43 protein-coding genes, 1 tRNA gene and 4 pseudogenes (1 of these 48 running past the window's edge) are annotated in these 57,671 nt (G+C 68.6%); 23 read left to right on the top strand and 25 right to left on the bottom strand.

Annotation, left to right across the window (positions count from 1 at the left end; genetic code table 11):
* A protein-coding gene (locus tag ABT115_RS20085) for a 5-formyltetrahydrofolate cyclo-ligase (protein WP_351791416.1) crosses the window boundary here: on the top strand, positions 1–214 show its final stretch. It extends 386 nt beyond the left edge of the window; the window shows 214 of its 600 coding nt (coding positions 387–600); its start codon lies beyond the left edge, outside the window; its stop codon occupies positions 212–214.
* Here the strand turns inward: ABT115_RS20085 and ABT115_RS20080 are convergent.
* On the bottom strand, positions 204–2,954 hold the full coding sequence (locus ABT115_RS20080; RefSeq protein WP_351791414.1) for a penicillin acylase family protein: 2,751 nt from the start codon (positions 2,952–2,954) through the stop codon (positions 204–206). The two genes, ABT115_RS20085 and ABT115_RS20080, sit on opposite strands and share 11 nt — an antisense overlap.
* A 292-nt stretch (positions 2,955–3,246) precedes the next feature.
* Here ABT115_RS20080 and ABT115_RS20075 point away from each other — a divergent pair, with 292 nt between their 5' ends.
* The 5 genes from ABT115_RS20075 to ABT115_RS20055 all read left to right on the top strand — a co-directional run bounded on the left by ABT115_RS20075 (position 3,247) and on the right by ABT115_RS20055 (position 8,710).
* Entirely contained in the window at positions 3,247–4,785 is a 1,539-nt protein-coding gene (locus ABT115_RS20075; RefSeq protein WP_351791411.1) for a potassium/proton antiporter, read from the top strand.
* Positions 4,786–5,119: 334 nt separating this feature from the next.
* Positions 5,120–6,412, top strand: coding sequence for an MFS transporter (locus ABT115_RS20070; protein ID WP_351791409.1), 1,293 nt, complete (start codon positions 5,120–5,122; stop codon positions 6,410–6,412).
* Positions 6,413–6,681: 269 nt separating this feature from the next.
* Complete coding sequence (locus ABT115_RS20065) at positions 6,682–7,029, top strand: FmdB family zinc ribbon protein (RefSeq protein ID WP_351791406.1); 348 nt, start codon at positions 6,682–6,684, stop codon at positions 7,027–7,029.
* A gap of 82 nt (positions 7,030–7,111) precedes the next feature.
* The gene (locus ABT115_RS20060) at positions 7,112–7,945 is read left to right on the top strand and encodes an S-methyl-5'-thioadenosine phosphorylase (protein ID WP_351791403.1); all 834 of its coding nucleotides are present in this window, start codon (positions 7,112–7,114) and stop codon (positions 7,943–7,945) included.
* Between the two features lie 165 nt (positions 7,946–8,110).
* A complete protein-coding gene (locus ABT115_RS20055; protein WP_502969129.1) occupies positions 8,111–8,710 on the top strand; it encodes a hypothetical protein in 600 nt (199 codons plus the stop codon).
* Between the two features lie 107 nt (positions 8,711–8,817).
* Here the strand turns inward: ABT115_RS20055 and ABT115_RS20050 are convergent, their stop codons facing one another.
* The 3 genes from ABT115_RS20050 to pflB form a co-directional block, all read right to left on the bottom strand.
* Positions 8,818–9,027: a hypothetical protein gene (locus ABT115_RS20050; protein WP_351791401.1), complete on the bottom strand. Its 210-nt coding sequence runs from the start codon at positions 9,025–9,027 to the stop codon at positions 8,818–8,820.
* A 110-nt stretch (positions 9,028–9,137) separates the two neighbouring features.
* Positions 9,138–9,977: a pyruvate formate-lyase-activating protein gene (gene pflA / locus ABT115_RS20045; RefSeq protein ID WP_351791399.1), complete on the bottom strand. Its 840-nt coding sequence runs from the start codon at positions 9,975–9,977 to the stop codon at positions 9,138–9,140.
* 133 nt (positions 9,978–10,110) lie between these two features.
* Entirely contained in the window at positions 10,111–12,369 is a 2,259-nt protein-coding gene (gene pflB / locus ABT115_RS20040) for a formate C-acetyltransferase (protein ID WP_351791397.1), read from the bottom strand.
* Between the two features lie 341 nt (positions 12,370–12,710).
* On the opposite strand from pflB, the gene ABT115_RS20035 reads away from it, so the two are divergent.
* Positions 12,711–13,841 (top strand): P1 family peptidase, encoded by a 1,131-nt coding sequence (locus ABT115_RS20035; protein ID WP_351791505.1) that lies wholly within the window; start codon positions 12,711–12,713, stop codon positions 13,839–13,841.
* Between the two features lie 134 nt (positions 13,842–13,975).
* Positions 13,976–14,746: a DUF6227 family protein gene (locus ABT115_RS20030; protein ID WP_351791394.1), complete on the top strand. Its 771-nt coding sequence runs from the start codon at positions 13,976–13,978 to the stop codon at positions 14,744–14,746.
* A gap of 220 nt (positions 14,747–14,966) precedes the next feature.
* Here ABT115_RS20030 and ABT115_RS20025 read toward each other — a convergent pair whose 3' ends face one another.
* Positions 14,967–15,965, bottom strand: coding sequence for a sigma-70 family RNA polymerase sigma factor (locus ABT115_RS20025; protein ID WP_351791392.1), 999 nt, complete (start codon positions 15,963–15,965; stop codon positions 14,967–14,969).
* A 148-nt stretch (positions 15,966–16,113) separates the two neighbouring features.
* Between ABT115_RS20025 and ABT115_RS20020 the strand changes: the two are divergent.
* Both ABT115_RS20020 and ABT115_RS20015 read left to right on the top strand, forming a co-directional pair.
* Positions 16,114–16,310 (top strand): annotated as a pseudogene (locus ABT115_RS20020) (GNAT family N-acetyltransferase); the annotation flags it as partial.
* Positions 16,311–16,464: 154 nt separating this feature from the next.
* Complete coding sequence (locus ABT115_RS20015; protein ID WP_351791390.1) at positions 16,465–17,565, top strand: questin oxidase family protein; 1,101 nt, start codon at positions 16,465–16,467, stop codon at positions 17,563–17,565.
* A gap of 58 nt (positions 17,566–17,623) precedes the next feature.
* Here ABT115_RS20015 and ABT115_RS20010 read toward each other — a convergent pair whose 3' ends face one another.
* Entirely contained in the window at positions 17,624–19,150 is a 1,527-nt protein-coding gene (locus ABT115_RS20010) for an MFS transporter (RefSeq protein WP_351791388.1), read from the bottom strand.
* Positions 19,151–19,354: 204 nt separating this feature from the next.
* A complete protein-coding gene (locus ABT115_RS20005; RefSeq protein WP_351791502.1) occupies positions 19,355–20,017 on the bottom strand; it encodes a TetR/AcrR family transcriptional regulator in 663 nt (220 codons plus the stop codon).
* Positions 20,018–20,328: 311 nt separating this feature from the next.
* Between ABT115_RS20005 and ABT115_RS20000 the strand changes: the two genes are divergently transcribed.
* Both ABT115_RS20000 and ABT115_RS19995 read left to right on the top strand, forming a co-directional pair.
* A complete protein-coding gene (locus ABT115_RS20000) occupies positions 20,329–21,606 on the top strand; it encodes a M6 family metalloprotease domain-containing protein (RefSeq protein WP_351791385.1) in 1,278 nt (425 codons plus the stop codon).
* A gap of 161 nt (positions 21,607–21,767) precedes the next feature.
* A pseudogene (locus ABT115_RS19995) lies at positions 21,768–22,226 on the top strand (IS110 family transposase); the annotation flags it as partial.
* Between the two features lie 104 nt (positions 22,227–22,330).
* On the opposite strand, the gene ABT115_RS19990 reads toward ABT115_RS19995, so the two are convergent.
* Positions 22,331–22,666 carry a lysine transporter LysE gene (locus ABT115_RS19990; RefSeq protein ID WP_351791383.1) on the bottom strand — a complete coding sequence of 112 codons (336 nt, stop codon included), beginning with the start codon at positions 22,664–22,666 and terminating at the stop codon, positions 22,331–22,333.
* Positions 22,667–22,996: 330 nt separating this feature from the next.
* Positions 22,997–23,170 carry a hypothetical protein gene (locus ABT115_RS19985; RefSeq protein ID WP_351791381.1) on the bottom strand — a complete coding sequence of 58 codons (174 nt, stop codon included), beginning with the start codon at positions 23,168–23,170 and terminating at the stop codon, positions 22,997–22,999.
* 364 nt (positions 23,171–23,534) lie between these two features.
* On the opposite strand from ABT115_RS19985, the gene ABT115_RS19980 reads away from it, so the two are divergent.
* Positions 23,535–23,607: transfer RNA gene (locus ABT115_RS19980), tRNA-Arg, on the top strand.
* An 81-nt stretch (positions 23,608–23,688) separates the two neighbouring features.
* Here the strand turns inward: ABT115_RS19980 and ABT115_RS19975 are convergent.
* A pseudogene (locus ABT115_RS19975) lies at positions 23,689–24,780 on the bottom strand (tyrosine-type recombinase/integrase); the annotation flags it as partial.
* A pseudogene (locus ABT115_RS19970) lies at positions 24,761–25,258 on the bottom strand (IS3 family transposase); the annotation flags it as partial. The pseudogenes ABT115_RS19975 and ABT115_RS19970, both read right to left, overlap by 20 nt.
* A gap of 278 nt (positions 25,259–25,536) precedes the next feature.
* Between ABT115_RS19970 and ABT115_RS19965 the strand changes: the two are divergent.
* The gene (locus ABT115_RS19965; RefSeq protein ID WP_351791375.1) at positions 25,537–25,968 is read left to right on the top strand and encodes a hypothetical protein; all 432 of its coding nucleotides are present in this window, start codon (positions 25,537–25,539) and stop codon (positions 25,966–25,968) included.
* A gap of 153 nt (positions 25,969–26,121) precedes the next feature.
* Here the strand turns inward: ABT115_RS19965 and ABT115_RS19960 are convergent, their stop codons facing one another.
* The 4 genes from ABT115_RS19960 to ABT115_RS19945 all read right to left on the bottom strand — a co-directional run bounded on the left by ABT115_RS19960 (position 26,122) and on the right by ABT115_RS19945 (position 34,429).
* Positions 26,122–26,766: an SMI1/KNR4 family protein gene (locus ABT115_RS19960; protein ID WP_351791372.1), complete on the bottom strand. Its 645-nt coding sequence runs from the start codon at positions 26,764–26,766 to the stop codon at positions 26,122–26,124.
* A 340-nt stretch (positions 26,767–27,106) separates the two neighbouring features.
* Entirely contained in the window at positions 27,107–28,993 is a 1,887-nt protein-coding gene (locus tag ABT115_RS19955) for a DUF8823 domain-containing protein (RefSeq protein WP_351791369.1), read from the bottom strand.
* A gap of 181 nt (positions 28,994–29,174) precedes the next feature.
* Positions 29,175–31,733 carry a D-alanyl-D-alanine carboxypeptidase gene (locus ABT115_RS19950; protein ID WP_351791367.1) on the bottom strand — a complete coding sequence of 853 codons (2,559 nt, stop codon included), beginning with the start codon at positions 31,731–31,733 and terminating at the stop codon, positions 29,175–29,177.
* 323 nt (positions 31,734–32,056) lie between these two features.
* Positions 32,057–34,429, bottom strand: coding sequence for a D-alanyl-D-alanine carboxypeptidase family protein (locus ABT115_RS19945; RefSeq protein WP_351791364.1), 2,373 nt, complete (start codon positions 34,427–34,429; stop codon positions 32,057–32,059).
* Between the two features lie 144 nt (positions 34,430–34,573).
* On the opposite strand from ABT115_RS19945, the gene ABT115_RS19940 reads away from it, so the two are divergent.
* The 3 genes from ABT115_RS19940 (at position 34,574) to ABT115_RS19930 (ending at position 36,877) form a co-directional block, all read left to right on the top strand.
* A complete protein-coding gene (locus tag ABT115_RS19940) occupies positions 34,574–35,296 on the top strand; it encodes a GOLPH3/VPS74 family protein (protein WP_351791361.1) in 723 nt (240 codons plus the stop codon).
* Positions 35,297–35,578: 282 nt separating this feature from the next.
* Complete coding sequence (locus tag ABT115_RS19935; RefSeq protein ID WP_351791359.1) at positions 35,579–36,448, top strand: helix-turn-helix domain-containing protein; 870 nt, start codon at positions 35,579–35,581, stop codon at positions 36,446–36,448.
* Positions 36,449–36,670: 222 nt separating this feature from the next.
* Entirely contained in the window at positions 36,671–36,877 is a 207-nt protein-coding gene (locus ABT115_RS19930; RefSeq protein ID WP_351252989.1) for a DUF397 domain-containing protein, read from the top strand.
* Positions 36,878–37,056: 179 nt separating this feature from the next.
* Here ABT115_RS19930 and ABT115_RS19925 read toward each other — a convergent pair whose 3' ends face one another.
* On the bottom strand, positions 37,057–37,896 hold the full coding sequence (locus ABT115_RS19925) for a hypothetical protein (RefSeq protein WP_351791357.1): 840 nt from the start codon (positions 37,894–37,896) through the stop codon (positions 37,057–37,059).
* Positions 37,897–37,976: 80 nt separating this feature from the next.
* On the opposite strand from ABT115_RS19925, the gene ABT115_RS19920 reads away from it, so the two are divergent.
* Together ABT115_RS19920 and ABT115_RS19915 are read left to right on the top strand one after the other, a co-directional pair.
* Complete coding sequence (locus tag ABT115_RS19920; protein ID WP_351791354.1) at positions 37,977–38,759, top strand: SDR family oxidoreductase; 783 nt, start codon at positions 37,977–37,979, stop codon at positions 38,757–38,759.
* Positions 38,760–39,239: 480 nt separating this feature from the next.
* Entirely contained in the window at positions 39,240–40,145 is a 906-nt protein-coding gene (locus tag ABT115_RS19915) for an oxidoreductase (protein WP_351791351.1), read from the top strand.
* Here the strand turns inward: ABT115_RS19915 and ABT115_RS19910 are convergent.
* The 4 genes from ABT115_RS19910 to ABT115_RS19890 all read right to left on the bottom strand — a co-directional run bounded on the left by ABT115_RS19910 (position 40,142) and on the right by ABT115_RS19890 (position 45,295).
* Positions 40,142–40,306: a hypothetical protein gene (locus ABT115_RS19910; protein ID WP_351791348.1), complete on the bottom strand. Its 165-nt coding sequence runs from the start codon at positions 40,304–40,306 to the stop codon at positions 40,142–40,144. The two genes, ABT115_RS19915 and ABT115_RS19910, sit on opposite strands and share 4 nt — an antisense overlap.
* Before the next feature lie 145 nt (positions 40,307–40,451).
* Positions 40,452–43,034: a bifunctional FO biosynthesis protein CofGH gene (locus ABT115_RS19905; protein WP_351791345.1), complete on the bottom strand. Its 2,583-nt coding sequence runs from the start codon at positions 43,032–43,034 to the stop codon at positions 40,452–40,454.
* A 247-nt stretch (positions 43,035–43,281) separates the two neighbouring features.
* A complete protein-coding gene (locus ABT115_RS19900; protein ID WP_351791343.1) occupies positions 43,282–43,896 on the bottom strand; it encodes a hypothetical protein in 615 nt (204 codons plus the stop codon).
* A gap of 535 nt (positions 43,897–44,431) precedes the next feature.
* Entirely contained in the window at positions 44,432–45,295 is an 864-nt protein-coding gene (locus tag ABT115_RS19890; RefSeq protein WP_351791340.1) for an NmrA/HSCARG family protein, read from the bottom strand.
* 463 nt (positions 45,296–45,758) lie between these two features.
* Between ABT115_RS19890 and ABT115_RS19885 the strand changes: the two genes are divergently transcribed.
* On the top strand, positions 45,759–46,544 hold the full coding sequence (locus ABT115_RS19885) for a hypothetical protein (protein ID WP_351791337.1): 786 nt from the start codon (positions 45,759–45,761) through the stop codon (positions 46,542–46,544).
* A 144-nt stretch (positions 46,545–46,688) separates the two neighbouring features.
* On the opposite strand, the gene ABT115_RS19880 is transcribed toward ABT115_RS19885, so the two are convergent.
* Positions 46,689–48,173 (bottom strand): peptidoglycan D,D-transpeptidase FtsI family protein, encoded by a 1,485-nt coding sequence (locus ABT115_RS19880; protein ID WP_351791335.1) that lies wholly within the window; start codon positions 48,171–48,173, stop codon positions 46,689–46,691.
* 200 nt (positions 48,174–48,373) lie between these two features.
* A complete protein-coding gene (locus tag ABT115_RS19875) occupies positions 48,374–49,219 on the bottom strand; it encodes an LLM class F420-dependent oxidoreductase (RefSeq protein WP_351791332.1) in 846 nt (281 codons plus the stop codon).
* A 212-nt stretch (positions 49,220–49,431) separates the two neighbouring features.
* Here ABT115_RS19875 and ABT115_RS19870 point away from each other — a divergent pair, with 212 nt between their 5' ends.
* The 3 genes from ABT115_RS19870 (at position 49,432) to ABT115_RS19860 (ending at position 52,359) form a co-directional block, all read left to right on the top strand.
* The gene (locus tag ABT115_RS19870; protein WP_351791499.1) at positions 49,432–50,922 is read left to right on the top strand and encodes a CehA/McbA family metallohydrolase; all 1,491 of its coding nucleotides are present in this window, start codon (positions 49,432–49,434) and stop codon (positions 50,920–50,922) included.
* A gap of 142 nt (positions 50,923–51,064) precedes the next feature.
* On the top strand, positions 51,065–51,712 hold the full coding sequence (locus ABT115_RS19865) for a DNA polymerase ligase N-terminal domain-containing protein (RefSeq protein ID WP_351791329.1): 648 nt from the start codon (positions 51,065–51,067) through the stop codon (positions 51,710–51,712).
* A gap of 14 nt (positions 51,713–51,726) precedes the next feature.
* A complete protein-coding gene (locus tag ABT115_RS19860; RefSeq protein ID WP_351791496.1) occupies positions 51,727–52,359 on the top strand; it encodes an endonuclease in 633 nt (210 codons plus the stop codon).
* A gap of 30 nt (positions 52,360–52,389) precedes the next feature.
* On the opposite strand, the gene ABT115_RS19855 is transcribed toward ABT115_RS19860, so the two are convergent.
* The 3 genes from ABT115_RS19855 to ABT115_RS19845 form a co-directional block, all read right to left on the bottom strand.
* Complete coding sequence (locus tag ABT115_RS19855) at positions 52,390–53,955, bottom strand: APC family permease (RefSeq protein ID WP_351791327.1); 1,566 nt, start codon at positions 53,953–53,955, stop codon at positions 52,390–52,392.
* A 247-nt stretch (positions 53,956–54,202) separates the two neighbouring features.
* On the bottom strand, positions 54,203–55,666 hold the full coding sequence (locus ABT115_RS19850; protein WP_351791324.1) for an aldehyde dehydrogenase family protein: 1,464 nt from the start codon (positions 55,664–55,666) through the stop codon (positions 54,203–54,205).
* On the bottom strand, positions 55,663–57,402 hold the full coding sequence (locus ABT115_RS19845; protein WP_351791321.1) for an N-acyl-D-amino-acid deacylase family protein: 1,740 nt from the start codon (positions 57,400–57,402) through the stop codon (positions 55,663–55,665). Before ABT115_RS19845 ends, ABT115_RS19850 begins: the two co-directional genes overlap by 4 nt.
* Between the last annotated feature and the right edge of the window lie 269 nt (positions 57,403–57,671).

Below are 57,671 nucleotides of genomic sequence, written 5' to 3'. Positions count from 1 at the left end.
CGCGGTGGACGCGCGCGGGATGAGGCTCGGTCGTGGCGGCGGCAGTTACGACCGGGTGCTGGCCCGGCTCGCCGCGGCGGGGGCGCACCCGGCGCTGGTCGTCCTGCTGTACGACAACGAGGTGGTCGCGCAGGTCCCTGAGGAACCGCACGACCACCCCGTGGACGTGGTGGTGACACCGGCTGTGACCCGCCGGATGGGCCCTACGGTTTGAGGGTCAGGGTGTCGGTCGTCGACTTGGTGACGGCGTTCGTCCCGAAGGACCAGTGAAGCAGTTCACCGTTGAGCCACTTGTCGGTCTGATCGGTGTAGTGCGCACTGAACGCGTGCCCGGAGGCGCCGGTGAGGTTGATCCAGCGGGACTTGTCCCAGTCCCCCACGTTGACCACCATCCGCATCGACGGAACCCAGACGACCTCGTAGCCGCCCGCCGCATTCCAGCCGGTGGCGTTCACCGCGGCCTCGCCGCCGCCGAGATTCCACGGGCCTCGGTTGAGGACCCGCTGGAGCGGAACGGGGCCCTCGGTGCCGAGGGTCTGGTTCTTCAGGGTCAGCTGGTGCAGCCGACCCCAACTCCAGGTGCTGATGTCCTTGCCGAGCTCGGCGGTCAGCTCCCAGTGGGCGTCCTCCATGGCGCGGGCGAAGAGCTCGTCGCGGTTATCGATCGCTTCGTCCCGACCGCGCGCCGGCGTCTTCCACCAGTCGCTGTTCGGGTCGTCCATCAGGTTTGCGACCACCTGGTACCAGCGGTCACCGCCGTCCGGCTGCGCCGAGTCCGCGTCACGCTGGCCGCACTCGCGCACCAGCTTGCCCTGCTCGTCGACCGGGCCCGAACTGTCGGCCTGCGGCACGTACAGGCACTCGCCCTCGACTCGCAGCTCCTTGGGCAGCTTGTCACCGAAGGCCAGCTTGAGGATGTTGCGCCAGACCGCGTTGAAGTACGCGGCCGCGGCCGAGTCGGGTTCCTGGGTGTAGTCCCAGCCCTCCAGGAGCTTCTGTGCCTCGCGGACGCTCTTGTCCGAGACATTGATCTTCATCAGCTCGGGCACCAGCAGCGCGGCGATCTCGCTGGTGTTGTCCATCTGCATTTTCTGCATGTCTGCGGTCGAGATCTTCCCGCCGCCCTTGATCTTCGACTGGATGAGGTCTTCGATCCGCTGGCTGCGGGAGCCGTAGCCCCAGTCCTTGGTGAGCAGGTAGGGATACTTCTCCTCGTCGATGACGGCCTGGTTGGCGGTGACGATGTAGCCGCGCTTCGGGTTGTACTCGTACGGCAGCTCGTCGAACGGGATCGGTTCCTTCTTCCAGCCGTACTCCGAGGACCAGCCGGGGCTGGGCATCGTGCCGTCGCCCTGAACGCGGACCGGGATCTTCCCGGGGGCCTGGTAGCCGATGTTGCCCTTGGTGTCGGCGTAGATGAGGTTCTGCGAGGGAACCTCGAAGTGCTCGGCCGCCTTGCGGAAGCTCGTGAAGTCCTTGGCCCGGTTGAGCTCGAAGACCGCGTCCATGGACTGGCCGGGGTCCAGCGCCGTCCACTTCAGGGCGACCGCGTAACCGTCGGCCCGGTCCGGGGCCGAGTTGCCGACGGGAGCCTTCTCGCCGACCTTCTCCAGTTCGCTACTGCGGTCGGAGACCAGCGGACCGTTGTTGGTCTCGCGGACGGTGATGTGCCGGCTCTCGCCGCCCGCGACCTTGATGGTCTCCTCGCGGACGGTGAAGGGCTCGACCTTGCCGTCGTACATGTAGCCGTCGTCGGAGACCTTCTCCAGGAAGAGGTCAGTGACGTCCGCGCCCAGGTTGGTGAAGCCCCAGGCGATGTCCTGGTTGTGGCCGATTATCACGCCGGGCATGCCGGAGAAGGTGTATCCGGCGGTGTCGTACTGGCATGTCGGCGTGATCTCGCGGCAGTGCAGCCCCATCTGGTACCAGAGCGAAGGCAACTGCGGCGCCAGGTGCGGGTCATTGGCGAGCAGCGGCTTGCCGGTCGTCGTGTATTTGCCGGAGACCACCCAGGAGTTGGACCCGATGCCGTTGCCGTTCGGGCCGAGGAGCGACGGGATCTCGTCGAGGGTGTCGGAGAGCGAGGAGAGCTGGGTGTTCAGGCCCTCGGCGGCGCCCGCCGCCGTGCCCGAGCCGGCGCCCGTCGACGGCGTCGCGGCCGGGTCGAACTCTCCGCTGGCCGAGGAGACCGCGCCATCCCGGACGATCGGCTTGTGCTTGTCGTACGGGTAGGCCGGGTACAGGTCCTCGATCTGCTTCGCGTCGAGCCTGCTGGTCATCAGCGAGCGGTCGATCTCGTCCTGCATGTTGCCGCGCAGGTCCCAGGCCATGGCCTTGAGCCAGGCGACCGAGTCGACCGGGGTCCATTCGGCCGGCTTGTAGTCGTTGGTGAAGCCGAGGGCGGCGTACTCGACGGAGATGTCCTTGCCGTCGCGCCCCTCGAGGTAGGCGTTGACGCCGTCCGCGTACGCCTGGAGGTTCTTCTTGGTGTCCGCGGACAGGACCTTGTCGTACTCCTCCTGGGCGACCTCGTGCCAGCCGAGCGTGCGCAGGAAGGCGTCCGTCTCGACCTGTCCTTCACCGAACATCTCGGAGAGCCGACCTGCCGTCATATGACGGCGGACGTCCATTTCCCAGAAGCGGTCCTGTGCGTGCACGAAGCCCTGGGCACGGAAGAGGTCGGCGTCGGAGTCCGCGTACAGCTGCGGGATTCCATAGCTGTCGCGCTTGACGTCGACGTCACCGTCGAGGCCGTCGAGCTTGATGGAACCGGTCGTCTGCGGGTACGAGGCCCGCACGGTCGATACGGACCAGAAAGTGCCGTAACCGATACCCGCGACAAGCGCCAGCACCAGGACGATCACGATCAGGCGGGCACGTCGCCCCTTCTTCCTGCCGGTCTTCCCACCGGTGGAACCGGTGGTGCCGGAAGGGGCGGTTGTGTTGGCGGGCATCGCTGTCCTTCGAGGGGCAGGTGGTCCTGGGAGTGCAGGAGCAACCATAGGCGCAGCGCAAGGGCGGCTCTGACGCGGCATCGGGATGGTTCGAATTGCCCAGCGATCGTACGAATGATCGAGCGCGTCAAGAAAACGTTAAAGATTAGGTAAGGTAACGAAGTATCGGCCGCCAACGGCCGATGCCGAGGGTCGAAAAATTCGGCAGGCGCACGCAGGGAAGGAACGGCCACTGACTGTCCACACGCTCAACGAACTCCTGCTCGTCTGCTCACTTGTCCTGCTCGTCGCCGTGGTGGCGGTGCGCATTTCGTCCCGCAGCGGGCTCCCCAGCCTGCTCCTGTACCTCGGCATCGGGATCGCCATAGGGCAGGACGGCATCTTCCACGTCACGTTCAACAATGCGGAACTGACCCAGGTGATCGGCTATGCCTCACTTGTCGTGATCCTCGCCGAGGGTGGCCTGGGCACGAAGTGGAAGGAGATCAAACCCGCACTGCCGGCTGCCGCGGTGCTCTCGACCGTCGGCGTCGCGGTGAGCGTCGGCGTCACCGCGGCCGGGGCGCACTACCTGGTCGGGCTGGACTGGCAGCAGTCGCTGATCCTCGGCGCGGTCGTCTCGTCGACGGATGCCGCCGCGGTCTTCTCCGTGCTGCGCAAGGTGCCGCTGCCCGCCCGGGTCACCGGAGTCCTGGAGGCCGAATCCGGCTTCAACGACGCGCCCGTCGTGATCCTGGTGGTGGCCTTCTCGACCAAGGGGCCGATGGAGAGCTGGTACGCACTGGTCGGCGAGATAGCCCTGGAGCTCGCGATCGGTGCTGCCGTCGGTCTCGCCGTCGGCTGGCTCGGCGCGTTCGGGCTGCGACATGTGGCACTGCCCGCGTCCGGGCTGTATCCGATCGCCGTGATGGCGATCGCGGTGTCCGCGTACGCGGTCGGTGCCCTGGCCCACGGCAGTGGCTTCCTCGCCGTCTATCTGGCCGCGATGATCCTCGGCAACGCCAAACTGCCGCACTGGCCCGCCACCCGCGGCTTCGCCGACGGACTCGGCTGGCTGGCCCAGATCGGCATGTTCGTGCTGCTCGGGCTCCTGGTCACCCCGCACGATCTGTACGACGACTTCTGGCCCGCGGTCATCGTCGGACTGGTACTGACCGTGGTGGCACGTCCGCTGGAGGTCTTCATCTCGCTGGCGCCGTTCAAGCTGCCCTGGCAGGAGAAGGTGTTCATGTCCTGGGCGGGGCTGCGCGGCGCCGTACCCATCATCCTGGCGACCATTCCGATGGTGTCCGGAATCGAGGGCTCCACCCGGGTCTTCAACATCGTCTTCGTGCTCGTCGTCGTGTACACCCTCATCCAGGGACCGACCTTGCCCTGGATGGCGAAGGCCCTGAAGATCGCCCACGATCCGGCCGAGGCCGCCGACCTGGGCATCGAGTCAGCGCCGCTGGAGCGGCTGCGCGGCCATCTGCTGTCGGTGGCGATCCCTGGGAAGTCGAAGATGCACGGCGTGGAGGTCGGGGAACTGCGGCTGCCCGCCGGGGCCGCGGTCACCCTGGTCGTACGGGACGAGAAGAGCTTCGTACCGGCGCCGTCGACCGCGCTGCGGCGCGGCGACGAACTGCTGGTGGTCACCACCGACCAGGTGCGCGACGCGACGGAGGAGCGGCTGCACGCGGTCGGCGAGGGCGGCAAGCTCGCGGGCTGGCTGGGGACGAGTGGCAGCGGTGGCGAGAGCCTCGCCGGGCCTCATGTGGCACATGAGGTGGCGCACGCGCTGAAGGCCGCGAAGAAGATGGGGAAGGCCGACGGGCGGAAAGGGCGCCGCTGAAGGCTGTCTAAGGGCGGACGCCCTTGCACACAATCAGAGGTGTGCAAGGGCGTCCGCCTGTATCATGCAGGAAACTTGATCGGCGCCTGCAGTGGGGCCGGTCAACCAGATCGACCAACCCGATCGACCAACCTGAACGACCAACTCTGCCTGATGCAGAGCTGGCGCGACCGTATGGCGGTCGTGGCGTCCTCCGCCTCTGCTGAGCGCCCGGCATCTACCGCAGTTCCGCGCGAAGAGGACAGCTCTCGGCAGCACCCGCACGAGCCCGCACCACCTGCGTCGGCCCGGACCTGCGGGAGCTCTGCCACCAGGCGGCAGAAAGGCATGGACCGTGGCGTCCACGGTCTCCGACCGCCCCGGTTACGGGCAGTTGCTGCGCACCCCTGGTGCGTGGACGTTTCTCCTGGCGGGCTTCGCCGCACGGCAGCCCTTCGCGATGCTGACGATCGGCATCGTGCTACTGGTTCAGCACACCACCGGCTCGTACGGCAGCGCAGGCTCCGTCGCCGCCGTGACCGGTGTCTCCATGGCGCTGTTCGCACCACAGACCGGCAAACTCGCCGACCGTTTCGGCCAGCGCGCCGTGCTGCTGCCCGGTGTCCTGGTGCACGCGGCATCCGTATCTGTGCTGACGGCGCTGGCGCTGGCGGACGCGCCCCTGTGGGCCCTGTTCGCGGCGGCCGTGCCGACCGGTGCGTCCGTTCCGCAGATCGGGCCGATGGTACGGGCCCGCTGGGCAGCCGTACTGGGCGCTGCACCGGGCCGCAATGCCTCGCCGCTGATGTCCACCGCGGCGGCCTTCGAATCGGTGACGGACGAGTTCACCTTCGTCATAGGCCCGGTGCTCGCCACCGCACTGTGCACGGGAGTGCACCCGGCGGCCGGTCTGATCACGGAGGCTGGGCTGACCCTGGTCGGCGGACTGCTCTTCGCCGCTCAGCGCCGCACCCAGCCCGCGGTGCGCAGCACCGCGTCCGGCACCTCCCAGCGGCATGCGTCCGCCCTGTCCGTACCGGGTGTACGGGTGCTCGCGGTGGCCTTCCTGGGAATAGGCGCGGTCTTCGGCGGCATGCAGGTCTCACTGACCGCCTTCACCGAGGAGATCGGCCGGCCCGGGGCAAACGGTCTGCTGTACGGGGTCTTCGCAGCCGGCAACATGCTGGCCGGGATCGCCTGCGGCGCCATCGCCTGGAAGAGCGGCCCCCGGCGGCGTCTGATCGTCGGGTACGCGGCGCTGACCCTGACCGCGTCCGGGCTGTGGGCAGTGCACTCCGTGCCCCTGCTGGCCGGCCTCGGACTGCTGGTCGGGCTCTCCATCGCCCCGGCCCTGATCAGCGGCTACACACTGGTCGAGGCGCTGGTGCCGGGGTCTGCCCGGACCGAGGCGTTCACCTGGCTGACCGGCTCGGTCGCCCTCGGCCAGGCAGCCGCGGTGACGGTCGCCGGGCGGCTCGCCGACGCCCACGGCGCGAGCACCGGTTTCGTGGTACCGCTGGTGGGGACCGCGCTGGCGCTGGTCACCCTGGTGGCACTGCGTTCGAGACTGACACCGGCCCGCGCGACCATCACGGCCGCACGCGGCGCGGTCCACCGCGACCTCGATCCTGTCGCGGCCACAGAGTGATGATTCATACGCTCGCATCAGTCAGCGTCGAAGCGTCGAAGCGTCAGCGGAATACGTCAGTGTGACTTCTCCGCCACATGATGTGGCAGCTTTTCGCCTCGGAGGCCACCCGACAGCCTCTCAGGCCAGCGGCCCCCAATGATGACGGCCAAGCCCTGACCGCTGCCCTCTCTGGGCAGGTGACAGACATAACTGCAAACAGCGGCCCGCAGCAGCTACCATGGACGACTGTTAGCACTCATCGAGTGAGAGTGCCAGGAGGAAGACAAGTGCCGACCTATCAGTACCAGTGCACCGAATGTGGCGAGGGCCTTGAGGCGGTGCAGAAGTTCACCGATGACGCCCTGACCGTGTGCCCGAGCTGCGAAGGACGCCTGAAGAAGGTGTTCTCGGCGGTCGGCATTGTCTTCAAGGGCTCCGGTTTCTACCGGAACGACAGCCGTGGCTCCTCGTCGAGCAGCACGCCGGCGTCGTCCTCGGCGAAGGCGTCCGGTTCCGCTTCGTCCGATTCGTCGTCGTCGGCGGGGTCGGACACGAAGTCGTCCGCCGCCTCCTCGTCCGCCGCGTCTTCTTCGTCGACCTCGTCGACCTCGGCGAGTGGTACGTCGGCTGCCTGAGCCGAAACCGCACTTCCCCGAGGACCCCGCCGATCCGTTCGTCGGGGTCCTCGGCGTTTTCCCACGCCGTTAGTGTGATCGCATGGCAAACGCAGAGATCGGTGTCATCGGCGGCTCGGGCTTGTACTCCTTCCTGGAGGACGTCACGGAGGTGCGTGTGGACACCCCGTACGGACGGCCGAGCGACTCCCTGTTCCTCGGCGAAGTCGGCGGTCGCCGAGTCGCCTTCCTGCCCCGCCACGGACGCGGCCACCATCTGCCGCCGCACCGCATCAACTACCGGGCCAACCTGTGGGCGCTGCGCTCCGTCGGCGTACGTCAGGTGCTCGGCCCGTGCGCGGTGGGCGGCCTGCGTCCGGAGTACGGGCCGGGCACCCTGCTCGTGCCCGACCAACTGGTGGACCGCACCAAGGCCCGGCCACAGACGTACTACGACGGGGAGACCCGGGCCGATGGCGCGGAGCCGAACGTCCTGCATCTGGGCTTCGCCGATCCGTACTGCCCCGATGGGCGCAGGGCCGCGCTGGCGGCGGCTCGCGCGAAGAACTGGGAGCCGGTGGACGGCGGGACGCTGGTGGTCGTCGAGGGGCCGCGCTTCTCGACCCGGGCGGAATCGCGCTGGCATGCGGCGATGGGCTGGTCGGTGGTCGGGATGACCGGGCACCCGGAGGCGGTCCTCGCCCGTGAGCTGGGCCTCTGCTACACGACGATGACGCTGGTGACAGACCTCGACGCGGGCGCGGAGGCCGGGGAGGGGGTCTCGCACGGGGAGGTGCTGAAGGTGTTCGCGGCCAATGTGGACCGGCTGCGTGCGGTGCTCTTCGACGTGGTGGCCTCGCTGCCTGCGGAGGCGGACCGCGACTGCACCTGCTCGCATGCGCTGGACGGGCTCGAGACGGGGATCGAGCTTCCTTAGCGCCGTGGGTGGCGGTTGCGGCGTGGTGCGTGACGGTTGCGGCGTAGATGGGTGACGGGGTTATCCACAACACTGGGGCCGTCCACAGGCTTCGGCAGGAAACTCATGGACGGTGGATCGTGAGGGGTGTTCGTCCGAAACTCCTCACGGCAGGTGGTGTTGGCCATGTTCCCGTCGCTCCCGTCTGTGTCCTCTGAACGTTTCACTCCGGTTGCCGGGGAGGTATGTCCGACGGCTCCGGGGCCTCCGGCGCCGGCTCCCCCGCCCAGTGGTGTGCCCACGTTCGAGCCGTTGCGGGTGCGCGGAGGCAGTGGGCACCGGCTGCGCCGGGCTTTGTGGCGGCAGCGCCGCGCTCTGGCCGCCGGGCTTGCCCTGACGGCTGCCGTGCTGGCCACGACGGGGCTGGGTGGGGGCGGTGCGGGCGGCGATACGGCGCACGCGTCAGGGGCAGGGAGCACGGCCGGGGCAGCGCCGGAGCGGGCGCGGCGGCCAGTTCCGTTGGTGTCCGCGCCGGTCCGGATCGCGGATGCGGGGACGGTGCGGCTGTTACGGCCGGGGGACCGCGTCGATGTGATCGCCGCGGAGGGGACCGGATCCGATGCCCGTGTGCTGGCGAAGGGCGCACGGGTGGCAGATGTACCGGAGGCCACGGCCGAAGGGCTCACGGAGAACGGTGCGCTGATCGTGCTGGCCGTCCCCCGGGGCACGGCCGCCTCGCTGGCCGGTGCGGGTATCTCGGCCAGGCTGGCGGTGACCCTGTGCTGATTCGCACTGATGAGCTGTCACGTCTCCCGACCAACGCCGCGAATTGGGTGCGGGACGTACGGCAGAAGGACCGGCAGCAGCGTCGTCGGACCACCACGGAGCGGGGCTCAGATGTGGTGGGGCGGCTTCTCGTCGAGGAAGCGCGCCAGATCGGCGGCGCTCCCACCGGCCGGGGCCCGCTCACCCCACCCTTGGTCCGTATCGTCCGCGGACTGCTGGTCCAGCGGATCGTCGAAGACCAGAGCCGGCTCGGGTTTCGTCTGTTCCGGCTGGGTCGGCTTCGAATCGCGCGGGCTGGGGGCAGGGGCGGTGCTCATATCTCAAGGGTACGGCCCTGGTCAGCGATCCTCGGCAGGGTGAATCCGTTCGCCCGTCCGGCTCGAAGCCCGCAGGACGGCTCGAAGCCCACCGGAGGGCTCGCAGTGCGTCAGACGGCTCGCAGTCCGTGGGACGCGAAGATCTCGCGGGCCGAGGCGGCCTGCTCGGGGGTGGGTGACGGGGTGTCGTGCAGGGTGAAGGGCCTGCCCAGCGCCTGCCACTTCGCCTCGCCGAGCTTGTGGAAGGGGAGGACATCGACACGGGAGACATTGCCGAGGGAGGCGGCGAAGGAGGCGACACCGTCGACGTTGGCCGGGTCGTCGGTCAGTCCCGGCAGGAGTACGAAGCGGACGTGCACCTCTTTTCCGAGGCCGGCGAGGCGGCGGGCGAAGTCCAGGGTCGGCTCCAGCGGGCGACCGGTGACCTTGCGGTACGTGGCTCGGTCCCAGGACTTGATGTCGAGCAGGACCAGATCGACGTCGCGCAGTAGGGCGTCGGTGGCTCGGGCGCCCAGGAAGCCGGAGGTGTCCAGGGCGGTATGCAGCCCCAGCCCGTGCTTGAAGCGGTGGAAGAGCTCACCGGCGAAGACCGGCTGCAGCAGTGGTTCGCCGCCGCTGATGGTGGCGCCGCCGCCCGCGGCCCGTATGAACGTCGTGTACTTGCCCGCTTCGGCAAGGAGGTCGTCCGCGGACATCCGGGTGCCGCTGCGCATCCGCAGGGTGTCGGGGTTGTGGCAGTACAGGCAGGCCAGTGGACAGCCGGCCAGGAAGGTGACGAAGCGGGTGCCGGGGCCGTCGACGCCCGTCGACAGATCCCAGGAATGGACCGATCCGGAAATCGGCCGACGGGTGGCCGCACCCGCCGGAGTGACGGAGGCGCTGATGTTGTCGATGTCGCCGACGTTGTCAACACTGCCGACGTTGTCGACGTTGTCGAGGAGTGCGGCCATGGCAGGGCCTCCTGTGCGGGCGGGGCGTTCGGTGGTCTGGCGCTGTGGGTGCGGAGCGCGCGACGCCGGGGCCCCACGGGGGATGGGCTCCCGACGCCGCGCGGTTCAGGGGGATCGGAACGATCAGGGAGGGTCAGAGCAAGCCGTGGAAGGTGCGGTTGATGACATCGAGCTGCTGCTCGCGGGTCAGTCGCACGAAGTTGACCGCGTACCCGGAGACCCGGATGGTCAGCTGCGGATAGTTCGCCGGGTGCTCCATGGCGTCTTCCAGAGTCGCTTTGTCGAGCACGTTGACATTCATGTGGAAGCCGTCGCTCGCCATGAATCCGTCCAGCACGCCGACGAGGTTCTGGACACGCTCCTCGGGGGTGCGGCCGAGTGCGTCCGGCGTGATGGTGTTGGTCAGCGAGATGCCGTCCTCCGCATCGTCGTACGGCAGCTTGGCGACCGACAGGGCGGAGGCGATGTAGCCGTGCTCGTCGCGCCCGTTCATCGGGTTGGCGCCCGGAGCGAACGGGGCGCCCGAGCGGCGGCCGTCCGGGGTGTTGCCGGTCTTCTTGCCGTAGACGACGTTGGAGGTGATGGTCAGCACCGACTGGGTGTGCACCGCGTCCCGGTACGTCGGGTGCTTGCGGACCTTCTCCATGAAGTCGTGGACGATGGAGCGGGCGATGGCGTCGGCACGGTCGTCGTTGTTGCCGTACGCCGGGTAGTCGCCCTCGATTTCGTAGTCCGTCGCGAGACCTGTCTCGTCCCGGATCACCTTGACCCGGGCGTGCTTGATGGCGGAGAGCGAGTCGGCGGCAACCGACAGACCTGCGATGCCGCAGGCCATGGTGCGCAGGATCTCCTGGTCGTGGAGCGCCATCTCCAGGCGCTCGTATGCGTACTTGTCATGCATGTAGTGGATGACATTGAGTGCGTGCACATACGTCCTGGCCAGCCAGTCGAGCATCGCGTCGTACCGCTCGGCGACGGTTGCGTGATCGAGGTACTCGTCGGTGACCGGCTCGAAGCCGCTCACCACGAGCTTGCCCGTCTTCTCGTCACGGCCGCCGTTGATCGCGTAAAGCAGCGCCTTGGCAACGTTCACACGGGCGCCGAAGAACTGCATCTGCTTGCCCATAGCCATCGCGGAGACGCAGCAGGCGATCGCCGTGTCGTCGCCGTACTTCGGGCGCATCAGCTCGTCCGACTCGAACTGGAGAGCCGAGGTGTCGATGGCGGCCTTCGAGACGAACTCCTTGAATCCGGCGGGGAGTCGCCGCGACCAGAAGACCGTGAGGTTCGGCTCGGGGGCCGGGCCCAGGTTGTAAAGGGTCTGCAGGGCCCGGAAGGTCGTACGGGAGACGAGCGGGCGGCCGTCCTCACCGATGCCGGCCATCGACCAGGTGACCCAGGTCGGGTCGCCGGAGTACAGGTCGTTGTACTCCGGAGTACGCAGGAAGCGGACGATACGGAGCTTGATGACGAAGTCGTCGATGAACTCCTGCGCCCGCTCCTCGGTGATGAGTCCGCGCTCGATGTCGCGCTGGAGGTAGACGTCGAGGAAGTTGTCGATGCGGCCGATCGACATGGCCGCGCCGTTCTGCTCCTTCACGGCGCCGAGGTAGCCGAAGTACAGCCACTGCACGGCCTCACGACCGGTGCGGGCGGGCTTGGAGATGTCGTGGCCATAGGACATCGCCATCGCCTTGAGCTCGTTCAGGGCCTTGATCTGCTCGGCGATCTCCTCGCGGTCCCTGATGACGTGCTCGGTCGGCCACTGCTCGCGGAGGGCGGCCCTGTCGGCCTCCTTGGCTGCGATCAGCCGGTCGACGCCGTAGAGGGCGACGCGGCGGTAGTCGCCGATGATGCGGCCGCGACCGTAGGCGTCCGGCAGTCCGGTGATGATGCCGGAGGAGCGGCAGGCCCGGATCTCGGGGGTGTACGCGTCGAAGACGCCCTCGTTGTGAGTCTTGCGGAGACGGGTGTAGATCTCCCTGACATCGGGGTCGGCCTCGTAGCCGTACGCGTTCAGAGCACCCTCGACCATCCGCCAGCCGCCGTTGGGCATGATGGCGCGCTTGAGCGGGGCGTCGGTCTGGAGCCCGACGATCAGATCGCGGTCGGCATCGATGTAACCCGGCCCGAAGGCATCGATCCGGGACGGGGTCTTCACGTCCACGTCGTGAATACCGCGGGCGTTCTCGTCCGGGAACATCGAAAGGAGCTTCTCCCAGACCGCGGTGGTCCGGGCGGTGGGGCCGGTGAGGAAGGAACTGTCGCCCTCGTACGGGGTGTAGTTCCGCTGGACGAAGTCGCGGACGTCGATCGCGTCGCGCCACAGTCCGCCCTCGAAGCCGTCCCAGGCCCCGCTGCCCGTCGTCGTCTCTGCCGCAGTCGCCGTCATGGCCCGCACCTTCCGAGATCGTCCGTGCGCCTCATTACCGCTGCGTCCATTGCACTCCCGATTTCCGCAGTCGCGGGCCCGCAATGGTCCCTGCCGAAGGGTCCAAGGTCCCGTCAGATATCGGACCCGGTCCGACATAGTCGCGCTGACCTGCGGCTTCTCTAGGGACTTTGGGCCCTCGTTCGCTTGTGAATGTGTTCACAAGAATTTCCCGACCCGAGCCCGCCTGGGCGCCGCCGACCGCGTCTGATGTGCTGGTCCGGGAGTCCAGTGAGGAGCACGCAATGACGGAACAACGGCAGAAGCCGACAGATCTCTCCATCGCGCAGCACACATCGACCATGTCGTCCGGGTCGTTCGACACGCCGGCCGATGCCACCGGGCCGCTCGATGCGCTGACCGATGTTGCCGGGCTGCGCGTCGGCCATGCGCAGGTGGCGGACACGGGTGCACTGAGCGGCACCACCGTGGTCCTCGCCCCCGAAGGCGGTGCGATCGCGGCCGTCGACGTACGCGGCGGCGGCCCCGGCACCCGGGAGACGGACGCGCTCGATCCGCGCAATCTGGTGCAGCGCGTCGATGCCGTCGTCCTGACAGGCGGCAGCGCGTACGGCCTGGACGCGGCGTCCGGCGTAATGGCCTGGCTGGAGGAACAGGGGCGCGGGGTGCGGGTCGGCCCCGATCCGGCGCACGTGGTGCCGGTGGTCCCCGCTGCGTGCATCTTCGACCTGGGGCGGGGCGGTGACTGGCGGGCCCGCCCGGACGCCTCGACCGGCCGCGCGGCGGTGGAGGACGCGGCGGGTACTGAGCCTGGGGCGCCGGTCGCCGAGGGGGGCGTCGGCGCCGGTACGGGCGCGGTCGCCGGGCAGCTCAAGGGCGGGGTGGGCACGGCGAGCACGCGGCTGGCGTCCGGGATCACGGTGGGCGTGCTCGTCGTGGTGAACGCGGCAGGTTCGGTCGTCGATCCGCGTACCGGAGTGCTGTACGGGGAGTACGGCGCCGCCGAACCGCCGGTGTACCCCGCGCCCGAGGTCCACCGGGCGGCGCAGCAGCGCCTGGCCGAGGCAAGGGAGGCGAACGCACGGCCGCCGCTCAACACCACGCTCGCCGTCGTCGCCACGGATGCCGATCTCACCCGGGCCCAGGCGCAGAAGCTCGCGGGTACGGCGCACGACGGACTGGCGCGCGCCGTCCGCCCCGTACATCTGCTGACCGACGGGGACACCGTTTTCGCGCTGGCCACCGGCGCCCGGTCACTGGATCCGCAGAACCCGATCGCACTCAACGACCTGCTGGCGGCCGGAGCGGACACCCTGACCCGTGCCATCGTGAAGGCCGTCCGGGCAGCTCAGAGCATCGACGGCCGCCCCGGCGGCAGCTACCCCGCGTACAGCGACCTCTACGACGCACACGGTCACCGCTCACGGCCGTCGCCGCACAGCCACCCGGAGCCCGACTCGCCTCCCGGGTAAGGAAGTTCGGGCGATGCGCCAGGAACCATCTGCGTGTGTCATACGTTTTCCTGAACCCCGGTCACGAAGTCGGACCCAGGGACTACGTTAAGCACGCACCAAGTAACACGCGGCGACGGCCTGGAGACACCACCTTGAGCGATCCGTACGAGACAACCGAGCAGCACCTCGAGCGACTCCTGCGACGGGCACTCAACTCTTTCGACCTGCCCGACAGTACGGTCGAGAGACTCGGTACCGCACTCGCCCACAGCAGTTCCCTGCACTCCTCACACCACAGTCCCGTACTCCACCGCGAGACCTACCGGCATACGTATCTGCTGTCCGACGGCACCCCCTTCACCCTGTGGGAGCTGGTGCACGGCGGTCCGCGGAGCGCAAGCGACCCGCGGCCACGGACGGAGCCCGACCTCCGGCACCACGAGCTGTACGACGAAGAGGCCGATGTACATATCGCCGCCGCCCGGCTGACCGGCGGCTTCGGCGAGGTCCCGGCGTTCGGGGACGACGGGCCGCAGGGCGACCTGGAGATACTCACAGTCCTGATGGCGGCTCCCCCTGGCCCGCTGCCCCGGATGTACGCCCCGGACAATTCCGCCGACCACGCCCGCCGCGTCCTGCGCCGCGCGGAGAACAGCGACGGCCCCGGCGAGGAGACCGCCCGGCTGCTGCGCACCGCCTTCGCCCACCACATCACCCAGGTCTTCGGCCGGCAGTGCCAGGTGAACGGGCGGGACGCCGGATTCACGCTCTACGAGCACGCCTTCCTGCTCCTCGACGGCAGCGAGACGAGCCTGTGGGAGGTCGAGCACACGGCCACGCCGGACGGCCGCCACATGTGCGAGGTGTACGGCGACGAGGACGCCGCGCGCGTAGCCATGGAGAGCCGTACACGCATCTGCTGACCCGAGGGCCAAAGCCCCCGCTCGCGCCCACACGCCGGTGCCGCGCCCCGCCGGGGTGCGGCACCGGTCGCGCTTCAGGACATCAGGGCGTCAGCGCGGCGCGGGCACCTGCCGAGTGCGCACAAATGAATGAGCCCCGGCGCCAGGGGGGGGTGGGCGCCGGGACTCAGTTCAGGGGGTCACACGAAGCGACCTGTTTCGGAGGTTACTGGACAAAGACTCACGCCGCAGCGTCAAAACCCGTGTCGTGGGCCATTCGCTTCAGTTCGAGCAGCGCGTGCTTCTCGATCTGGCGGATCCGCTCACGGGTCAGCCCGTGCTGCTTGCCCACCTCGGTGAGGGTCCGCTCACGGCCGTCCTCGATGCCGTACCGCATGCGGATGATCGATGCGGTGCGGTTGTCGAGCTTGCCGATCAGGTCCTCCAGCTCCTCGCTGCGCAGCAGCGTCATCACCGACTGCTCCGGCGACACCGCGGAGGTGTCCTCCAGCAGGTCACCGAACTGCGTCTCGCCCTCGTCGTCCACGGACATGTTGAGGCTGACCGGGTCACGGGCCCAGTCCAGGACGTCGCCCACGCGCTCCGGCGTGGTGTCCAGCTCGGCGGCTATCTCCATGTGCTCCGGCTCGCGCCCGTGCTCGCGGTTGAACTCGCGCTGCACCCGTCGGATCCGGCCGAGCTCCTCCACCAGGTGGACGGGGAGCCGGATCGTACGGGACTGGTCGGCTATGGAACGGGTGATGGCCTGACGGATCCACCACGTCGCATACGTGGAGAACTTGAAGCCCTTGGCGTAATCGAACTTCTCGACCGCGCGCACCAGGCCCGCGTTGCCCTCCTGGATCAGGTCGAGCAGAGGCAGCCCGGCCCGCGGATAGCGGCGCGCGACAGCAACGACGAGCCGAAGGTTGGAACGGATGAATATGTCCTTGGCGCGCTCGCCCTCGGCGACCAGCGCCTCCAGCTCCTCGCGCGTGGCTCCGCCTGCATCGCTCTCCACCGCAGCGTCGAGAATCTGCCGTGCGTAAACACCCGCCTCGACGGTTTGCGACAGCTCGACCTCCTTTGCGGCATCGAGCAGCGGCGTACGCGCGATCTCGTCCAGGTACATGCCGACCAGGTCGCGATCGGCGATCTCTCCGCCCGCGGCGCGAACACTGCTTGCCCGGCTGGTCCCGCCGGCGGCGGACGAACGACGGGCGACGGCACGTGTTGCCATGCGTGCTCCCTTGCTCAGTAGGTCGCGACACCCTTCCGGGTGCCCTGCATCCGATGGAAACAACGACTGGAATCCGGACAGAATTCCCATGCCTGGCATTCATTTTCGCGATCATGCAGTACCCTGTCCCGCCGCGAAGGGAATGCGCATGCCGAGCATCCAGACAGAAGTGCAGGTCAGACCGGGCGTCGAAGGCGATTTGGTGACGCTCACGGACATCTGCAACCAATACGTACGTGAGACCGCGCTCACATTCGATACGGCCCCTTTTCACCCGAACGGCGGCTGCCGCGGTTTCGTTCCCGCTGCAAAGACGGCCCGCACCGTCTTCTGGTTGCTCAGGATGTCCGCTCCGAGGTGGGCCGGAAGTTCGGGCACGTACTGGGACGTGGCCCGGTACGAGAAGCGGCTGGGGCCGGAGTCCTAGGGCCCGGCCCGGTCGCGGTCTAGGTCCACGGCCCGTTACACCCCGCGGGTGCCGCGCCTAGCGTGCTGCCGTATGAGCGACACAACAAGCACGGGCGGCACAACCAGCAGCGGCGGCGCAACAAGCAGGGACGACATACCTGGCACGACCACCAAGGCCACCGGTGATGCCACGGGCACGCTCGACGAGGCGCTGGAACGCCTCCACACCGCAGGCCCCGAGCGGAACGGCTGGCTGAGCAATCACGGCCCGATGGCCGTCGAGGCGCTGGTCCGGCACGGTCAGGCACCGGCCGTCCACCGGTGGCTCGACCACTACAGCCACAAGCTGGAGGACATGCCGGACACCATGTCCCGGGTGACCGCGGAGAACTGGCGCGAAGCCCTCGGTGACCCGCGCCGGATCGCGGACTGGACGGCGCACTTCGAGCGGGAGACGGCCGAGCGCCCCTGGCGGGACGTCCTGACCGAGTGGTGGCCGCGACTACTGCCCGGCATCGCGGGCGGCGCCACCCACCCCGTGATCCGGGTCGGCCACTGCGTACGCACTCTGCTCGCAGGCGAGGCGAGCCCGCCCCGGATCACCGAGCTCGCCCACGGCCTCGGCTACTGGGCCGCCCGCCACCAGCCGCTTCCCCCAGTGACACCGCTGGCGCCCGCACCGAGCGCCGCGGCCGCGCTTGACGCCGTACCGCCGGTGCCCGGGCAGAGCGGCGGCATCCGGGACCGGCTGGCGCAGCTCACTGCGTTTCCGGTGTGGCCGCAGCGGTTCACCGACGACCCGGACGAGGCGCGGGCCCGGCTGGAGGAGCTGGTGCGGGCCGCAACCCACCGCTATGCCACGCACGGGCACGGCGAACCAATCATGCTGGTGCATGCCGCGACCGCGCCCAATGCCGTGCTGCGCACGCTGCCCGCGCTCCCCCGCGCGCTGTGGGTGCCGAGCCTGAAGGCCGCCTGGGCGGCGAGCGCCGCCGTCACCGCTGCGTACAGCCCGGCCGAGCCGGCCCCGTACACGCCGACGACAGCGTCCGCCGAGGAGCTCTTCGCACGGGCGGCGGCGCACGGCGACGATCACACGATCAAGTTCACGGACACCGCACTGGACGTCGGCGATGCGACGGCCCTCGCCGCCGCACTCCGCTCGATCGAGTTGAACCCACCGGCCCTGTGACAGGACCTGTGACAACTTCACGTCACGCGTTACGCGCCCCAGGCCGGTGTTTCATTCCTCAGTGGGCGACGACCGGGACCTTGAACTCGTCCTCGACAGCGTCGGTGTCACCCGAACCGGAGGCGCCGGTCGCCGAGGGTCGCCCGGCGTTGACGAAGGTCAGCGCGATCGCGGCGGCCAGCACCAGGATGCCGACGGCCCACCAGATGGCACCGGTGAAGCCGTGCACCATCGACTCGAGCTTCAACAGCTCCGGGTCGGTGGCGCCGAGTGCGGCGTGCGAGGTGGCGTACGCCGTCGTGGCCGACGCGGCAATCGTGTTCAGCAGCGCCGTACCGATCGCTCCGCCCACCTGCTGCGAGGTGTTGACCATCGCAGAGGCGACACCCGCGTCCCTCGGCTCGACACCGTGCGTAGCCAGCGACATGGCCGGCATGAACGCCGTACCCATACCCAGCCCCAGCAGGAGCTGTGCGGGCAGGATGAGCGTGGTGTACGAGGAGCCTATCTCCAGCTGCGTCAGCAACAGCATGCCGACGGCAGCGACCAGGAAGCCGGGGCCCATGAGCTTGCGCGCCGGAACCCGGGTCATCAGCCGGGCACCGATCTGCGTCGAGCCGGTGATCATGCCCGCGGTCATCGGGAGGAAGGCGAAGCCCGTCTTGATCGGCGAGTAGCCCTCCACGACCTGCAGGTAGTACGTCAGGAAGAGGAACAGCCCGAACATCGCGATGACGGCCAGACCCAGCGAGAGGTATATGCCACCGCGGTTGCGGTCCAGCACAACGCGCAGCGGCAGCAGCGGCGACTTGGTCCGGGCCTCGGTCAGGACGAACGCCAGGAGCAGCACACCGGACGCGACGAACATGCCGATGGTCAGCGCGTCCGACCAGCCGGCGGACTCGGCGCGGGTGAATCCGTACACCAGCGAGATCAGGCCGAGCGCGGACAGGACGACGCCCGGGATGTCGAGCGACGAGCGGTTACGGCTGCCGGCCGGCTCACGGATCACGAAGTACGCGCCCGCGGCCGCGACGACCGCGAACGGGATGTTGACGAAGAACGTCCAGCGCCAGTTCAGCACCTGGGTGAGGAAGCCGCCGAGGAGCAGGCCGACGGCGCCACCGCCACCGGCGATCGCACCATAGATGCCGAACGCCTTGGCCCGCTCCTTGCCATCGGTGAACGTCACGGCGAGCAGCGACAGGGCAGCAGGGGCGAGCAGCGCGCCGAAGGCGCCCTGGAGCGCACGCGAACCGAAGAGCATGCCCTGGTTCTGCGCCGCGCCACCGAGTGCGGAGGCCAGCGCGAAGCCGATCAGGCCGACGACGAAGGTCCGCTTACGGCCCCAGAGGTCGGCGATCCGGCCCCCGAAGAGCAGCAGTCCGCCGAAGGCGAGGGCATAGGCCGTGATGACCCACTGCTTGTCGGCATCGGAAATGCCCAGGGCGGCCTGGGCATGCGGCAGCGCGATGTTCACGATCGTGGCATCGAGCACGACCATCAGTTGCGCAAGGGCGATGAACGCCAGTGCTTTCCAGCGGCTGGGGTCCGGGAGTGGGACATCAGGTGCTGTTTTTGACATGGAGGTATCCGCCTAAGGACGCGCATGGGCGCGCGAGGTCGTGAACTGAAAGGTCGGTGAACGGGCAGTCGGTCGAGGACGGTCGGCGAGTCGACCGTCGGTGAAAGGGAACGCGGGGAAAGGGAACGCGGGGAAAAGGGAAGGGATGGTCAAGGTAAACCGGGCACACCGCCGGGCACCTGGTTCAGGAGCCCGGTGCGGTTGTCATGGCCGGCGCCGCAGATCCTCCGAGGTCGCAGCCGTTCCGGGCAATTGGGACCGGGCCGGAGCCTCCAGTCCGTCCAAGAACAGCTGTAGATGGCGGTGGGTGAACCGGTCGATGTCCGGGCGGCAGGTGCCGGGCAGTGGCCGGGTGAGCTGGGAAAGGGCGACCAGTACGTCACCGACGCCGATGTCGGTACGCAGGCGCCCCGCGGACATGGCGCGCGCCAAGAGCCCTTCGACGGCCTCTTCGAGGCGTCGACGCTCAGCGCGCAATTCAGGATGGCCCTTGTCGAAGCGGCCGGACAGCATCGGACACAGCGCCCCGATCCGTTCGTCGGCCGCCGCGTGCACGAAGCGGCCGAGCGCGGCGAAGGGATCGGCCTCTTCGGCCGTCGCCTCCTCCGCACAGTCGGTGATGCGTGAGGTGACCGCGAGCACGACCTCGTGCGTCAACGCGGCCCGGTCGGGGAAGTGCCGGTAGAGCGTGGCGTTGCCGACGCCGGCGCGGCGGGCGATCTCGTCGAGCGGTACATCCGGCCCGAACTCGACGAACATTTCGCGCGCGGCCGTCACGATCCGCTCCCGGTTGCGCAGCGCGTCGGCCCGCGGACGGGTCGTCCGGGGCTGCGCCGCGCCCGTGGCGCTGCGGGTGACGGTATCCACGACGGCTGCCCCTGCCTTCCGGCTCTTCCGGTTCTCGTTACGACGCTCTTGGTCAGTGCGGCGCTCTTCGTGCTTCACGGCGCCCCCTTCACGTAACCGGGGACTGCCTCCCCGGTTACGCGGGGACACAGGTTCAAACGGGGAAAGGATCCCCGGATATTTCCCATCACAATATGACCTGGGGCACACCTCGAAAGCAGGAAAACCAACCGATCGGCGCACCCAACGAGCGGTCCCGCACCACCCGTCACAGGCTGAACCACAGAGAGCAGTCCGGGCCGGCCGACTGCCGCGGACCCCGAGGCGCCTCTATGGAGAAACCCCGCCACCGGATACGCAGACGCCGCCACCCGCTCGCGCTCGGCTCGGCAACAGCCCTGGTGATTGCCGCAACAGCCACGGCCAGCAGCAATCTCCCGATACCCAGCCGGGGCCCGGCCGACCCGGCGGTCCAGGCCCCCTCGACGGGGATCGCCCCGTGCCGGATACCTGCGACCCTGGGCGTGCAGATGTCGGAAGGCATACCGACACCGGCGAACTACGCCCGGTCCACGGGCAGGATTCACGCCCTCAACCTGATGATCGACTTCCCGGACGCACCGGGCCCCGAGCCGGCAATGGACCGGTACGCCGAATTCTTCCCGCAGACCACCAACTGGTTCCGGACCGGTTCGTACGGGCGACTCGTCTACATCCCCGACGCTCCCGTGAAGTCCTGGCTGCGGATGCCACTGCCGTTCTCGGAGTACGGGATAGACCGCGGATCACCGTACGAGCCGGGCTACCACCGCCTCGTCCAGGACATAGTCGCCGCAGCCGACCCGAAGGTCGACTTCGATGCGTACGACCTGGTCAACATCCTGGTCACACCGAACGCCGGGCCCTCCGCCCTGGACACCGTCCTGTCCGTGACGTTCTCCGGCAATGACGACGCCCCGCACGCGGACGGCGTCCCGCTCGGCAACACGTCCTTCATCTACAGCCGCCAGGACGACGGCTCCGGATCGTTCACACAGACCGGCTACCGCGTCCTGCCGCACGAGAACGGCCATATCTTCGGCCTCCCCGACCTCTACACCCTGGAGGGCGGCGGCTCGGTGGGGCACTGGGACATCATGTCCGAGGACTGGGGGGTCAACAACGATCTGCTGGGCTGGCACAAGTGGAAGCTCGGCTGGCTGGACGACAAGCAGATCAGCTGCGCCGCCAAGTCCGGCACCAGCGACCACGTCCTGGAACCGCTGGCCACCCGAGGCGGCACGAAGCTGGCGCTCATACCGCTGAGCGCTGAATCCGGTTACGCGGTGGAGGTACGGACCCGGGCGGGCAACGACCAGGCGGTCTGCCGGCCCGGCGTGCTGATCTACAAGGTGAGCTCGGACGTCGACACCGGTCAGGGCCCGGTGTCCGTGGTGGACAGCACCGGGGACAGCAGCGGCTGCACCCGCCTGCCCAATGTGCACGCCGGGCTCTCCGACGCCACCTACCAGCCCGGTGGGACCTTCACCGACCGGGCCCATGGGATACGCATATCCGTGGTCGACAAGGACGACAAGGGGAACTACCGAGTCCGGATCACTCGCCCCTGACCACCCGCGATCACTCGCCCCGGAATCCACCCGCGATCTGGAGCGCGGTCGTTACACATCGCGACAACGGCCCGGTCACCCCCCGTTCTCTTTTTTTCGCGGTCCTGCAAGAGGGCCGCTGGCCTCCGGGCCCGGCATGACTGTGTCCCCCTGTCGAACGGATGGCCTGGGGGGTGGTGTCACCGGGCCCGAGGGGTGCCGTCGTGGTCGGCAAAAGGGTCTTCGACAAGCCCCTGCCCAACAGCGAGCCGAAACTGCGGGCCGTCTTCGACAAGCTGTCCGCCAAGTTCGGCACCGTCCTGGTGGTCGTGGACCAGCCCGCCTCCATCGGCGCCCTGCCGCTGACCGTGGCCCGGGACGCCGGCTGCAAGGTCGCCTACCTGCCGGGCCTGGCGATGCGCCGGATCGCGGATCTCTACCCCGGCGAGGCGAAGACCGACGCCAAGGACGCGGCCGTGATCGCGGGCGCCGCCCGCACCATGCCGCACACCCTGCGCTCGCTGGAGCTCACGGACGAGATCACCGCCGAACTTACCGTGCTGGTGCGCTTCGACCAGGACCTCGCCGCCGATCCTGTTCGCCATGCTCCGAGACGGCACCTTCTACGAACCCCGCACCCCCAAAACAGCCACCGTATGACCGACCCCGGTCTTGCGTGACCGCGCGTCCTAATTTGGTCGCTGAGCGTTGCACCGGTCGGCTGAGCGCATCGAGTCAAACGGCCTCACAGGCAGTCGCAGCCTGTGGCGTAGAGCAGCAGGAAGAGGGCCGTCATAGCGGTCACAGTGAAGCCGACAGCGGTCAGGGCGGCGAGGCCCCGACGGCGCCCCTTCGTGGGAGTGCGGAAGGTCTGCCAGGCGCCGTGGGCGAGGAAGAGGCTGAGCAGCCCGGCCCCCGCGATGGTGAAGCGTGGGCTGAAGGACCAGCTCAGGTAGGCGATCAGAGCCAGGCCGCCGAACAGGGCGCAGGCGAGCAGGCTGAGGATCACCTCGGCGACGGCTTCTCCCACCGTCTCGATCAGGAAGTCACCGACGCCGTTCGCTGTCCTGCGGACCCCCACGGCGCTCCTCCATCCTCGCTTCGACGGCCCGAGCGGAGCCTGATATGGAGGACCCCAACCAAGCCGGAATGGTTGCCGAGGTGCTCCGGAGCCGCCAACTACGGCGCACAGTCACACCTTGACGAAGGACATAGAGGCACCCCCGGCGGAGCCCGTACACCCCGGTCATCCGGCACGCCAGCGCGGACGCGGCGGCGAAGAACTCGGCGTACGAGTAACTGCGCTCCCCCGCAATCAGGAACGGCCGGCCCCCGAAGGGGACCAGGTGCAAGGGTCATCATTGAGCGCCATCCAGCGGCCGGTCACAGGCACCTGGACCGACACCGGAACCTACCCCCGGGGCGGACGCTGGCTGCGCGCCAGGGTCCAGCGCATGAGCCCACCGACGGCGAGCAGCGCGACGCCTGTGTACCAGAGCGGGCCCAGTCCCTGTTTGTTCACCAGGATGCACAGCACCCCGGCACCGAAGATCAGGCCGTGACGCTTCCACAGCCCTATCAGCAACGCGCACCCTGCTCATAAGCCGCTTGCGTCACCTCAGTTGACGACGCGTCCGGCTGCACAGGTGCGCTCTGGGCTCACGGCGATTCCACTGAGAGTGTCGCCCCCACCAGCTGACACACCCGCACCCACTTTACCTTCCATTGACTATTTCTTTACAGTCACCGGACCTTCCTTCGTGAGAGGAAGAGGCCCCCAAGAGGCCTGGAGCCGAATCCCCACCCCCCGGTACGAGCTGCACCCACCCGCTACACTGTTCGCGGCGGCCCGGCCTCACCGGCTGGACCACCGCAACCCTGTCGGCAGCCCATCTGAAGTCCGTCGCCCACCCGGGCCGGGTTCCAGACACACTTTCCGACAGATCCCTGCCTTCGTAGCTCAGGGGATAGAGCACCGCTCTCCTAAAGCGGGTGTCGCAGGTTCGAATCCTGCCGGGGGCACAGAAGAAAGGGCCAGCTCAGGAGAGATTTCCTCCCAGGCTGGCCCTTCGCCGTTTCAGGCGCCGTGCCACACGCGTGCCACTACAGGCCCGCAGGGTCCTTCCCGGAGGAGCCAGAAGCCGCTCCCCCACCACCTCGGATCATGGCACCAAGCCGGTCGGCGATGGCCCGGTCACGATCGCTGGTCATGTGCTGATAGATCAACGCGGCTCGTGAGCTGCTGTGGCCCATCCGCGTCATCAACTCCCGCGTGCTGGCCCCGGCAGTCGAAGCCAGTGTGTTGCCCGTGTGCCGAAGATCGTGGAAGTGCAGCTCGGCCGTGACGCCCGCAGCCTTCCGGGCCTTGACCCAGTCGTCCCGGAAGTTACTCCGCCGCAACTGCCCGCCCTGAGGCCCGACGAAGACATGACCATCACGGCCGGAAGCGGCGAACTGCTCCAGGTGGCGCGTCACCTCGTCGAGCAGCTCGGCCGGGAAGGAGACGGCCCGTACCCCGGCCGCTGACTTCGGCGCCTTGTCGAAGAGCCGGCCGGTCTGCATTTCCGCCTGCGCGCGGCGGACCGTGACAGTGAGCGCCTCCAGGTCGATGTCCCTGCGTCGGAGGGCCGCCAGCTCACCGAAGCGCAGGGTGGTGAAGGCCGCCAGGAGCACGAGCAGCCGGAAGCGCGGCCCGATCGCGTCGGCGATGGCGAAGACCTCAGGCACCGTGAGAACCGGCCGCTCAGGCGCGTCGTAGCGGTCTGCACCCTTGATCCGGCAGGGGTTGCGCCGGATCAGCTCGTCGTCCACGGCGGTGTTCATCAGAGCCCGCAAGAGTTGGTACGCCTTGCCCACCGTCGGATCGCCGATGCCTGCCGCCAGGAGCTTCCCGCGCCAGCCGCGAACCCGTGCCGTCGTGACGTCAGCCACGCTCCCGGCTCCGAAGGTGGGCAGGATGTGCAGCCGGATCACCGACTCGTTGCGCTCGCGCGTGCGATCGGCCAGCTTCCGGTCCCGCAGCCAAGCAGTGGCGTACTCCTCGAAGTTCACTGCACCGGCGTCCGGATCCGACCAGTGTCCACGCGTGATGTCGGACTCGATGTGAGTGAGGGCCGCTTGGGCGTCGCTCTTGGTCGGGTAGGTCTTCTCGGCCGGGCGCAGTTGGCCCGTTTCCGCTGGTGTATTGGGATCCCTTGTCGCTGTGGTGCACGAGGCCGGGACGCGGTCTGCGGGCCGTGACCGCCATGACGAGGGCATCGGTGACCAGCTCGGTTCTCATGTGGTCGGCCATCGCCCAGCCGACGATGCGGCGGGAGAACAGGTCCAGGACGACGGCGAGGTAGAGCCAGCCCTCGTTGGTGGGGACGTAGGTGATGTCCGCGGTCCAGCGCAGGTTCGGCGCGCCCGCGGTGAAGTTGCGGCCGATCAGGTCGGGGGCGGCCGTGGCCTGCCGGTCCTGGCGGGTGAGCGAGGCCCGGCCGGTGCGTCGGTGTACACCGGTCAGCCCGGCCGCGCGCATCAGGCGGGCGACGCGCTTGCGCCCGACGGAAAGGCCGTCGATCTCGCGCAGGTCCGCGTGGATGCGTGGGGCTAGGTCCCGCGGGACCGCTCGTGGTGCCCGCGGATCTTCTCCGTGAGCTCGGCGTCCTGTGTGTCCATCAAACCGGGGCAACTTCAGTCATGGCGATGCCGGTGGTGAGCGCCGATTTCGTCGGGCACGGGGCTCTCGCCCTGACTGCCTGCGGCCGCGAACACGGCCACTCACCCGGGCTCTGCGGCCCCGGCGCCGCTCCGTGTTTCCCTGCCTCCACGGACCGCATCACCCCATCCTGGGCTGCCCTGAGCGAAACAGAGACGCTGAAGTACGATTCCCGTTCGATTAATCGTACGGCTCTGGAAGGACGGCCCTTGAGCGCCCAACTAAGAGAAACCGCAGCGCAGTTAGCAGACATGCTCTGGCGTCAGCACACCGTGTACCGGGACCGGGCCGGGGGTGTGGTCATCCAGGGAGAGCATGTGCAGCGCTGGATCAGTCTCGCCCCCTCGGGTCGCAAGGACGAAATTTTGCTCCGTGCGGGTCGTATCCTCGACGGCGGCACCACCGCTCCGGCGCGTTCGGAGACTGTCGTGCCGCTCTGTGCCGGAACGGGCGAGCTCGCCACGGCCTGCCGCCGCCTGCTCGCCGAGACCGCCGCCGACGCCGCACCGCCCGCCGCACCGCCCGCCGCGGCGACTCCCGGCCGAACCAAGCAGTCCGAGAAGCCGAAACGGCCCGGGCGGAAAGGGAAACGGATGAGCCTTGCCTCCTGGATGATCCTCGCCTGTGTGGTCGGCGTTGTCGCCTTGTACGCCTACAGCACTGCGACGGCAGGCACACGCTGATCCTGAGGCCCCGTGGCGGCCGAAACGATGCTCGCTGACCGATGTCCACGGATCAGGAGGCTTCTGACATCCACGGCTGACGTCAACGACGCCGAACGGGGGCGTACATCACTGCTCATTGAGACTCCACCGACCTCACTATCCGCTGCTGCGTCATGACCGATGCAAGGTCCGGTCACTGCGCAGCGGTACGCAGTCCCAGTACAGCCTCTGCTCCTCATCCACCACGGGCGTGTAGCCGTTGAGGGGCTGGTCGGTCTCGAGAGACGTGGCGATCGCCTCCATGAGCACCGGCAGTGACGTCCACATCTCGTGTGATCCGCGCATAAGGCCTTCCACGACCTCGGCTTCGTGGACGCGCCCCCGGTCAATCTCGCAACGGTGGTCCAGCACGAGGCAACCCCCTCCGACATCCCGCGCAATGGGGATCAACTGCGGATGCCCGTACAGGACGCTGCTGACCCCAAGCTTCATGAAGTCGTAGTCCGCCTCCTCTCCTTCCTCATCCGCCGTGCGCTTGTCGTAGAAGCCGGTGAAAAGTTGCCACGCAGCCGCTATCTCGCGTGCACTCATCGGTCTGTAGAACCCTGGCAGCAGCGAGCCCCGCTGATCGAGGAGACCGTCGTGCCGCAGCAGCGACATCACCAAGGGCTTCAGCAGTGGCCGGCCGATGACGCGTTCGGCTGCGGCGATGTCCGCCGGAACCGCGGGCGGCGCCAGCGCAGCGTAGGTCGCCGGGGCGTGCTCGGCCAGCCAGTTCTCGATTCGCTCCCACGACTCAATGATCAGTGCGGTCATGGCACGGCATCCTGCCACCTGGTGCTGACAACCTCCTGGGAACAGCCAGACGGTGGCCGTGCCCCCGATACATCCGACTGGAGCCGTCCCTGGGCCGTGCGAGGGGACTCGACGATGACAGGCGACAACAGCCGCCGACCGCTAACCCGCAGGCCAGAAGGGCGGCGGCTGGAGTGCGTGCAGGTCAGGAAGGTGCCGCGTCACTTCTTCGGCTTCTGGCGTGAACTTTGGTCCTCATAGCTTTCCCAGCCGCGCACTACTCGGTGTCCGTCGAGCCCTTGGGCGAAGTCAGCCAGAAACTGAGGTGCGTCGCGCTGTTGCCCTGCGACGGCGGCCTGGTTCAGCGCAGCTCCTCCGGGCACGGCGTGCCGGGTGACAGCTGGTAGGGCGCGCCCAGCCGGTACACGCCCGGCCGCGGCGCGAGCAGTTCCGTCCACTCGTCGCCGTCCTTGTCCTGCTCGGCCTGGATCAGACAGCCGTTGGTGTTGGCGAAGGTTCGCGGGCTGCCTTCGCCCTCGCGCTGTTTGGACTCCTCGGTCTCCTGCGGCCGCTCCACGCTCTTGCCCTCGTCATCGACCAGGGCGAGCCAGGGCGAGTACGGGATACGGATCAGGATCCGGCCGGCCGTCTTCACATGGATGGTCAGCTCACCCGCACCGGCCCGGTCCACCGTGGCCGGCGGATCGGCCAGCGGCACCGGGCTGTCGACCTCGAAGAGCCGCCAGTTGGCGTCCGCCCAGACCGGCTTCAGATACGGCAGCCCCTCGTCGACCAGCTCCGCCTCCTGCACCGCGCCATTGGAATCCGGTTTCCCCTCGGGCAGCACCACGTAGCGCACCGCCCAGCGGTCGAGCCACTCGCGGTAGCTCGCGCTGTCCAGGGTGCCGTCGTAGAAGAGCGGATTGCGCTCCATGTCCGCCTGCCGGTTCCAGCCACGGGCCAGATTGACGTACGGCGCAAGCGCGGACGCCTCCCGGTGGCTACTCGCGGGCACGACCTCGACCCTGCCGCGCTCCGCGCCGACCTCCTGCAGCTCATTGACCAGCGGCGCCAGCTCACGCGCCCAGGAGGCGGTCGGGGCGGTCCGGACGATGTCGTGGACGGTCTTGAAGCCGATCCAGATGTTCATCGCGACGAACGCGAGAACCAGCGCGTACCAGCGCCGGGAGCGCGGCGCCGTGTACGGCAGCGCGGCGAGCAGCACCACACCGGCGAACAGCATCGCCATCCGGGTGACGTTCGAGCCGATCTGTGAGTCGACCACATAGGTCAGCAGCGTCCCGATGCCGTACACGGCGGCTGTGGTACGGACCGTCTTCCAGTCGCGCGGTACGAGAACGAAGACGAGGACCGCGAAGAGGAACGGCAGCGACAGGGTCGCGATCGACATCGGCTGCGTACCGGAGAACGGAAACAGCCACGCGGACAGCGCCACGACCGCGACCGGGGCCAGGCCCAGCGCGTACGCCCCGGGGCGCCGCTTGTTCAGGAAGAGCGCGGCGGCGACCACACCCAGGAACAGTCCGGCCACGGGGCTGCTCGCCGTTGCGAGCCCGGCGAGCGGGGCGGCGACGGCCGCCTTCGCCCACCTCCTGCGAGACGCGCAGCGACAGTTGCTCTCGTGGAGCCGGTGCTCGCACCGGAGGTTCGGCCAGCAGAACACCGCGGCCACCGCACCCACCGCGAACATCATGCCGAGCCCGAACGTCACCCGCCCGGACAGCGCGTTGCACAGATACGCGAACACCCCGGCGAGCGAGCAGGCGAGCGGATTACGGACGGCCCGGACCCGGACCAGGATCAACGCGGTCAGCGCAGCCGACACGGTCCCGGCGACCATCATCGTCGTACGCACGCCGAGCACCGACATCACATACGGCGACACGACGCTGTACGAGACGGGGTGCATGCCCCCGTACCAGGCAAGGTTGTACGCCGTGCCGGGGTGCCGGCCGGCGAACTCGGCCCAGGCATCCTGGGCCGCGAGGTCGCCGCCGCTGTTCGCGAAGAAGAAGAACCAGAGCACGTGGGTGACTGCGGCGACTGCGGTCGCGATCGTCACCGGGTGCCGGAGCAGCCGCTCGGCGCGGGTCCGCCGGGATGGGGCGATGCGTGGCTCGGGGGCGTCCGGGGTGGCGGGCGCGACTGTCCGCGCGCTGCCGCTGCTGCCCTTCATGCCTGTGCTGTCGGCCGCCTCATGGCCGAGCTTCGGCTCTGCGGTGGCCACTACGGCTCTCCCCGTCTCCCCATGTCCGCCGGCCCGTGGTATCCCGTATCCCCTATATCTGTGAGGACGCCTTTCGAGCATCCTCGAGTTGCTCCGGGACGCTAGCACGTACACAAGCAGGAAGAGGGTGCCGGGACCGGCACCCTCTTCCTGCTACTGGGCCGTTTCGGCCATCGGCCGGTCAGCCGAGCCGGGTCAGCTTTTTCTGGAACGTCGGCTCCACCAGATCGTTCTGCAGCGCGACGGGCACCTTCACCTGACTGGTGCCCTCACCCACGGTGAGCGTGCCGACGTGGGTGCCTGCTGCCGCCGAATGCGGGATCGTCTTGCCGTCATCGGTCAGTTCGAGCTTGACCGTGAGGCCGGGCCAGCCGACCGCCGTCACGTCCTTGGTCGCGACCACCGGGGTGCTGCCGCCCAGTCCGTCGGAGACGGTACCGACGACGTCGCCCTTCTTCACGACCTTGGCGTTCTCCAGCAGATCCTGGGTGGCCACCATGACTTCCTTACTGGCCGCGTTGACCGTGTCGATGATCGGGGACTTGTGCTGGCCCAGCACGGCGCCGACGATCAGCTGGTCGGTGTCGCCAACCATCTTGTGGGCTGCGAAGAGCAGGTTGCCACCGGCCTTGGTGGTGGAGCCGGTCTTGATACCGAGCGCGCCGTCGTACGGAACGAGGGTGTTGTAGTTCCGATGGGTCTTGCCCGACGGGTCGGTCCACGACGGCTGCTTGGTGATGTCCATCAGCGCCGGGATCTCCACCAGCTTCTGGCCGAGCTTCACCTGGTCCTCGGCCGAGCTGACGGTGGTCTCTTGAAGACCGGACGGGTCGGTGTACGTGGTGTTCTTCATGCCGAGCGACTTGGCGGTGTCGTTCATCTTCTTGACGAACGCCTCTTCGGAACCCGCGTCCCAGCGCGCCAGCAACCGCGCTATGTTGTTGGCCGACGGGATCATGATGGCCGAGAGCGCCTGCTTCTCGGTGAGCTTGTCGCCCTCCTTGACGGTGTTGAGCGTCGACTCGCCCTCCGAGTCCAGCTTCCCCTCCGACTCCGCCTTGGCGTCGACCGTAATGGACGGACCCTCCTCGCCCCTCTTCAGCGGGTGGTCCTTGAGCACGATGTACGCGGTCATCGCCTTGGCCACACTGCCGATCGGCACAGGCTTCTGCTCGCCGAACGAGTCCACGGTGCCGAGACCGGTCGCCACCATGTAGCCCTGGCCCTCGTCGGGCCACGGCAGCGACGGCTGGCTGCCCTTGAAGGTGTACGTGGGCTTCGCCGACATCTGGAGCTCGGGGTCCGGAAGCGGGCGCACTATCTGCACGGCCGCAAAGACGATCAGCAGCAGCATGACCAGCGGGGTCCAGATCTTGACCCGGCGGACAGCGGTGCGGACCGGCGTCTCCGGCGGCGGAGGCGTGTTCGTCAGCTCGGCCAGCAAATCGAGCGGCGGCTTGGGCGGCGTCGGCTGCTGCGTGGTCCGCTCAGCGGTGGTGAGCGAGGGGGCGGGGGCCGACGTGCCGGGTGTGCCGGGTGTGCCGGGTGTGCTGGGTGTGCTGGGCGTCGCGGCGAAGGGTGCGGCCGGCGGCTCGGGCTTGCGGGGTGCGGGCGCCGGCGGCCGTATTTCGTCACCGCGCAGGGGTACGAACTTGCTGGTCCGCTCGGCGGCGGACTCGGGCTTCGACTCGGGAGGCGGGGTGATCTTCAGCGCAGTCGTCGGCTGGTCGACCTTGGCCGCGGCAGGCGTCCTGAAGACAGCGGTCGACTGATCGACTCCGCGCTCGTCCTCGGCGGTGTCGGCCTTGTCCGCATCAGCGCTGTCCTTGGCGTCGGCTTCTGAAGCCTCAGCGTCCTGCGCGTCGTCCGCGTCTCTCGCGTCCGCGTCTCTCGCGTCCTCGGTGGCAGCGGTCTCGTCGCGTCTCCCCGGAACCCGGGCCTTGTCGGACGGCGCGTCCGCGGCGACGGCGTCGGCGTCGGCGTCACCCGACACGGTCGCCTTGTCCGAGGCGCCGTCAGCCGGAGTAACCGGCTCAGGCGCGTCGCCCTCCGCCGCGATGCCTGTGCCGGCGTCAGGTACAGCCTCGTCCTCGGACTTGACGTCCTTCGCGTCGCCCTTCGGGCCCTCGTCGCTCTCGCCGTCGCCCTTCGCCGCCCAAGCGGCAACCGCGACACGCAACCGCTCATCCCCCTCCTCGGGCGCCGTGGCATCGACGGGCCCGCCCCCCGCGGCGTCTGCGGGCTCGGCGACGTCCACGCTCTCCGCGTCCTCCGCGACGTCCACGCTCTCCGCGTCCTTCGAGGGCTCGGCGGCCTCAAAGGACCCATCGGAGGACTCAGAGGCCCCCTCCGGGCCCTCAGCGGCCCCTCCCGCCCCCTCGGCGCCCGAGGAGCCCTCCTGGGTCCCGGAGAGCTCCGGCTGCTCCGAGCCCTGGCTGTCCTCGCTGTCGTCGGACAGCCGCGCCCTGAAGACGGCCGTCGCCGTATCCGCCTTGCCGCCCTCGCTGCCCTCGCCGCCGCCTGACAACCCCGGCCCCGTGCGGAAAACAGCCGTCGCCTTGTCCGTCGTGCCGCCGACCTCGCCCTCGGCGGACGGTTCGCGGCGGACGGCAAGCCTCGGATCACTCTCGCTCCGAGCCGTCCCCGACGACTTCTGCTGCTTCGACTTGTCGGGGGACTCGCCCGCCACCAATTCCTCCTCCATGCGGCGCGGGGACATCCCCGCGCTGTCCGAAACCATCTACCAGTGTCCCGTGTAAACCACCGGCCCGGCTGCTAGACGAGAACGGCATACCCACTGGTTCCCTTACAAAGCACCCAGGCACCCTCAACAGACCAATGTGAGAGGGGTCACCCTGTCATGCATCCACGCGGGAAGGCATGGATGGGCAGGAGCCCGCTCGGCCTCGGCCTCGGCCTCGCCGGAGCCCAGCCAGCGGCGGCACCACCGAAGCCTCGTACACCAACAACTGGGAACAATGCGGCTGAGTTCGCAGCCGGGAGACGGTGGCTCCAGGGAATTGTCTCCTGGAGCCACCGTCCAGCCGTGGTGAATTCGACAGGTCACGAGATCCGGGTCAGCTTCGGCCCGAAACCTGGCTCGGACAGGTCCTTCTGGAGCGCAATCGGCGCTGAGACCTCGCCAGTACCAGTGCCGACTGTCACCTCGCCGACCACCGTGCCGGAAGCCGCTGAGTGCGGGACTTGCTCGTCGCCCTCGTCGATGTTGAGCTTCACCTGAAGGCCACTCCAGCCGATCGCCTTGAGGTCCTTGGTGGAAACCACGGGGGTCCTGCCGCCGAGGCCGTCGTCCACGTAACCGACGACATCGCCCTTCTTCACGACAGTGGTGGAGCCGACGCCCTTTTGTGCGGCCTGGATCAACTTGAGGCTGTTCTGGATCGCGCGCTGCAGTTTTGCGTCCAGAGTGCCGTCCACGTCAGCGCCCATCACCACTCCGATGATCCGGCGGCTCTTGCCGTCGATAATGGTGTCGGCGGCCCAGAGCAGGTTGCCACCAGCAGGCGTCGACGAGCCGGTCTTGATCCCGCTCACACCGGGCTCCAGCAGGATCACGTTGTTGTTGTAGATCGTCTTCCCCACGCCCGGGATATCGGCCTGGGGCATGTTCACGATCTCGCGGAAGACATCGTTCTGCATGACTGCCTCGGCCAGCTTGAGCTGGTCGGTGGGAGTGGACACGGTGGACGACTCGAGACCGCTTGGGTCCGTGTACGTCGTGTTCGTCATGCCGAGATCCTTGGCCGCGGCATTCATCTTCTCGACGAAGGCCTCCTCGGTCGTCGCGTCCCAGCGGGCGAGCAGGCGCGCCGCGTTGTTGCCGGACGGGATCATCAGCAACTGGAGCATCTGCTTCTGTGTGAACTTCTGCCCCTCCTTGATGGGGGCGGTCGACTCGTCGGGGCGGTTGGCCTCTTCGCCCGCCTTCTTATCGACCTCGATCTTCTCTCCCACCTGGTTACCGGTGATCGGGTGTTCCTCGAGGATCACGTACGCCGTCATCACCTTCGCGACGCTGGCGATCGGCGCGGGCTTCTGTGCGCCATAGGTGCCGATGGTGCCGACACCCTCGACCTCGACAGCGCCCTGCCCCTCGGCGGGCCACGGCATGTCGATCTTCCCGCCGTCGAAGGTGTACGTGGGGTCTGCGGACAGCATCAGTGTGGGCTCCGGAAGCGGGCGCACTATCTGCACAGTCGCAAAGACGATCAGCAGCAGCATGACCAGCGGGGTCCAGATCTTGACCCGGCGGACAGCGGTGCGGACCGGCGTCTCCGGCGGCGGGGGCGTGTTCGTCAGCTCGGCCAGCAGGTCGAGCGGCGGCTTGGGCGGCGTCGGCTGCTGCGTGGTCCGCTCAGCGGTGGACTCGGGCTTCGACTCGGGAGGCGGGGTGATCTTCAGCGCGGTCGTCGGCTGGTCGGCCTTGGCCGCGGCGGGCGTCCTGAAGACAGCGGTCGACTGATCAATTCCGCGCTTGTCCTCGGCGGTGTCGGCCTTGTCCGCGTCAGCGCTGTCCTTGGCGTCGGCTTCTGAAGCCTCAGCGTCCTGCGCGTCGTCCGCGTCTCTCGCGTCCTCGGTGGCAGCGGTCTCGTCGCGTCTCCCCGGAACCCGGGCCTTGTCGGACGGCGCGTCCGCAGCGTCGGCATCGGCGTCGGCGTCGGCGTCACCCGACACGGTCGCCTTGTCCGAGGCGCCGTCAGCCGGAGTAACCGGCTCAGGCGCGTCGCCCTCCGCCGCGGTGCCTGTGCCGGCGTCAGGTACAGCCTCGTCCTCGGACTTGACGTCCTTCGCGTCGCCCTTCGGGCCCTCGTCGCTCTCGCCGTCGCCCTTCGCCGCCCAAGCGGCAACCGCAACACGCAACCGCTCACCCCCCTCCTCGGCAACGTCCACGCTCTCCGCGTCGTCCGCGTCCTTCGCGTCCTTCGAGGGCTCGGCGGCCTCAAAGGACCCATCGGAGGACTCAGAGGCCCCCTCCGGGCCCTCAGCGGCCCCTCCCGCCCCCTCGGCGCCCGAGGAGCCCTCCTGGGTCCCGGAGTGCTCCGGCTGCTCCGAGCCCTGGCTGTCCCGGTCGCCCTGGCTGTCCCGGTCGCCCTGGCTGTCCCGGTCGCCCTCGCTGTCCCGGTCGCCCTCGCTGTCCCGGGACGGCCTCACGCCGAAGACGGCCGTCGCCGTATCCGCCTTGCCGTCGCCGCCGCCTGACAACCCCGGCCCCGTGCGGAAAACAGCCGTCGCCTTGTCCGTCGTGCCGCCGACCTCGCCCTCGGCGGACGGTTCGCGGCGGACGGCAAGCCTCGGATCGCTCTCGCTCCGAGCCGTCCCCGACGACTTCTGCTGCTTCGGCTTGTCGGGGGACTCGCCCGCCACCAATTCCTCCTCCATGCGGCGCGGGGACATCCCCGTGCTGTCCGAAACCATCTATCAGTGTCCCGTGTGAACCACCGGCCCGGCTGCTAGACGAGAACGACATATTCACTGGTTCCCTTACAAAGCACCCAGGCACCCTCGACAGACCAATGTGAGAGGGGTCACCCTGTCATGCATCCACGCGGGGAGGCATGGATGGGCAGGAGCCGAAGAACAATTCCGGAGGAGCTTCTGCTGCTCGCTCTGGACCCGGCCACGGGTACCACAGCGCAGCCGCAGTCGCTCGACCTCGGCCTCGCCGGAGCTCAGCTAGTGGAGCTGGCTCTGGCAGGACGGATAGCCCCTGACGGGGATCGTATCGCCGTGGTGATGCCACGGCCGACAGGAGATCCGACTCTGGACTCCGCACTGGAACTGCTGCGCCGACGCGGCAGCCCGGTTCGGGCAGTCCACTGGATTGGCGGACCCCGGCTGGGGCTGCGCCAGATCTACCTCGCTCATCTGGAGCGATGCGGCATGGTGCATGCCGTGGCGGGCCAGATGTGCGGAGTACTGCCGACAACTCGCTACCAGGCGACCGACACGGCGATCAGCCGGGACATCAGAGCCAGGCTGGACAGTGCGATCCGCACCGGCGTACCGCCAGACCCGCGGACCGCGGCGCTCGCCGCGCTGGCCCACGCGGTCGGACTCGGCAAGCACCTGTATCCCGGGAACGAGGGGCGTTCATCGCGCTCCCGGCTCCGGGACCTGATCAGACACGACCCGATGGGCGGACTCGTGGCGCATGCCGTGATGGACGTCCAGAACGGGGCGGCCGCGCAGCCGCGCCGCAACCAGGCGGCCGGAGCATCGTTGCAACCGCAAGTGCAGTCGCAGTCACGCCGCGGCAGCATGGCGCACACCGCGGCCCGCTAGGGCGAAACACACACTAGGACGCACCCGTCGTCACACGCACCACAGCACCGAGCACCGCAGCACCGCAGCACCGCAGCACCGCAGCACCGCAGCACCAACCGAATACCGCCGCACCGTCGTCCCCAAAGACCCGGTTCGGGAGTCGCACCAAGCGCGGGGCAGCCGGAATCATGGCTGCCCCGCGCGCTTGCGTGTGACCATTTCCCAGCGCGGCCGGGGGCAGGGGTGGCAATCTGCTCAGAAGTAGATACGCACAGCTACACAGCCGGAGGTGCCGTTTCCGTGCCGTCCAACGTCAATCCCACCGTCAGACGACGCCGGTTGGGCCAGGAATTGCGCCGACTGCGCGAGCTCAAGGGCATGACGGCCGAAGAGGTTGCGGAGCGGCTGCTTGTCTCGCAGTCGAAGATCAGCCGCCTGGAAAACGGCCGCCGCTCTATCAGCCAGCGCGATGTGCGCGATCTGTGCGGGGTGTACGAGGTCGAGGATCAACGGATCGTCGACTCGCTCATGCAGATGGCCAAGGATTCGCGCCAGCAGGGCTGGTGGCATGCCTTCGGCGACATCCCGTACAGCGTCTATATCGGTCTGGAGACCGATGCCGAATCACTGCGGGTGTACGAACCCCAGGTGGTCCCGGGCCTGTTGCAGACCCGGAGTTACGCCGAGGCGCTGATCCAGGGCGCGTTGCCGGAGGCCCCGCCGACCGACATCGACAAGCGTGTCAGCGTCCGGGCCCGCCGCCAGGACCGGATCACCTCCCCGGAGCATCCGCTGCGGCTGTGGGCGGTGATCGACGAGTCCGCGCTGCGCAGGATGGTCGGCGGCACGCAGGTGATGATCGAGCAGTTGGAGCAGCTGGTCGAGCTGTCGCACCTGCCGCATGTGACCGTGCAGGTGCTGCCGTTCGAGATGGGTGCGCACCCCGGTATCAACGGGCAGTACGCCGTTCTGGAATTCCCGGACGTCGCGGACTCCAGTGTCGTCTATATCGAGGGGGTCACCAGCGACCTCTATCTGGAGAAAGCCAACGATGTGCAGCGGTACAGCGTCATGTACGAGCACCTGCGGGCACAAGCACTGAATGTGGAGCAGACCCGGCACTTCATCAGCGCCATCGCGAAGGAGTACGCCGGGCGCTCGGGCGCGTAAAACCGGACAGCCCACAAGGTCCGGTATGCGAAAATTGGAGCGATGTTACGGGCGGGCGGCGGCAAGGTACACCGCCGCCCGCCCACGGTGGAAGCCGTAGTGGTTCATACCATCCGGTCGAGTGAACAGCCCCTTCGCTCAACGGACTTGGCGAGTAGCGTCGATCACGCCAACCGGAACGCTGTTGGCGTCTTTCACACGACTCTCTGAACCGGAGTGAACATGGCCATTCGTCAGGGTGCTACGGACAAGTGGACGAAGTCCTCGTATTCCGGGGGCAACGGCGCCTGCGTCGAAGTCAAGTCCCCTCTCGCGCGGGCTATTGCCGTACGCGACTCGAAGGCCCCCGAGGGCCCTTCGATCACGTTCGTCCCCGCCGCATGGAACGCCTTCGTACGTGACGTCGGCAAGGGTGCCGTCGACGCCTGACCAATGCTTCCCACCGTTCGCATCGCAGCATCGATTCCGGTGTTGCCGGCAGCCCTCTCGACCGGTCCGCCGTCCTGGCCGAGGGGGCTCGATGCTTGCCCCGGAAAATACTTGCCCCGCAGAACGCGCGAACGGGAAATGCCCGACCGGAGAATTCCTGCCCCGGAGATCCGGGGCCCTCAGCGCAGCTGGTCGACGTGGAGATCGGTGCCGGGCACGGTCGGGATGAACGGCGCCACCAGCTCCACCTGCCCCAGGCCGGATTCCGCGACCATCGCGTCGAGACCGGTGAAATGCCCGTCCCAGCAGTCCCGCGGGTCCTCCTGGAGGAACCACAGCAGGGTCAACCGGGTGTCGACACCCTCGACCTGCTTCACATAGGTCATACGGTCGCCCGGCAGCGGCGTGGGACGGAAGACGGTCACCATCGCAGCCGGGGAGCCGCCCAGCCGCATCGGCAGATGCCGCGAGCGCAGCCATTCCAGCAACTCGGCCCGCTGCTCGCCCCGTTCGGCGTCGATCACCTGAAGGACCAGCCCGCGGTAGGGGTGGTCGAGTGCGTGGAAGTCCCGGGGCCCCGCAGCTCCGTCCCGGTAGACCGTCGCCTCGTGATCCTGGAACGAGGTGAACACATGGGTGCGGTCTTGGTAGACCCGGCCGTCCCGGTTCAGTCGCTTGTTGATCCCGACGGTCCACTTCATGTGGTCGTCGTAGCGCCCGTCCGTCACCCAGTACGTCGACAGATAGCAACCGGCGCCGACCGGCCGGGCGACCGCGGACTTCTCCGGGTAACGCAGTTCCCGGAGTTCCCTGGTGGCGACCCAGCGGCGCCCAGCGAACATCCAGGGCATCGCCATCGCCCCCGCGTAGTAGTGGTCGTCCTCGTACCAGCGGTTGTACGCGTACTCATGGCCCGGATGCGGTTCGACCATGGTGATCAGCGCGTGGCCAGGATGGACTCCGTACGGTCCCAGCGCGGCCAGTTCGGCGTAGGTGTCGCTCCGCGTCTCGTCGCTCATGCCGTTCCCCTTCCGTACTCCGCAGCGGCGTCCTACTCTGACGCGCCGTCAGACGAACTGCCAGAGCCGGGAGGCCACCGATGTTGCTCGCGGGGAAGACCGTCATCGTGTCCGGGGTGGGCGCCGGGCTAGGGCACCAGGTCGCGGCGACGGTCGTACGGGACGGCGGCAGGGCGGTGCTCGGGGCGCGCACCGCCGCGAATCTCGCCAAGTCGGCCACGGAGATCGACCCGGAAGGCCGACACACCGCCCATCTGGCCACCGACATCACGGACGAGGCACAGTGCGAGGCGCTCGCCGCGCTGGCGCTGGAGCGGTTCGGGCGGATCGACGCGGTGGTCCATGTCGCCGCCTGGGACAGCTACTTCGGCGGCATCGAAGGTGCCGACTTCGCCACCTGGCAGTCGGTCATCGACGTCAATCTGCTCGGCACGCTACGGATGACCCGCGCCTGCCTGCCCGGGCTCAAGGAGCGGGGCGGCTCGGTGATCATCATCGGCACGCAGTCCTCAGTGGCCGCACCGTCCCAGGTGCAGCAGGCGGCGTACGCGGCCTCGAAGGGGGCGCTCACCTCGGCGATGTACTCCATGGCGCGGGAATTCGGCCCGCACCGGATCCGGGTGAACACGGTGCTGCCCGGCTGGATGTGGGGTCCGCCGGTGCAGGCGTACGTACGGTTCACGGCGCACACCGAAGGTGTACCCGAGGCCGAGGTGCTGGGCAGGCTCACCGAGCGCATGGCGCTTTCGGAACTTGCCACGGACGGCGATGTGGCCGACGCCGCCGCGTTCCTGGCCTCGGACCGGGCGCGGGCGATCACCGGGCAGTCCCTGCTGGTCAATGCCGGCGAGCTGATGCGGTAGAGCCGAGTCCGAAAGGGCAGTTCTCCTCCGTGGGGAATCGCCCGACTCGATCGACGTCTCACTCATCAGACGTTTCTCGTTGAGGAGTAGATCCGCCGTTGACCAGACGCTTCCTTCCCTGGCATAATGCCGGTCGTCGCTTGTGCCTCTTCGGTGCGGATTCGGATCCGCCCGGGAGGCTTTTTTCATGCCCGGGGCCGTCTTGCCCCTGTTCGGGGTGGACCCGCTGCAGAGATGCTGGTCCTGCCCGGTGACCTGGACAGGACCAGCGCCCATCATCCGTTCCTTCACGCAAAGGAGATTCATGCCAGAGGTATGTGTGCGCCTCGCGACGATCGACGATCACCCCGTTGCGGAGCGTCTTCGGTCGATGTTCCGCCACGGCACGTTTGAGGAGCGCCGGCCCGTACCGGGTCGGTCGGAACTGCCGCCCGGCATCCGGACCCCGTTCGTCGCTCCCGTGAGGGTGTGTGGCTGACCATGACCTCACAGACGAACACCGCAGCGGTCGCGGGTACCTGGAAGCTCGGTGACTTGACCGTCAACCGCGTCGGGTTCGGCGCGATGCGCCTGACGGGCAGCGCCCCCTTCGACCTCGGGATGCCGAGTGACCGCGAGCGGTCGATCAGCGTGCTCCGGCGCGCGGTCGAGCTCGGTGTGAACCACATCGACACTGCCGCGTTCTACTTCTCGTCGAAGCGCTCCGCCAACGAGCTGATCAACCGGGCGCTCGCGCCGTACCCGGATGATCTGGTCATCGCGACCAAGGTCTGGCCCGGCCGGGACCCCTCGGGTGCGTGGTGGTGGGCCAGGCCGGAGCAGTTGCGCGGCCAGGTCGAGGAGAACCTCCGCCAACTCGGCCGTGATCACCTGGACATTGTGAATCTGCGCTTACCGCCGAGCCGCAGAAGCAGCTCGATTGCCGAGCACTTCGCCGCGTTGGCCGAGCTGCGCGATGCCGGGCTCATACGCCATCTCGGCATATCCAATGCCACTCCCGAGCACCTGGCCGAGGCCCGAGCCATCGCACCGGTCGTCTGCGTACAGAACTCCTACAGTGTCGGTGCGCCGAGCGATGAGCAGGAATTCCTGCAGGCCTGTGGTGAGCTCGGTATCGCCTTCGTACCGTTCTTCGCGATCGCCGGCAGCGGACGCGAGGCAGGCGCGAGCGCCGCCGACAGCGAAGCGGTGCTCTCCGTCGCCCGCGCGCACGGTGTGTCGGCCGCGCAGGTTCGGCTGGCATGGACTCTGCGACAAGGACCGCACGTGCTGGTCATCCCGGGTACCGGCGATCCGGACCATCTCGTCGAGAACGTGGCTGCCGGCGCGGTGCGGCTCTCGGACGACGAAATGGCACGCCTCCAGTCCCTGCAACACAACCCTTAGGAGAAGACGAAGACGAGAATGATCAGCGCGGCGAGGATGGCGAAAGTCTCCCACCGGGCAGCGCGCAACAAGGTGCTCAATGACAGGGATCCCCTGGACCCTCGGGATCCGGAGCCGCTGGAGGCCGAATTGTCGTCGGACGCGCCGTCACCATCGCTCATCCGCCCCATGTTACGACCTCCCCCACGATAGGGAGCGGGCTCCTTTCCTTGGGGAAGGTCGTTAGGGCCTGTCCGGGGTTGTGATCTGGGCCGGTCCGGTCGACCACGCTTCGAGCGGCGTCGCTGCCGGGCTGGGGCATACGCCTCAGTCCGGCAGCACGGGAAGCAGCTCCGGAAGGTGTCCGTCGGATGCGGTGGCCGCCGTCACCCGTTCCTGCGGCACCTCTCCGTAGAGCGTCGTACGCGGCTTCGCCGGGCGGCCCGCGAGTTCCGCGATCGCGACGAGGTCCTGAATGGACCGGTACGAGCCGTAACTGGAGCCTGCCATACGGGAGATGGTCTCCTCCATCAGCGTGCCGCCCAGGTCGTTGGCGCCCGAGCGCAGCATCTCCGCCGCGCCCTGCGTACCGAGCTTCACCCAGCTGGTCTGGATGTTGGTGATGTGCGGGTGGAGCAGCAGCCGGGCCATGGCGGTGACGGCCCTGTTGTCACGGTCGGTGGGGCCGGGGCGGGCGATGCCCGCCAGGTAGACCGGGGCGTTGGTGTGGATGAACGGGAGAGTAACGAACTCCGTGAAGCCGCCGGTCTCCTGCTGGAGGTTCGCCAGCGTCCGCAGGTGGCCGAGCCAGTGGCGGGGCTGGTCGACATGGCCGTACATCATCGTGGATGAGGTGCGCAGGCCCTCCTCATGGGCGGTCCTGATGACCTCCAGCCAGGTAGCCGTGGGCAGCTTGCCCTTGGTGAGGACCCAGCGGACCTCGTCGTCCAGGATCTCGGCCGCCGTGCCGGGGATCGAGCCGAGCCCGGCATCCTTCGCGGCGATCAGCCAGTCGCGGATCGACATGCCGGTACGGGTGGCGCCGTTGACGACCTCCATGGGCGAGAAGGCGTGTACGTGCATGCCGGGGACGCGTTCCTTCACCGCCCGCGCGATGTCGAAGTACGCGGTGCCGGGCAGGTCGGGATGGATGCCGCCCTGCATGCAGACCTCGACCGCGCCGACGTCCCACGCCTGCGCGGCCCGGTCGGCGACCTGGTCCAGGGAGAGGGTGTACGCGTCGGCGTCGGTGCGCCGCTGGGCGAAGGCGCAGAAACGGCAGCCGGTGTAGCAGACATTGGTGAAGTTGATGTTCCTGGTGACGATGTATGTGACGTCGTCACCGACCACGTCACGGCGCAAGGTGTCCGCGATCCGGCACAGTTCGTCGAGCGCCGGGCCGTCCGCGTGGAGCAGGGCGAGGGACTGGTCGTCGGTGAGCTTCGTCGGGTCGTCGGCGGCCTGGCTCAGCGCCTGGCGCACGTCGGCGTCGATGCGGGACGGGACCATGCCGGGGGCGGCGGCTTCGCGCAGTGCCTCCCAGTCCCCGTACACCTCGTCGAAGTCCGCACGGCGGTCGCCGGTGCGGCCCTGGGTGTCGATGGTGCGGTGCAGGTCGGTGCGGCCGGTGGCGCCGAACTCCTCGTCGGGTTCCTGCCAGGGCAGGCCGGAGGGAATCGCTCCTTCGCGGGCCAGCCCCGTCTCCGGGTCGGCCAGGGCGCGGACGTGCGGGAGGAGGCGAGGGTCGAGCCAGGGCTCGCCGCGCTGGATGAACTCCGGGTAGATGGTGAGGCGTTCGCGGAGCGTGAAGCCCGACTCGGCGGTCCTGGCTGCCAGTTCGTCGATGTGGGGCCAGGGGCGTTCGGGGTTCACATGGTCGGGCGTGAGCGGGGAGATGCCGCCCCAATCGTCGATGCCCGCGCCGATGAGCAGCGCGTACTCGGCGTCGACGAGGTTCGGCGGGGCCTGGATGCGGGCGGACGGGCCGAGGATGTGCCGGGCTACGGCAATGGCCGCGGCCAGTTCCTCCAGCTCGGCGTCCGGCATGCCGCGCATCGCCGTGTCCGGCTTGGCGCGGAAGTTCTGGACGATGACTTCCTGGATGCCGTGGTAGGCGCGGGCGGTCTTGCGGAGCTCGAAGAGGGAGTCGGCGCGCTCCTCGTACGACTCGCCGATCCCGATCAGGATCCCGGTGGTGAACGGGACGTTGGAGCGGCCCGCGTCTTCAAGGACGCGCAGGCGTACGGCCGGTTCCTTGTCCGGGGAGCCGTGGTGCGGGCCGCCCGGCTCGGACCACAGCCGGGTGGCCGTCGTCTCCAGCATCATGCCCATGGAGGGGGCGACGGGCTTGAGCCGCTGAAGGTCCGTCCAGGTCAGCACGCCCGGGTTGAGGTGCGGGAGGAGGCCGGTCTCCTCCAGGACCCGGATCGCCATGGCGCGTACGTACGCGAGGGTGTCGTCGTACCCCTCGGTCTCCAGCCACTCCCGCGCCTCGGGCCAGCGGTCCTCGGGCCGGTCGCCGAGCGTGAACAGCGCTTCCTTGCAGCCCATGGCCGCACCCTTACGGGCGATGTCCAGCACCTCGTCGGGCGACAGGAACATCCCGTGGCCCTCGCGCCGGAGCTTGCCGGGGACGGTGACAAAGGTGCAGTAGTGGCACTTGTCGCGGCAGAGCCGGGTCAGCGGGATGAAGACCTTACGGGAGTACGTGATGACACCCGGACGGCCGGCGGCTTCGAGGCCGGCGTCGCGCACCCGGGCGGCCGAGGCGGCCAGATCCGTCAGATCGTCACCTCGCGCCTGGAGCAGAACGGCGGCCTCGGTCACATCGAGTGCGACACCGTCGCGGGCCCGCTTGAGGGCGCGCCGCATGGCGTTGGTGGTCGGGCGTCCGTGCTGAGGATCGGTCATGAAACGAGCATACGAGCGGGGCCCGCGCCCCGGACCGGAGCATCTGCACGCGGAGCCCGGACAGCTCCGTCCGCCCGAGCCGTCCTCGCTCCCATCGCAGACATGCTCGGCTCCGGGCCACGGCGGCGCGACCGGCCGCAGCGAAGCCCGAGAGATTCCGGCCACCCTGAAATTCACGAGGCGGGACCCGGTCGGCCGGGTCCCGCCTCGCGATACTTTCGAAAACCTCTACTCAAGGGTGAGCTGGCTACTCCACGAAACGCCAGGTGATGTCGATCGAACCCTGTTCGAGGGAGGCGAGCGCCTTGTATGCGCCGAGCGTCAGATCGAGGCCATACCTGCTCATACCCGGGCTCCGGTCAATGACCGTCGCGGTTATGGACTTTCCGTTGTGCGTGATTTCGACCTTCCTCCCGCAGGAGGGAGACGGGTATCCGGATTCGAACATGCTGGTGTCGAGCGCAACAGCGAAATCACTGTCCGTGGTCACTATGCCGCACGCCACCAGCCCGGGCTGGTAGTACGTCGCGATTCCCTGGTAGCCGTTCGACGGCGGCTCTGCGGGTGGCCCCGACGTCCGGCCCGACGCTGGGGGTGTCGCCTTGGCCTGCTCCGGGGGCGGCGTCGTTGTCTGGCCCGGCTCCGGGGGCGGCGTTGTGGTGCTGCCCGGCTCCGGGGGCGTCGTTGTCCCACTTGGTTCCGGGGCGAGAGTGGAACGGGGCGACTCGGTCAGGGTGGAGCCAGGTTCCGGTTGCCCTGAAGCGCTCGATGCCGGGATGGGGGTGTCGGCGTCCTCCGAGGCGGAGGCGGTGGCGACGATCCCGGCAGCGGAGCCGACGGCCAGCAGTGTGGCCGCCGCCATTTTGGCGATCTTTGCTCTCAACGTTCCCTCTCTGAATGTCTTATTCCGGACGGCGCGCATGCGAAGCATTCGTGGCGGGGGGTGCCATGAAGTTTCCTCGCGACCACGCCGCTGCGATCGTCGGCCCACGGGGGCAGACGATCGCAGCGGCCTCATGATGACCAGTCCCGCTGATGCTCCGCTGATGCCCCGCTGATGCCCCGCTGACGTTCGGCAACAAGCCGCGAACGCCGGGCACCCGTACGCGCGAGGGTCGAGCAGCAGGTTAAAAAAAACAAGCTGAGGATCGGTCATGAAGCGGGCACACGAACGAAGCGCACGCCCCGGACCAGGGTCGGACGGGGGCGAAGGCTCGGCCCTGGCGCCGGGGCCGCTGGGAGGTGTCGGGGGCTACCCCGGAGCGCACCCTGTACGTGGGCGACTGCCCGGCCGACGACCTGTTCCCGGCCAAATCCTTCGGCCTGCGCCGCGGCGGACATGGGCGTGACCGGATACCCGTGACGCGGCCACCGGCCAACATCCACAGGCCCATGTGTCATGTTTCCCTGACGCGGGGCGTCGGCCATTTCTGTGCATCCACCCATGCGGCATACGGGGTCCAGGGGACGGTGGGGAACTGCGTACGCAGCGCCTCCAGGTCCACCTGGTATCCGGTGTCCGTCAGGAATCCGTACATGGCGAACATGTCGGGGTTGGCGGTACGCAGGTCCTCCAGCGGCGTCCGACGGAACGCGACCGTGCCGCCCGCGGCCCGTCCGATCTCCGCGGCCATCCGGACCGGCGTGGGATCGTCGCCCGCCACCTCGATCCGCTGGCCGATCCAGCGGTCCGGATCGGCCACGACCGCGGCCACGACCCGGCCCAGGTCCTGCCGTGCCACCTGCTGGAGGGGCGTGTCACCGGGAAGCGGCATGGTCAGGACACCAGCGGCGACCTCGTCCAGAGCACCCAGCGCGTTGTCGTAGAAGTAGGTCGGTGCCACGACCGTCGCGGGAAGTCCGGATTCGGCAAGCAATTCCTCGGTCCTGGCCTTCGTCTCGAAGTGCGGGACGCCGGTGCCGCGATTCGCGCTGGCGACGGAGGCCAGCACCAGATGCGGCAGTGCGGCGTCCGCGGCGGCCCGTACGATCGCCGCGCCCTGGGCCACCTCCGCGTCCAGACCGTCCTGGAAGGGTGTGGTGACGGCGAATGCGGCTGCCATGCCCCGAAACGCGTCGGCGAGGGAGGCCGCGTCGAAGAGATCCCCGGCAACGACGTCCGCCCCGGCCGACGCCAGCGCCCTGGCCCGCCCGCTGCGGGGATCGCGCACCACGGCGCGCACAGCACGCCCCGCCTCCAGCAGAGCGGCGACCACGGCGCCGCCCTGGCCGCCGGTCGCGCCGAGTACCGCGATGGGCATGGGACCTCCGTGATCAAGGGACATGTGTCCATGCTGAACAGCGGAGGCCAAACCTGCCACCGGGAGGACACCGGGCGGTGAACGCCGCCCCACCCAGCCTTGATCCCGGGTTCTTCGCAAGATCCGCTTGCACGCTCAGTCACGGGGCTTCGGACAGACGCTGGACCGTCCGCCAGCGTTGGGCCTCGTCATCTGGGGCGTCCGGGGAAGGAAAGTGGAACGGCACTCCGAGGTAGTGAGCCAAGGCCCGCCCCGCACCCGCCCCCGCACCGTCACCCACCACGCCCACGCCCACGCTCTACCCGCCGCCCCGCGCGACGGCTCAGGCTCCTCCAGGTAACTGTCGACACTCTTGATAGCGATCTGACTCCCCCTCAACTTTGCTTCCTCGCCCGTAAAGAACGTCAGGTAATCGCTACTCTGTTCTCCCCCTGCCATGAGGTGGGGAGAACAGGGGTGGGACATGCGCAGAAGAATCGCTGTGGCCTCCGTGGTGGCGGCAGTGGCCACCGGGATCGCGGTGGCGCCGGCAGCTCATGCGGAGGGGCGAGGTGACATACGGGTCACCAAGACCGTCGTGAACGGTGGCAGCAGTGTGATCGTCGGGGTCAAGAACGTCAAGCAATTCCCGATCACCATGACGATCAAGGACAACTCGGGGGTGAAGGGGGTCTCCGATGTGTCCGCGTACAACACGACCAATGGTCATGGACCGGTGGACCACCTCGGCACGACGTGCAAAAAGGTCAGCACGACGACGTCCGTGTGCACGGCGACGATGGAGATCGATCCGACGTGGATCGACTCGTACGGAAGCGGCAACGCGGGCTGGGATGCCAACGCGGTCGCGGGGAACTGGCAGGTCAACGCCACGGTCCAGGCGAATGACCGCGACTACTGGATCTCCGACCGCATCGCCTTGTTCAAGGTGAAGCGCGCCGCGACCCTGACCACGGACGCCACGCCCGAGCCGGTCAGGAAGGGGGGCACGCTAACCGTCACCGGAAAGTTGTCGCGAGCCAACTGGACGGACCTCAAGTACCACGCGTTCACCAAGCAGGTGGTGAAGCTGCAGTACAAGAAGCCCGGCGGCACGTACAACACCGTGAAGACGGCGACCACGGACAGCAAGGGCCACCTCCGCGCGACAGTGAAGGCCACTGCTTCGGGCAGCTGGCGCTGGGCGTTCCTCGGTACGACCACGACCATGAAAGTCGTCTCCACCGGCGACGCCGTCACGGTGAATTGACATCCTCCCCTCCCCCAGGGAGGGGAGGGGATTCCTGGCTCAGGCTGCCTCCGGGAGCAGCGCCGGAGGTCTTACGCCCTCAGCACCAGCCGAGTTGAGACCAGCCCGTGCGACGGTTCTGGGCTGCGCCCGGTGAAGGCGGAGCTACTCCCCCAGCACCGCACGCATCACGCTCTTCGCGATCGGTGCACCCAGCCGGCCGCCCGAGATGTCCGCGCGGGAAATGTCCATGGCCGTCGGGTCGATGAACACCGCGACCGCCACCGACTGCCCGTCGGACTTCTTTCCGTACGAGACGAACCAGCCGTACGGCACCTCGTCCCTCACGTTCACGCCGCGCTGCGCCGTGCCCGTCTTGCCACCGACCGTGACACCGTCGATCAGGGCCCGTTGGGCGCTGCCCTCCTTGGCGGTGAACTCCATCATCTCCTGGACCTTCTTCGCCGTTTCCTCCGACACGGCCTGGCTCTTGAGCTTCGGCTCGTTCTTCTCCAGGACCGAGAGATCCGGGCCACGGAGCTCGTCCACGATGTACGGCTGCATCAGCTTGCCGTCGTTGGCGAGGGCGGCCGTCACCATGGCCATCTGCATCGGTGTGCTGGTGAGGCTGCCCTGGCCCATGCCCGTCAAAGCGGTTCCAGGCTTGTCCAGTTCCTCCGGGTATAGGCTCTTGGTGGCGAGCATGTCGCCGAACTCCTCCGAGTAGACGTCGGAGTTGAAGCCGAATTTCTCCGCCGTCTCGCGCATCTTGTCGGCGCCGACCTTGGACGCCGCGTCGAGGAAGACGTTGTTGCAGGAGTACTGCATCGCGGTCTTCATGGACGCCTTGTTGCACACCGCGTCGCCCGCCTCGCTGCCGATCTTGTTCGTGGACAGTGGCAGGGGGTACGGGGAGACGGCGTCGGTTGCCGCGTCGACATCGGTGACCACGCCGTTCTCCAGGGCCGCGGCCGCCGTGAGGATCTTGAACGTCGAGCCGGGCGGGTAGGTCTCGCGCAGCGGACGGTTGGCCAGCGGCTTGCTCTTGTCGTCGACGAGCGCCTGGAATTTATCCCCCTCCTTGAACGAGTTCCCGGCGAAGACGGACGGGTCGTACGAGGGCGTGGAGACAAGGGCCAGGACCTTTCCCGTAGGCGGGTCCAGAGCGACGACCGCGCCCCGCGCGCCGAGATCGGTGAGCCCCTTGTAGCCTGCCTTCTGCGCCTTCGGGTCGATCGTGGTGATCACATCGCCGCCGCGCCGCTGCTCACCGGTGAGGATGTCCTTGGCATGCCCGAACGCGAACCGGTCGTCCTGGCCGCTGAGGACGCTGTCATACGTCTTCTCCAGCAGGGACATGCCCTGCGCCTGCGAGGCGTAGCCGGTGACCGGGGCGTACATCGCGCCCTGCTTGAAGGTCCGCTGGTACTTGAAGTCTGTGCCGTCGACCGCCTTGGAGCCGGTGATCGCCCGGCTGCCGACGACGATGTCGCCGCGCGGGGTGGCGAACTGTTCGATCTTCACCCGGCGATTGTGTTCATCGGTGGCCAGCGACTCGCTCTGGAAGTACTGGAGCCAGTTGGCCCGCAGCAGCAGCGCCATCACCAACAGCCCGCAGAAGATGGCTATGTGCCGCAACGGCCTGTTCATCGTGGATCCACTCCCGTGCTCACAAAACTATTCGGTTCTTGGACCGACCGGTCCATAGGTGGGCGACGTGGCGGGGCTGGGCACGCATCTGCCGCCCCTCATTCGCCGGACAGTATTAAATATTGAAGATGCTTCGCTCCGGGCAGGTGGTTGCATCCGGGAGCAACCTGCGGAGCGGGCTCGTGGCCGGGCGCGAGCCCTTACAGGTACTCCGCGTACGCGTCCAGCGCCCGCAGCACCTCCGCCTCCCCCGCCGGAGGCAGCTGGAGGACGACCTCCTCGATGCCCAACTCCGCGTAGTGCGCCAGCTTCCCCGGGCTGGGGAGCACCGCGTACGGGACCACCTGAAGCTGCTTCGGGTCGCGGCCGGCCGACTCCCAGACCTGGCGCAGTTTCGGTACGGACTCCGTCAGGCCGCGCCCGCCGATCGGCAGCCAGCCGTCGGCGTACTGCGCGATGTGCGCGAACAGCTTGGGGCCTGCCGCGCCGCCGATCAGGGTGCGGGGGCCGTTCACCGGGCCGCGGGGCTGCTGGATCGGCTTCGGGTACGCGTGGCTGGCCCGTACCGCGCCGAACTCGCCTTCGTACGCGGTCGGTTCGTTGGCCCACAGGGCGCGCATCAAGGCCATTCGGTCGCGGACGAGGTCCCGGCGCGTCGACCAGTTCACCCCGTGGTCGGCGGCTTCCTCGACGTTCCAGCCGTAACCGAGGCCCAGCGTGAAGCGGCCGCCGGAGAGATGGTCGAGAGTGGCGATCTGCTTCGCGAGATCGATCGGGTCGTGCTGGGCGATGAGCGTGATGCCGGTGCCGAGGGTGAGGCGTTCGGTGACGGCAGCGGCCTGGGCGAGGGCGACGAAGGGGTTGAGGGTGCGGCCGTACTCGGGCGGGAGCTCGCCGCCTGCCGGGTAGGGGGTGTCCCTGCTCGCCGGGATGTGGGTGTGCTCGGGCAGGTAGAGCCCGGCGAACCCGCGTTGTTCGAGCTCGCGGGCGATCCGCAGTGGCGTGATCGTCTCATCGGTGAGGAAGATCGTTGTGGCGATCCGCATATGAGGACACCTCCGTCGTGGTCCGGTGGGGGCCCCAACGTATGCCGAGCGGTGCGGAATGCCGAGTGTCGCGCATTACCGGCCCCTCTCGTGCCTCTCGGCGTTCTTCCGGAGTTCACGGCTTCCGGCCAGGGTTGAGTGCGTCATCCTCGCCACCACGACACCGGGGAGCCACTCGTATGTCCGCATCGCAATCCGCCCACGGCCGCCCGATGGCCAGGCGCGGCCTTCTCGTCGGGACGGCCGCCACGGCTCTAACCTTGGGCACTGTGAGCTTCGCCGACGCCGCGACCGGGGACGATGTCCCGGACCGGACCAGGACCGTGCGCGGCACGCTGCCGACCGGGTCGCCGGACTATGTGTATCTGCCGGTCGAAGTACCGCACGGAGTGAGGGAGATCGCTGTCTCGTACACGTACGAGAAGACGCCCGTACCGGCCGGCACGCAGGGCAACGCCCTCGACATCGGCATCTTCGACGAGCGCGGCACGGACATGGGCGGGCACGGATTCAGGGGGTGGTCCGGCGGGGCGCGCAGCAGCTTCTTCATCCGGGCGGACGAGGCGACGCCCGGTTACATCGCGGGGCCGGTACGGGCCGGGACCTGGAACATCGCCCTCGGGCCGTACACCGTCGCCCCGGAAGGGCTCTCGTACGAGGTGACGATCACTCTGCGCTTCGGGCCGGCCGGGTCCACGCCGAAGCCCGTGTACCCGCCCAAGCGCGCGAAGGGGCGCGGGCGCGCCTGGTACCGCGGGGACTGCCATCTCCACTCCGTCCACTCGGACGGCAAGCGCACCCCTGCCGATATCGCCGCCGCCGCACGCGCGGCCGGGCTCGACTTCATCAACAGCAGTGAGCACAACACGTACTCCGCGCACAGCGCGTGGGACGGGCTGTGGGGTGACGATCTGCTCGTTCTCACGGGCGAGGAGGTCACCACCCGCAACGGGCATGTGATCGCGCTCGCCGTCGACCCGGGCACGTGGGTCGACTGGCGCTACCGGGCCCGCGACAACCGGTTCGGGCACTATGCGAAGGCGGTGCGCCGGGCAGGCGGTCTGGTAGTGCCCGCTCATCCGCACGCCACCTGCATCGGCTGCCACTGGAAGTTCGGCTTCGGCGAGGCGGACGCGGTGGAGGTGTGGAACGGGGCGTACACCCCGGACGACGAGGTGGCCCTCGCCGAGTGGGACAACTCCCTTGTGGCGGCGGTTCGTACGTCGAAGCCGTGGGTTCCGGCGATGGGCAACAGCGACGCGCACCGGGAGCCGGACAAGGTGGGGCTGCCGCAGACCGTCGTGCTCGCCGACGAGCTGTCGCGCGAGGCGATCACGGCCGGAATCCGGGCCGGGCACTCCTACATCGCCGAGTCGTCCGCCGTCACTCTGTCCTTCGGGGCCTCGGGCGGGCGCGGCCGGCATGCCGGGATCGGTGAACGGCTGCGGGTGGACGGGGACGACACCCCGGTCACGGTACGGCTGGAGGTGGCCGGGGCACCCGGCTGCACCGCGCACTTCGTCACCGACCAGGGCACGCTGTTCACGGCCACGCTGCCGGAGTCGGGGGCGGGGGTGGTGGAGTGGCGTACGACGCCGGTCTACGCCGCCTATGTGCGGGCCGAGGTCCGGCACCCGGCGACGGTGCCGGGGCTGCCGGGGGCGCTGGCGGCGCTCACCAATCCGGTGTTCCTGGAGGGATAGGAAACTCCCTAAGACGACTCGACGTCAAGATACTTGATGTCGACATACCTGTTGTCCGGGCTCCGTCCCTGTGCGCTTCGCGGCCGGGAGCGTCACAGTGGAAGGGGAGGAAAGCGGGCGGCCTGCCCGAGGAGGTATCCGGATGGATGCGACCGGCGAAAGCGACGACCGGCTCCGGGACTACCGCAGCAAACGGCATTTCGACGCGACCACGGAGCCACGCGGCGACGGCGAGCGGACGGGTGCGGCGCCCTGCTTCGTCGTACAGATCCACCAGGCGCGGCGCTTGCACTTCGACTTCCGGCTGGAGGTCGGCGGTGTACTGAAGTCATGGGCGGTGCCGCGCGGGCCCTCGGAGGACCCGCGCGAGAGGCGGCTGGCCGTCCCCACGGAGGACCACCCGCTGGAGTACCGCACGTTCGAGGGGGTCATCGCGAAGGGCGAGTACGGCGGCGGCACGGTGATCGTCTGGGACCAGGGCACCTACCGGCCGCTCAGCCATGACCGCTGGGGCGCGCCCGTGCCGTTCGAGCAGTCCCTGGAGGACGGGCACGCGACCTTCTGGCTCGACGGCACCAAGCTGCACGGCGAGTTCGCCCTCACCCGTTTCAAGGCAGGCGGTGGGAGCGACGCCCCGGGCGGCGAGATATGGCTGCTGATCAAGGCCAAGGACGGGCGCGCCACCCATGACGGGCCGGACAGACCGGACCCGTACCTGGCACGTTCGGCCCGCACGGGGCGCACCCTGGCACAGGTCGCCGCCGAGGAAGGGGGCGGGTCTTCGTGGTGACCGCACGCAGGACCATGGAAGTCCTCCTCAGCCGCTACGGCACCACCTATGCCGCCGAGGCCGGCATCAGGATGCGGAACACACCCCAGCCCCTCTACCAACTCCTCGTGCTCAGCGACCTGTTGAGCGCCCGTATCCGGGCTTCCGTGGCGGTGGCGGCGGCACGCGCACTGTTCGCCCACGGCATGCGCTCCCCGGACCGGATGATCGGGACGACATGGCAACAGCGAGTCGACGCGCTGGGCGAGGGCGGCTACCGACGCTACGACGAACGGACCGCCACTCAGCTCGGCGACGGGGCAGAGCTCCTGCTGGTCGAGTACGGGGGTGATCTTCGTCGGCTGCGCAAGGAGGCCGACGGCGACCTGGACATCCTGCGGTCCGGGCTGCGCAGAACCCCGGGCATGGGCCCGGCCGGTGCGGACATCTTCGTACGCGAGGTACAGGACGTGTGGCCGGAGGCGGCACCGTTCCTTGACGAGAAGGCCCTTCAGGGCGCCGAGAAACTCGGGCTGCCCGCCTCGCCGGCGAAGCTCGCGCGGCTGGCGGAGCAAGCCGGCGACCGCGGGCCGGCCGCGCTCGCGGCGGCCCTGGTGCGCGCCGCGCTGGACAAGCATGTCGTGGACGACGTCGGAGCGCGGGCCTGAGAGCCTGTCGGGTGGCCTCTGAGGGGGCTGTCAGTCCTCCACGACCAGTGCCGGGGTCTCCTTCGTCAGCACTTCACCGCGGAAGAACGCGGGGCTGCGACGTTGCATCGCCAGCATCAGCACCACACCGAGCAGCAGCAGCCCGACACCGATCACGAACACCGAGCCGACTCCGAAGACGGCCGAGCCGGAGCCGTATGCCGGGTCCCACATGTCGTAGAGGGTCTTGCAGAAGACCGCGGTGAGGAGGAGCCCGCCGGTGACCGGGAAGAGGCCCTTGAAGGCCAGGTCGCGGATGGAGCGGGTCAGGTCGGCACGGAAGTACCAGGCGCAGGCGAACGCCGTCAGCGCGTAGTAGAAGCAGATCATGAGGCCGAGCGCGTAGATGGTGTCGACCAGGACGTGCTCGCTGACCAGCGTCATGACCGCGTAGAAGATGCCGGTGGCCACGCCCGCCATGACGGTGGCCTTCCCCGGGGTCCTGAAGCGCGGGTGGACGCGGGCGTACGAGGCGGGCAGGGCCTCGTACGTGGACATCGCCAGGACCGTGCGTGCCACCGGGATGAAGGTGGTCTGCAGGCTCGCGGCGGCGGAGGCCAGGACGGCGACGAAGAGCAGGACACCGAGGGCGGGGCCCATGATCGGGCCGGCGAGTGCGGCGAAGACGTTGTCGGAGGTGTCCGGGTTGGCGAGGCCGAGACCCGTACCGCCGGAGCCGACGGCCATCTGGGCGGCGACGCCGGTCGCGAGGTAGGAGCCGACGAGCACGACCATCGCGATGAGCGCGGCGCGTCCGGGGGTCTTCTCGCTGCCGACGGTCTCCTCGTTGGCGGTCAGACAGGCGTCCCATCCCCAGAACATGAAGATCGACAGCGACAGACCCGCCGTGAACGTCCCGAAGGACTCCACTGCGAACGGGTTCAGCCAGGACCAGGAGAAGTCCAGCGACGAGGTGAACTCCCCGCTTTTCGCCTTCTGTACGGCCATCACCACGAACAGGGCGAGGACGACGAGCTGGAGGCCTACCAAGGTGTACTGGACGCCCTTGGTGGCCGTCATCCCCCGGTAGCTGATCGCCGTGGCGACCGCGATGAAGGTCAGACAGGTCAGGATGTGGACGGCCTTGTTGTCGTCCAGGGCGGCGATCGAATCGTTGCCCGTGACCTCGCCCGCGAGGAGCCAGAAGTACGAGGTGGCGACACCCGCCAGGTTCGACAGGACGATGATCGTCGCGATGACCAGGCCCCAGCCGCACATCCAGCCCACGCGCGGGCCGAATGCCTTCACCGTCCAGGTGAAGGAGGTGCCGCAGTCCGGCACGGCCTTGTTGAGTTCGCGGTACGCGAAGGCAACGAGCAGCATCGGCAGGAAGCCGGCCAGGAAGACGGCGGGCATCTGCAAGCCGACCTCGCCCGCGGTGGAGCCGAGCGTAGAGGTGAGGCAGTAGACGGGCGCGACGGTGGAGATGCCGATGACGGCACTGCCCATCAGGCCGACGGAGTTCCCGCCGAGGCCCTTGCCGCGTACACCGCCGTCGGCCGAGGGGGCACCCCGTACCGTGTCTCCGGCCTGCGGCCGCGCGTCCAGCTGTGTCATGAAAAGGACGTTAAGCGATGCGTTTTCCACATCCGGAGGCTGGAACTCCACCAGCTCGCCCTTGAATTTCAGGCGACAAAGCGGATACGCGAGTGTCAATTGAAGGTCAACGACGAAAAAGACCTTCCAAAGAGAGGCCTATTCCCGTTCGCAGCGCCATACGGGAACCGTACGCCTGTCCGTTTTGTGGCGATTCAAAAATTTCCCATGAGTGTCCGCTCAGCGGACACTCACCGGGTACGCCGGTTCAGCCCGGCCAGACGATCGCCTGGAGTTCGCTGTACGCGTGCAGGGCGTACGAGCCGACATCGCGCCCGACACCACTCTTCTTGAACCCGCCGAACGGGGCCTCCATGTTCCGCCCGATGGTGTTCACGCCGACTCCGCCGGCGCGCAGCCGCCGGGCCACCCGGAAGGCGCGTGCCACGTCCGAGGACCAGACGTAGTCGATCAGTCCGTAGTCGCTGTCATTGGCGAGTGCGATGCCCTCCTCCTCGTCGTCGAAGGGGACGACCACGACGACCGGTCCGAAGACCTCCTCGCGTACGACACGCATGTCGTTGGTGCAGTCGGCGAGGAGGGTGGGGGCGACGTAGCAGCCCCGGTCGAGTCCGGCCGGGCGTTCACCGCCCGTGACGATCCTCGCCCCCTCCTTCCGGCCGAGTTCGATGTACGCCTCGATGCGGTCGCGGTGGGCGGCGGAGATGACCGGGCCGACGACCGTACCCCGGTCCGTCGGGTCACCCACCTTCAAGTAGCCCGCGTACGCGGTGAGCTTCCCGATCAGGGCGTCGTGGGCTGCGCGCTGGACGAGGACGCGGGTCGGGGCCGTACAGATCTGGCCGCTGTAGAAGGAGAACGTGGTGCCGATGCCCGCCACCGCGGAGTCGAGGTCCGCGTCGTCGAGGACGACAGCGGCTCCCTTCCCGCCCAGCTCCATCAGCTGCCGCTTCATTCCGCGCCCGCACACCTCGGCGATGCGCTGCCCGACGGCCGTGGAACCGGTGAAGCTGACCATGTCGACGTCGTCGCAGTCCACGGCGGCCTCGCCCGCCTCGGGGCCGGACCCGGTGACGACATTGACGACACCCGCCGGAACGCCCGCCGCTTCGAGCGCCTCGGCCATCCGGTAGACGGAGAGCGGGTCCTGCGGTGCGGGTTTCACCACGACCGTGTTGCCCATGGCGAGTGCGGGGGCGATCTTGCCGGCCGGGTTGGCCCAGGGGTTGTTGTACGAGGTGATGCAGGTGACGACGCCGACCGGCTGACGTACGGCGAGCGCCCCGAAGACACCGGCCCGCCCCATCGGCCCGGCCTCGTTGATCTGCGGTGCGATCGCCTCCTCGACCGGTTCCAGGGCGCCCCTGGCATACCGGCGGAAGCGGGCGGCGCCGACGGCGACCTGCATGCCCCTGGCCGTTCCCGTGGTGGCACCGCTCTCCGCCTGGGCGAGAGCAGCGTTGCCGGTGAGGTCGCGCTGCATCAGGTCGGCGGCCCGGTCGAGGATCGCGGCCCGCTCCTCGGGGCGGGTACGGGACCAGGTGGCGAAGGCCTCACGGGCCGCCGCCGCTGCCGCGTACACCTGCTCACGGCTCGCCTCGGGTGCGAGGCCGACGACCTCCTCGGTGGCCGGGTTGATCACCTCGTAGTGGCCGTGGTCGGGTTCGGTCCACTCGCCGCCGATGAAGAGGCGTTGGCTGCTGTCGCTCATACGGTGCTCACCGTCCGGGTGTCGCGGCCGGAGCGGAGCACCGTACCGGGGACCGCGCCGGTCACCTTGTCGTCCCGCAGCGTCTCCACGCCGTTGACGCGGACCGACACGATGCCGATGGCCTTGGAGTCGAGGCGCGGGCTGTCGCCGGGCAGATCGTGTACGAGGGTGGCGGGCCCGGCGTCGATGCGTTCGGGGTCGAAGAGGACGAGGTCGGCGTGGAAGCCCTCCTCGATCCGGCCGCGGTCGCGGAGCCCGAAGAGCTGGGCCGGGTCGTCGGTGAGCATCTTGACGGCCTGTTCGAGGGGGAGGAGTTTCCGTCGGCGCAGGCAGTCGCCGAGGAAGCGGGTGGTGTACGGGGCGCCGCACATCCGGTCCAGGTGCGCGCCCGCGTCGGAGCCCCCGAGCATGACGTCCTCGTGCTCCCAGGTCTGCCGTCGCAGCGCCCAGGAGTCGGGGTCGTTGTCGGTGGGCATGGGCCACAACACCGTACGCAGCTCGTCCTCGGCGCAGATCTCGACGAGGCAGTGGAAGGGGTCCTGCCCGCGTTCGGCGGCTATGTCGCCCACGACGCGGCCGCTCAGCCCTTCGTTGGCCGTGCTGTAGGTGTCCCCGATGACGTACCGGCCGAAGTCGGCGAGGCGGCGGAAGACGCCGGCCTCTTTGCTGTCGGCGCGGCGGAGCATTTCGGCGCGGGTACCGGCGTCACGGAGCCGTTCGATGCGTTCGGGAACGGGGAGGGCGAGGATGTCGCCCCAGCCGGGGATGAGGTTGAGGGCGCAGAAGGTGCCGAGCGACATGTTCATGGGGGTGAGGATCGGCATGGTGAGTGCGACGATCCGGCCGCCGGCGCGGCGGGCCCGTTCGCTGGGCAGGAGCTGGCGGGGTACGCGTTCGGGGACGGCGGCGTCGATGGTGAGGACGTTCCAGTTCAGCGGGCGTCCCGCGGTGGCGGTCATGTCGACGAGGAGCTCGATCTCTTCGTCGGAGAACTGGTCGAGGCAGCCCGCGACGATCGCTTCGAGCTGGGTGCCTTCGTGTTCGCCGACGGCGCGGGAGAGGGCGAGGAGTTCTTCGGGGAGGGCATGGCGGGAGGCGACGGGCTGTCCGTCGCCGTCGGAGTGGGTGGCGGACTGGGTGGTGGACAGCCCCCAGGCTCCGGCGTCCATCGCATCGTGGAAGAGCGCGAGCATGGCGTCGAGCTGGGCGGGGGTGGGTTGTCCGCCGATCGCGTCGGCGCCCATGACGTGTCTGCGCAGGGCGCAGTGGCCGACCATGAACCCGGCATTGACGGCGATCCGCCCTTCGAGGGCGTCGAGGTATTCGCGGAAGCTGGACCAGGTCCAGTCGACGCCCTCCTCCAGGGCTTTGAGCGCCATGCCCTCCACCCGCGACATCATGCGGCGGGTGTAGTCGGCGTCCTCGGGGCGTTCTGGGTGGAGCGGGGCGAGGGTGAATCCGCAGTTGCCTCCGGCGACGGTGGTGACGCCGTGGTTCATGGACGGTGTGGCGTACGGGTCCCAGAAGAGCTGGGCGTCGTAGTGGGTGTGCGGGTCGACGAAACCGGGGGCGAGGACGAGGCCGGTGGCGTCCTCCGCGGTGACGGCTTCCTCGGTGAGCGTGCCCGGTTCGGCGATGACGGCGATGCGGCCGTCGCGAATGCCGATGTCGGCGGGGTATGAGGGTCCGCCGGTGCCGTCCACGACGGTCGCTCCGCGGATGAGGTGGTCGAGCATGACGGGGTTCCCTTCTGCGTTTCCTTGCGCGGGTACGTGGATGTGCAGCCGGGGTGCGCACGGCCGCGGTACGCACCCCGGCTCCACGGAGCGGCGGTCCGGGAAGACGCCGCTGGTCCCCCTAGGGCGTGTTTCGAAAGTCCCGCCTGGCACGCGACGCCTGGCACGCACGCCCGCCGCGTTGTCGGGATCGTCCTCGTACGCCCAGTACGAGGACGACCCTCCGCCTTGCGATCGCACGCACCAGACGCCGCGGGGCCCGCCCATCG

It is taken from the genome of Streptomyces sp. NPDC001832 (assembly GCF_040297265.1).
GTDB lineage: Bacteria > Actinomycetota > Actinomycetes > Streptomycetales > Streptomycetaceae > Streptomyces.
This window is presented reverse-complemented; position numbering and strand designations above follow the sequence as displayed.

Coding starts and splice junctions, on each gene's coding strand:
- ABT115_RS20080 (WP_351791414.1), bottom strand. CDS start 2,954: ATGCCCGCCAACACAACCGCCCCTTCCGGCACCACCGGTTCCACCGGT.
- ABT115_RS20060 (WP_351791403.1), top strand. CDS start 7,112: ATGGCAAACGCAGAGATCGGTGTCATCGGCGGCTCGGGCTTGTACTCC.
- ABT115_RS20055 (WP_502969129.1), top strand. CDS start 8,111: ATGTTCCCGTCGCTCCCGTCTGTGTCCTCTGAACGTTTCACTCCGGTT.
- ABT115_RS20050 (WP_351791401.1), bottom strand. CDS start 9,027: ATGAGCACCGCCCCTGCCCCCAGCCCGCGCGATTCGAAGCCGACCCAG.
- pflA (WP_351791399.1), bottom strand. CDS start 9,977: ATGGCCGCACTCCTCGACAACGTCGACAACGTCGGCAGTGTTGACAAC.
- pflB (WP_351791397.1), bottom strand. CDS start 12,369: ATGACGGCGACTGCGGCAGAGACGACGACGGGCAGCGGGGCCTGGGAC.
- ABT115_RS20035 (WP_351791505.1), top strand. CDS start 12,711: ATGTCGTCCGGGTCGTTCGACACGCCGGCCGATGCCACCGGGCCGCTC.
- ABT115_RS20025 (WP_351791392.1), bottom strand. CDS start 15,965: ATGGCAACACGTGCCGTCGCCCGTCGTTCGTCCGCCGCCGGCGGGACC.
- ABT115_RS20015 (WP_351791390.1), top strand. CDS start 16,465: ATGAGCGACACAACAAGCACGGGCGGCACAACCAGCAGCGGCGGCGCA.
- ABT115_RS20010 (WP_351791388.1), bottom strand. CDS start 19,150: ATGTCAAAAACAGCACCTGATGTCCCACTCCCGGACCCCAGCCGCTGG.
- ABT115_RS20000 (WP_351791385.1), top strand. CDS start 20,329: ATGGAGAAACCCCGCCACCGGATACGCAGACGCCGCCACCCGCTCGCG.
- ABT115_RS19965 (WP_351791375.1), top strand. CDS start 25,537: ATGCTCTGGCGTCAGCACACCGTGTACCGGGACCGGGCCGGGGGTGTG.
- ABT115_RS19960 (WP_351791372.1), bottom strand. CDS start 26,766: ATGACCGCACTGATCATTGAGTCGTGGGAGCGAATCGAGAACTGGCTG.
- ABT115_RS19950 (WP_351791367.1), bottom strand. CDS start 31,733: ATGGTTTCGGACAGCGCGGGGATGTCCCCGCGCCGCATGGAGGAGGAA.
- ABT115_RS19945 (WP_351791364.1), bottom strand. CDS start 34,429: ATGGTTTCGGACAGCACGGGGATGTCCCCGCGCCGCATGGAGGAGGAA.
- ABT115_RS19940 (WP_351791361.1), top strand. CDS start 34,574: ATGGGCAGGAGCCGAAGAACAATTCCGGAGGAGCTTCTGCTGCTCGCT.
- ABT115_RS19930 (WP_351252989.1), top strand. CDS start 36,671: ATGGCCATTCGTCAGGGTGCTACGGACAAGTGGACGAAGTCCTCGTAT.
- ABT115_RS19925 (WP_351791357.1), bottom strand. CDS start 37,896: ATGAGCGACGAGACGCGGAGCGACACCTACGCCGAACTGGCCGCGCTG.
- ABT115_RS19920 (WP_351791354.1), top strand. CDS start 37,977: ATGTTGCTCGCGGGGAAGACCGTCATCGTGTCCGGGGTGGGCGCCGGG.
- ABT115_RS19915 (WP_351791351.1), top strand. CDS start 39,240: ATGACCTCACAGACGAACACCGCAGCGGTCGCGGGTACCTGGAAGCTC.
- ABT115_RS19910 (WP_351791348.1), bottom strand. CDS start 40,306: ATGAGCGATGGTGACGGCGCGTCCGACGACAATTCGGCCTCCAGCGGC.
- ABT115_RS19905 (WP_351791345.1), bottom strand. CDS start 43,034: ATGACCGATCCTCAGCACGGACGCCCGACCACCAACGCCATGCGGCGC.
- ABT115_RS19900 (WP_351791343.1), bottom strand. CDS start 43,896: ATGGCGGCGGCCACACTGCTGGCCGTCGGCTCCGCTGCCGGGATCGTC.
- ABT115_RS19890 (WP_351791340.1), bottom strand. CDS start 45,295: ATGCCCATCGCGGTACTCGGCGCGACCGGCGGCCAGGGCGGCGCCGTG.
- ABT115_RS19885 (WP_351791337.1), top strand. CDS start 45,759: ATGCGCAGAAGAATCGCTGTGGCCTCCGTGGTGGCGGCAGTGGCCACC.
- ABT115_RS19880 (WP_351791335.1), bottom strand. CDS start 48,173: ATGAACAGGCCGTTGCGGCACATAGCCATCTTCTGCGGGCTGTTGGTG.
- ABT115_RS19875 (WP_351791332.1), bottom strand. CDS start 49,219: ATGCGGATCGCCACAACGATCTTCCTCACCGATGAGACGATCACGCCA.
- ABT115_RS19870 (WP_351791499.1), top strand. CDS start 49,432: ATGGCCAGGCGCGGCCTTCTCGTCGGGACGGCCGCCACGGCTCTAACC.
- ABT115_RS19865 (WP_351791329.1), top strand. CDS start 51,065: ATGGATGCGACCGGCGAAAGCGACGACCGGCTCCGGGACTACCGCAGC.
- ABT115_RS19860 (WP_351791496.1), top strand. CDS start 51,727: ATGGAAGTCCTCCTCAGCCGCTACGGCACCACCTATGCCGCCGAGGCC.
- ABT115_RS19855 (WP_351791327.1), bottom strand. CDS start 53,955: ATGACACAGCTGGACGCGCGGCCGCAGGCCGGAGACACGGTACGGGGT.
- ABT115_RS19850 (WP_351791324.1), bottom strand. CDS start 55,666: ATGAGCGACAGCAGCCAACGCCTCTTCATCGGCGGCGAGTGGACCGAA.
- ABT115_RS19845 (WP_351791321.1), bottom strand. CDS start 57,402: ATGCTCGACCACCTCATCCGCGGAGCGACCGTCGTGGACGGCACCGGC.